Consider the following 51,467-nt stretch of genomic DNA (forward strand, 5'->3'; position numbering starts at 1 on the left):
GTTGAAGCCATTGCTGCTGCAACCGGATTAAGCATCGAAGAAATAGAACAACTGGACTAACCGAATATATCCTTTTATTTAACAAACAAGGCGGAAGAGAAGTGTGAAGTTTTCTTCCGCCTTGTTTTATTTCCCGCCATAAAATCAAGGCTCTGTCAAAATCGTTTCTGCCATAGTCTATAGCCAAAACTATCAATATTTATATAGAACCTATATAAAATAAGGGATAAATCCCGAACCGCTTCTCTTCCTCCAATACCACTGATAATCAGCGCAATATCTTCTTTTTGCAACCGGCACGGAATACTACCTACCTCTCGNGTCTTCTATTCTGCTTTTACCAAAGAAGTTGGCGTAGTCCCTTCACGGTACCCCGATAAATCATTCAAATTTCCTTTAAAATACGATTGAGTCCTTTGATTAATAATAAACAATAAACAAATTGAGTTTTTTAAATTTATAAATTTAAAGTTTTTCTATTATGAACAAAAAATTTTTAAGTGCAATCCTGTTTGGAGCCTTGATGGTCTCTTCAACAGGAACATTTGTATCTTGTAAAGATTACGATGACGACATCGATAACCTTCAGGGACAAATTACTGCAAATGCCGATGCTATTAAATCTTTGCAAGAGCTTGTAAATGCTGGTGACTATGTGACCGGTGTAGAGAAAACAGATGCCGGTATTGTATTTACTTTCAGTAAGAGTGGTTCTAAAACTATTACACTGGATACTACAGAAGACGATGGTCAGGTCTTTGAATTAAAGAATGGCGAAATCTACGTTGATGGCAAAGCAACCGGTATAAAACCTGCTGCAGATGCAGAAAAGGCTCCAGTAAAAGCAGTTGATGGAGTTTGGGAATTTTTGAATGCCAATGGCGAATACCAATCTACCGGTATACCAGTATCGGGTGTGACTGTGGTTGGTTCTCAAGCAGATGGCTTTACTCTAACCGTTGTAGATAAAGATGGAAAGTCAACAGAAGTAAAAGTACCTTCTGCAGCTTCATTTATTACTTCAATCGTTTTAAAAGATGATGCAGCTGACAAGGGATTTGTTATTAGCAAAGCTGTATTTAATAAACCTAGCAAATGGGACGGAAAGAAAGAGCTACCAACTGATAAATCAGTTGTCTATTCTTCTTCTTCTATTGATGTTCGTATCAACCCAGTGGATGCTCCTGCTGCGGAAGTAAAATATTATCTGACAAATACAAAGAATCAAACTTTGAGTAATATTGCTTTAGATGCTGAAGCAGAAAGTGCTGACGATGCAATTACGATTGGTGGTATCAACGGTCGTGCTGCTAATACTGGCAATGGACTGTTTACGTTAAGCATGAAGCAATATATCTTATCAAAGGATGATGCTAAAGCATTTGACAAAGAGTTAGTAGATAATGCAAAGGCTCTTGATATAGATAATACAACTGTTATAGATTTTAGTGGTTGTGTGGCATTTGCTGTCAATGCAAACAACAAGGCACGTTCTGCTTACAATTTACCTATTGGAACTAAAGAAGCTGCTAATTTGACTGAGATTCAAGTTAAAGATATGGCTTCTTCTGAGGCTACGTTAGCTGCGTCAAATCCTACTGGAAAAGAAATCACCGTTGCTGTTGGTAAAACATATACGATTAAAGAAGTTGCAGCTGAAGCCGGATTAATGTATGATATGTATTTCTCTTTAGCAGAAGTAGACCAAAAGACTTATGGTGTGACTTATGATGATTTGACTCATACATTTACAGTTGCCAATAACCCGGATGTTTCTACTGCTGCATCAGGCTTTGAATTGACTATCACTACATTGTCTACTAAAGGTGATGTTAAAAAGGCTGTTTATACAGTTAAGTTGAGTTCTGCTATCGAAACACCATCTACTTATGAAGCTATTACTTATGATGTAGCTAAATTAAAAGATACTGATGCTTCTAATGATGCATTTACTCTTGATATGGACATCATGAAGACTGCTCTTGGTGATAAGTGGGCTCAATGGGCTAATACTGTAAATCTTGGTGAAACGAAATATGCCATTTATGAAAAGGCAGATTGTAGCGATGTTTCTAAGACAGTTGGAACAACACCTGATGGTTTGAAGATTTCTTTAACCGCTTCAGATAAAACAACTGCGGCAACAGTTAATAACTTAAAATATATTATTGTCAAAGTAGATGCAAAGAACGCTGATGACTTGAAACTGGATAAGCAATACTACTTGAAGGTTACATTCAAAGATAAGGCAAGTGTTGCTGCAGAAGTCAACAATATCGTTGTTCCTGTGACATTTACAGCTCCTTCTGTAGCTAGTCAATTTGAATTGAAACCCGGTTACGTTGTAGATGGAACTATTAATGCTTACTATTACGATCTTACAGAGGCTACAAAGAAAAATATTGCATTGAGTAGATATTTTGCAAAATCTGACGCTAATGCAGTTGTTGCTCTTGATACAGAAAAAGAAGTTAAGGCTAAGAATAATCACTCTTATCGTTCTAGCGGTTTGGCAACATTGAGTGCAGCTACTATGGCGGGAAATGTAACATTGAAAACTTCTGCTACAGACAAAGACGATAAAAATGCTGTCACTGCAGATGCTGCTACCGGTAAAGAATTTGGTTATGGAGAAACTCTGACTGTTAAAGCAACAAATGTAAACTATTCAGATACGAAGTGGGCATATAGCACAGACAGCAAGAAATCTTATAGCTTCACTATCAAGATTATGAGTCCGATTATGGAAGGTACTGTTAAGCCGGTGGAAGGTTCTACAATCAAAATCAGTGCCAATAGTACTAAGGGATTTGACATTACCAAAGCTATGATTACCGGTATAGACTACAATAAGAATCCTTATAATGTAGTACCGGATAAGGACGTTACTTCCGATCCGACTAATGCAGTAGACAATACTGTGAAGGCTTGGGATAATGAGCAGATTGCAAATGTATACGTAACCAAGAAAGGTGACGATAATACTTATATCAAGGATATAACTTTGATAGGTCAAAAAGCTAAAACAGCCAATGCTGCCGCCGTTGCAGGTGCCATTAATGTAAAAGCAGATCCTCTGCCTAATGAACAAGAAACAGCTATTATTGTAAATGTGAAAGATGCTTGGGGCTATACTATTTCTGAAGAAGTTTCAGTGACTATTCTGAAAAACTAATAATCTAGTCCCTCATATAAATAAAAAAGCACCCATAATTATGGGTGCTTTTTTATTTATATGAGGAAAAATGTTATTTCACAACAGTAATTTCAACATCTTTTGTGAATTCCATACCCCATTGGTCGGTAATCTTGACAGTAACCTTAACCTTATCACCTGCCTGTAATGCTGCATCATTAGCAACTGTTACAGTGAAACCGGTCATGGTTGTATAGTCCTTAGTTTTTTCAGTTGCAGAACCATCTGTAGTCGTTCTGTAAGTTTTGTCAATTGTTACCAAACTAGTATTGGCAGTAACATCAACATTCTGAATCTTTGCAGTTGCAGGCGCATCCCATTTCCATGCAGTAGCAGGTGTCGTAGTTGCATCAGCAAGAGTTTCTGTACCAAACAAGTTATAAGCAGTACCCCAAACATCCTTAGCTGTGAAATCTGCATTTGTAAATGTTGCCTTCTTAGCCTGACCTAATGACAAAGTAGTCTTCAGTGCTTCAATGGTACCTTCTTTAATCGGGCTCTTGCCTGTTACATAAATTTCATCTTTGAAAACATTATTAGTAGAACCGGCAAAGATATTATATTGAACTGTGACTTTACGAGTATCAGTATACATCTGTTTTTTAGAAGGTATAGTGACATTCAATGCTCCATTGGCATCATATGTACCTTGTGTCCAATCAGTTTTACCAGAAACTTTTGCAACTTCGACAGTAGGATTATTACCGAATGTTACGCCTACAGTATTATATACGCTCAATACGTTGAAAATCTCACCGTTAGCAGAATTTCCTGTACCATAAGCCACAACATTGTCACCATCAAACAATGAAGAAATACGAACAAGAGTTGCCGGATTAGTCAATGTCAATTCTACTGTTGCCTGAGCCTTCTTTCCACCAAAGTTAAACTCAATCAATCCAGAATATACATCAGCGGTAACATTTTTATTGGCCGGATTAATTTCTACCTTGATATATGCGGCTTCAGCCAAAGTCGTTGCATTCGTCTTATCTGCCTTAACCAGAGTTGGAGCAATTAATTCGTCAGTCGCTGTATTTGGTGCAGCTGATTCCTTAATAAACAAATTAGCACCACTATATTTCTTGGAAGAGGTCAATTGGATGGTCACGTCGGTAAGCTCTGCATTGTTAACAATAGTCTTATAAGTCAAACCAGCAACGGTAGTTTTGTTCCATTCGATCTTATCCGCACCTGTAATCGCATTAGCAAGGTCTGCCAATGGAATATATGCATACTTAGCATCTTTAGCAGTACTTAATACATGAGATGCTTTTAAAGTCACTGCACCCACAACCGGTTTAGTTTGAACTGTTACATCGACAGTAACCTTTTGAGGTGCCGCATTACCAGATGTTCCCGTACTTGCAGCCGAAGTATAAGTAATGGTCAAGGGAATAGTGACTCCATAAGCATCTGCACCTGAAACAGTGAATGAATCGCCATCAACAGTTACGCCATAAGTCTTAGCAACTGTTTCGTCTACAGAAAGCTTATAGTCTGTAACACCTGCAAATGTAGTCAGAAAATTCTGGGCGGTAGCACCTGTTTTTGAGGGATCACTATTGTAACCTTTTCCAAAAATGCTATATTTCTCTCCCAGTTTTATATAACTATTCTGAACTTTAACATCTCCAGCTGTAGAGGCTGGAGCGATATGGACTGTTTCCTTCAACTCGTAAGAGGTTGATACATTGCCACATGCAACGGCCAAAGCTTCGTTTTCAGCAATAATTGCATTATCACCGGTTAAATCATCTTTAGTCAATCCGTCTTTATATGCAAAATAAATACGGTGAACACCTGTACCTGCTGCTCTTGTCAAAACCGGAGCTTCAGCTACAACACCATCTGCAAATACGGTCACACCTTTAGAGTTTTGTAATGTAAAAGTGAGTTCGCTTACATCTATATTGGTTGGTTCAATTACTACATCAACATAGACGCCTTTGGTACCATCGGAATTATAAGTAGAAACAACCGCCTTTTTTGCCCATTTTGTACCGGCAACATTCCTCATTTGGGCATCATCACTTCCAGCAAAGGCCATGGGAGCTGTAATTTCTCCATCTGCAGGTATTTGAGCAAGTTTCAGTGAAGTAATTGCAGCAGCCATGGTCGGCAGCTTAACAGTTTGCATCTTGCCGTCAGCATCAGGAATATTTAATGTGCAAACACCATCAGCTACTACGGCATAAGCATTACCAGCTGCCTTGTAAGCTGACTTTTCAGCTTTACCTTCTTTATTATAAAAATACCAATATCCATCTTCTTCATTTACATAAGGAACAAGGACAGTACCTTCTTCACCATTAGTAGCAAATAAGCCTGTAGCTTTACCGTCAATAGAAAATTCTCCGGTTTTAGCGTCCAAGGTTAAAGTTGTGGCAGCACCATTTAATTTTATAGGACTAGTAGTACCATCATTAAATGTTACAGTCAAACCATCTGTTGATGCAGCAACGTTTGTTACGTATTTGCCTGCATTTACCTTATCTTGTAATTCCTTAATCTGAGACTTGATTTCGCTCAACTCCTTGTTGATGCCATCAATATCATCATCATAGTCTTTACAAGATACAAACGTTCCTGTTGAGGTAACCATCAAGGCTCCAAACAGGATTGCACTTAAAAATTTTTTGTTCATAATAGAAAAACTTTAAATTTATAAATTTAAAAANTTGATTTCGCTCAACTCCTTGTTGATGCCATCAATATCATCATCATAGTCTTTACAAGATACAAACGTTCCTGTTGAGGTAACCATCAAGGCTCCAAACAGGATTGCACTTAAAAATTTTTTGTTCATAATAGAAAAACTTTAAATTTATAAATTTAAAAAACTCAATTTGTTTATTGTTTATTATTAATCAAAGGACTCAATCGTATTTCAAAGGAAATTTGAATGATTTATCGGGGTACCGTGAAGGGACCACGCCAACTTCTTTGGTAAAAGCAGAATAGAAGACACTTCTGGACGTAAACCCACAGAGTTTTACAAGCTCGTCCGGTGTGTGTTTGCCCTTATCTAATAAGAGTTTTGCATACTTTACACGATATCTGTTTAATAGGTTTTTATAGTTGCACTTAAAGTAATGATTCACGACATTTGAGAGGTAGGTAGTATTCGTGCCGACTATTGAACTAAACTTCACCAAAGAAAGCTTCGGATCCAGAAATACTTTTCTTACTTCTAAGTTATACACAATACTTTTATAGATTTCATAATCGACCTTTCTTCTAGTGCTTCCTTCCTCAGATGACACAGTATTCCACTGCTGTTCCACTTCTTTAAACAGCTTATCTTTCTGTAAAGTGGCAGAAAGATCATTGTTCGGTAATCGAAAAAGGGCATCCATCATTTTTTAGTCAGTTTCTATAATAGCCATAATTTCATCGGACAAAAGTACCCATTTTACTCTATTCTGCAACACTTTCTACTAAAAATATTTATAAAACACAGGATTTTTTTAAGAAATAGGAATCTTCACATACTATTTACCTGCAAAACCATAGAAAATATGTATTAGCGAGCATTAAAGGAATCGAAGAAAAGCCATACACATTATTATATATACAAGAGTTGACGCGCGTAATACCCATGTAACATAGGGCGTTCAAACTTGGAAGAGGTTTTATCGTACTAAGATAGAACGAAAACCATTTTTCAAAATTTTATAGAAAAGAAGATATATGTTTTCTAACATAGCAACTCCCCAAATCGCCGACCCAAAACTATAAAAGCAGCCATTTCTCTGCTTTTTTGTTCACGAGCCAACATCATTTAACGATATAGCAATTTTGTTCACAATCGACCGGTTATTCTTTAATCTTGACTTATAATAATAGAATCCTTTATACATAATATGTATCTACAGCATATCTTGAAGAGGATAACCTATGGCTTTAAACAAAATTCATTATCTTTGTCTCTCAATCAACTAATAACTACTATGGTAGATACAACGCATATCGTATTTTTTTCGCCTACGCATACATCGGCGAAAATAGCCCGTGCCATCGGAGATGGTATAGGAATGGGACGCAGAATAGAAACAGACCTGACACTTGACGAGAGTATCATGCCTATTGAAATTAAAAATGCACTGACGATTATCGCAGTGCCTGTTTACGCCGGACGAGTGGCACCTATAGCCCTACAACGCATCCGGCGGTTAAGGGGAGAAAATGCACCAACCGTTTTGGTTGCCGTTTATGGCAATCGGGATTATGAAGATGCATTGGTGGAACTAAGAGATGAGACAACCCGCTTAGGTTTTACGCCACTTGCTGCCGGGGCATTCATCGGAGAGCATAGTTACAGCCGTCCCGGAATGCCTGTTGCCGAAGGCCGACCCGATGCTAACGACCTGCAAATAGCAGAACAGTTTGGTAAAGACTGCATTAAGAAGCTCAAGGATAGTGATGCTCCTACCAATTTCTTTATTAAAGGCAACGTTCCCTATCGCCATGTAGGACCGTCTACACCGGCTGCCCCTTTATGCACGGAAGAATGTTTTGCCTGTGGTGAGTGTATTGAGGTCTGTCCTACACATGCCATTTACCTTAATGAAGAAGGAAAGATAGCAACTGAAATAGCAAAATGTATCAAATGTTGTGCCTGTGTGAAAGAATGTCCAAACGGAGCACGTATTTTTGATACCCCTTATACTCCAATGTTGCACAAGAAATGTGCAGCCCGAAGAGAACCGGAACTGTTTCTTTAAACAACAAACGATGAAAAGTAGAGAACAAAGAGTATTGGTAGGCATGAGTGGCGGGATTGACAGTTCCGCCACCTGCATCATGCTGCAAGAACAAGGATATGAAGTGGTAGGAGTAACGATGCGTACATGGGATGTACCTTCAAAGTTCTCCACTCCCGGACAAACAGAGCCGGATGATGTGCTTGAAGCCCGAGCATTGGCAGAAAAATTAGGTATAGAACATCACGTGGCCGATGTACGTGAGGAATTTAAGGAGGTTATTGTCAAGCATTTCATTGACGAATATATGAAAGGCCGCACTCCCAACCCTTGTGTGATGTGCAACCCTCTTTTCAAAGAACGTATCCTATGCGAATGGGCCGACCAAACTAATTGTGCCTACATATCTACAGGGCACTATTGTCGCCTGGAAGAACATAATGGACACCTATATATAATAGCAGGAGATGATATGACCAAGGACCAATCTTATTTTCTGTGGAAACTTCCACAGGAAATTCTGCGCCGCTTCATCTTTCCACTTGGAACATATACCAAACAAGAAGTGCGGGAATATCTTCGCCAAAAAGGTTTTGAGGCAAAAGCACAGGGAGGCGAAAGTATGGAAATCTGTTTTATCGAAGGAGACTATCGTGATTTTCTTCGTTCTCAGTGTCCGGATATCGATACAAAAGTAGGGCCCGGATGGTTTGTCGACAATAAAGGTATAAAAATCGGGCAGCATAAGGGTTTTCCCTATTATACCATCGGGCAACGAAAAGGATTGGAGATAGCCTTAGGGCACCCGGTTTACGTATTAAGAATCAATGCAGAGAAAAATACCGTTATGCTGGGAGATGCGGAAGAACTGAAAACCGAATACATGTTGGTGGAGGATTATCAGATAGCTGACATGCAGGAACTGATGCAATGTAAGGGCCTGGCTGTCCGCATCCGTTACCGCAGCAAACCCATCCCTTGCCGCGTAGCTGTTCTTGACGAAAAGCACTTACTGGTACGGTTCCATGCAGAAGCCTCTGCCATTGCTCCGGGACAGTCTGCCGTATTTTACGACGGCCAGAAAGTATTGGGAGGTGCTTTCATTGCATCCCAACGCGGAATCCGTAAAATAGCAGCCGATAACCAAGACAAATTATAGACCATGAAAATACGCTACGGAATTATTATAATGATATGCTACCTGCTCAATGCCTGTCGGCCGACTTCTCAAAATCCCCGCATCTATGACGCAGGAATCTCCCAAGAATTGGCAGAACTTAGAAAACAAGAAATCAGCGGATTGAGATATGACCTTCGTTTATCCATTCCCGAACAAAAATCAATACCGGTAGAGGGAGAGATACACGTTCGGTTCCGGTTGAACAAGCCGCAAGAGATTATCCTTGATTTCAGAGAAGAAGCAGACAAGATAAAAGAAGTGACCGCAAACGGACAGCCGACTCCTTATGAATTCTGTAACGAACATATTATCCTACCGAAAAGCACAATACTGCAAGGAGAGAATGACATATATATCCGTTTTACTGCCGGCAACCAATCTTTGAACAGAAACGACGAGTTCTTGTATACGTTGTTGGTTCCAGACAGGGCACGAACGGTTTTTCCATGCTTTGAGCAGCCTAACCTCAAAGCCTCTTTCACATTACAACTGGACATTCCGTCTGAATGGGTTGCCGTCTCCAACACCTATATTAATAAGGAGGAAGAACAGGAAGGAAGAAAAAGCATTTATTTTGCTCCGACCGAACCATTAAGCACCTACCTGTTCTCTTTTGTTGCCGGAAAGCTGGAAAGACAGGAATATCAGGAAGGCAACAGAAAGATTGCGGCTTATTTTCGGGAAACAGACCCGAAAAAACTGTCACAACTGGATACTATCTTCAAACAAGTCATGGCTTCCCTCCGTTGGCTGGAAGATTATACCGGTGTCCCCTACCCATTTGCCAAGTATGATTTCATCATCCTTCCCGGTTTCCAATACGGAGGCATGGAGCATACCGGCGCTACTTTATATAATGACAATCAGATGTTTCTGAGTGAGCATCCTACCCCTGATGAAGAGTTGAGACGTACCGAACTTATTGCACACGAAACAGCTCATATGTGGTTTGGCGACTTGGTGACGATGAATTGGTTTGATGACGTATGGACAAAAGAAGTTTTTGCCAACTACTTTGCTGCCTGCATCAGCGAACCTTTATATCCGGAAATAAATCATCAGTTGAACCGGATTAAGACATTCACAGCTTCTTCGCTATCGGAAGACCGCACTCCCGGAACGACCTCTATCCGCCAGCCGTTGGACAACTTAAGAAATGCCGGACTGATTTATGGACAAATCATCTATAATAAAGCACCTGTGATGATGATAAAGCTTGTGGAGCTGATGGGAAAAGACAAATTCAGAGAAGGAATCCGAGAATATCTCAACACATACGCTTACAGTAATGCCACATGGGATGACCTGATACGCATTTTGGACAACAAGACAACGGAAAATCTGGCTGACTTCAGTGATGTATGGGTAAATCAGAAAGGAATGCCCACTATACATTTCGCACAAAAAGACGGAAAGCTGCAAATCAGTCAAGAAGACCCTTACCACCGGGGAATCATTTGGCCTCAGCGCTTCAATGTCACCCTGTGCGGTGAGCAACAAGATAGCATTCTAGAAGTTAATCTGACCGACAGTTTATTCACATTACCATTGCCTTTCACCACCCGCTATATTCTTCCGAATACAGACGGTCGTGGCTATGGTCTGTTCATACCGGACAACCATACACTATCATGGTTACTGGCACACTGGCAAGAAACAGTCGACGACACCGCAAGAGAAGCCTTGTTAATGCTCTTGTATGAGAACTATCAAGTGAAGCATTTCACAGATGAAGAGTGGATTGGCAGTCTGTTGACCGGACTTGACAAAGAAAAAAATCCCTTGATAGCCTCAACTATCACCGGATATTTGGGAAGTCCTCTCCGTACCCTGGCTTCCGAAAAGAAACAAGAAGTGGAAGACACGATGTTCCGTCTCAGCGAGACTCACGCCATTCCTTCTTGCCGCATCCAGCTCTTACGAAGCCTGATTCAAAATGCCACATCTGCCCGAAGCTTGCAAAAGCTCCACAACATTTGGACAAACCAATCCGACAAACAACTGAATGAAAGAGATTATACAACCCTGGCATATATTCTTTCGCTCCGCATGCCGGAACACAGCAACGAACTTCTGACCACACAGCGTCAGCGTCTCAGTAATCCCGACCGCTTACGTGAGTTCGACTTTATCTCACGCGCAGTCATCCCCGATACCCTGAAACTTAATGTCTTGTTCCAGTCTTTGATGTTGGCAGAAAATCGTAGAATAGAACCTTGGACTGCCACCGTATTGAGTTACCTAAACCATCCGGTCAGAGAAAATCATTCGGTAAAATACATCCGTCCGGCATTGGAAGCCTTGTTGGACGTACAACGTACCGGAGATATTTTCTTCCCCAAGAACTGGGTAAACGCATTGCTCTCCCAACATCGCAGTCCTGAAGCTTATCGAGAAGTAGAAGCTTTCTTGGCTGCACACCCCGACTATCCGGTCTTGCTGAAGAACAAGATTCTCCAAGCGGCTTATCCACTTTATAGAGCTAATAAACAAAAATAAGAATCAAGGAAGTTGCATAACCCCGCGATAGACAGCGTGCCGTAAAGTACCCGCTTCATCGTCGCTATCGTAATCCCAATACATAGCTCCCAGCATACCCTGCCGGTGTAAAAAGCGGCATTTAAGCTCGATGGATTGGGCATTTTCATAATTCACGACGACTGCCCCTCCGGAATTGACCAGATAGGGAACTTTCGCCACACTGTCCCAGCGACTGTATAGACTGTCGATAGAGATAATATGGCGATAATCCAACGATTCAGGAGCCTCATTAGTTCCATGCCCATAGAAAGGAATTCCAAGCACCAAGCGCTGCACCGGAAAACCACCGGCAATATGCTCGGCCACCGCCTTCTCACAAGACCATTCCTCTGTCATAGCCGAGCAATGCAAGGCAGCATGATGAAAAGGCGCCTCTTCCATATCATAGGCCATAATATTTACATAATCCACATACGGTTCAATCGCCTTAAAATCATAATAACGTCCGGTGGCAGAAGTAGCTATCGTCAGGAGTTTGTCTTTCCCGACAGCCTGCCGGACATCACGCATCAAAAGAGTAAAGTTCTCCTTATCTGCAGGAGAAAAAGATATGCCGGCTGCTCCACTGCCCGGATACTCCCAGTCAATATCAATGCCGTCCAATCCAAATTTATCAATCACCCTCCTGCAATCGGCAGCAAAAGCAGTACGGGTACTGTCATTGGCAGCCATTTCACTGAAGCGGCTACTACCCCAGCCTCCCACAGACAATAAGACTTTTAAAGAAGGTTTCTTCTCTTTCAAGCCTGCTATCATCTGCAGACGAGGCTCGTTATCTATCCGTATTCCTTTGTTATCATCCGCCACATGCCCAAAAGCATAATTGATATGAGTCAGACACGATGTTTCGGGAGTACTTACTCCCCATGAGGTAACATAAGCCAATACCACATACCGGGATTCATTTTCAGGCACACCGATATTTGCCGACTTCTTCTTATTCAAGCAAGAAGCCAACAATACAACCAATAACAGAGGTAACAGCCTGAATATTTTCATCCCAAAGGAGATTATTTTTACTTACTCAACTCGCGTGAGCGTTCGCCCAAGTAGCCTCCATGATGACGTTTGCTATATTCCTCGATAGTAAAACCGGTATGCTTCATGGTTTCCACTACCAGAATATCTCCTATCACCGTCATCACAGTAGTAGAAGTAGTGGGAGTCATGCCCAATGCACAGACTTCATCCGGATGTCCGGTACATAAACAAATATCAGACTCACGCGCCAACGGGCTATCCGCATTTCCCGTTATAACAATATATTTCAGCGTTGGGTTCAAAGTATGAGCCAGTTGTGTAAGTTCCACTATCTCACGGGTTTTACCGGAGTTAGAAATCAACAACAGCAAATCATTCTCCTGCAATATACCCAAATCTCCATGTTGTGCTTCGCTGGGATGCAGAAACACAGCCGGAATACCTGTTGAACAGAAAGTTGTGGCAATATTCATAGCTATCTGTCCGGCTTTTCCCATTCCGGTAGTTACTAATTTACCCTTTTTGTTATGTACTTGCTCAACAATCAGAGCCACAGCTTTCTCATAAGCATCCGAAACCGGAATATTTAATACGGCTTCAGCCTCTTTCTTCAACAATTCGTGTATAGATGTCATCATAAGTAACAGAGATATTTATTTTAATAGTTCGGTTAGTTCTTCCCGGTTATCCGCCACAGCATAATAACTGCTCAGCGGATGATGTGCAAAATGCTGTGTTTCCAGCCCTTTCAGAAATTCCACAATGCCATTCCAGAATCCATTGATATTATAGAATATAACTTTTTTATGGTGATAGTCCAATGTAGCCGCAGCCATCACATGGAAAATCTCATCCAAAGTACCCACTCCGCCCGGCAGTGCCACCACTACATCCGCTTCGTGCAACATAACATCCTTGCGGTCGCTCAAATTGTCTGTACGGAAAGTAACATCCAACAGGTCGCTCACCCTTCCGCGTTCTTCCAGTTTGGTAGGAACCACCCCCATCACCATACTTCCACTCTCTTTAGCAGCACGGGCGACACATTCCATCAAGCCGATATTGGCTCCGCCATATATCAAGGTCTTTCCGTTTTGTCCCATCCAGATTCCCAGTTCACGCGCTTTGTCGAAGTAAACAGGATCTATATTATCAGATGCAGAACAAAAAATAGCAATCTTATCCATTCTCTTGAATTCTGTTATTGAATACAAATATCTGCATTTTTTGAGGAACAACAATAACTTTTGTTGTATTTTTGTCCACCGAAACAGAATTGAACTAAAAAACAATGTCCTATAATACTTTCACTTTGTCAAACGGGCTGCGTATTATCCATGCGCCCAACCTCTCTAAAGTAGCCTATTGCGGTTTTGCTGTAGACGCCGGAACACGTGACGAAAACGAGCAAGAGCAGGGAATGGCACATTTTGTGGAGCACCTTATCTTTAAAGGTACAGAGAAAAGACACGCCTGGCATATACTGAACCGTATGGAAAATGTGGGCGGAGACCTCAATGCCTATACCAATAAAGAAGAAACGGTGATTTACAGCGCTTTTCTGGCAGAACACTTTCCGCGTGCAGTAGAGCTGCTGGCAGATATTGTTTTCCACAGTACTTTCCCCCAACATGAGATAGACAAGGAAGTGGAAGTGATTATCGACGAAATTCAGAGTTATGAGGACAGCCCTTCCGAGCTCATCTTTGATGACTTTGAAGAACTGCTCTTCCCCAATCATCCCTTAGGAAGAAATATTCTGGGAAAACCGGAGCTATTGAGAGGATTTACCAGCCGGAATGCGTTGGACTTTACAGCACGCTTCTACAAAACAACCAATATGGTCTTTTTTGTACAAGGCAACATCGACTTCAAGAAGGTAATCCGAACAGTAGAAAAAGCCGTGAGCGATATATCGCTAAGCGAAATAAACCGTCAGCGTACCGCTCCCTTTACCTATACCCCACAGACTCTGACCATCAACAAAGACACCCATCAGGCACATGTCATGATAGGCAGCCGGGGATATCACGCATACGATGAGAAACGAACCGGGCTCTATCTGCTCAATAATATACTGGGAGGCCCCGGCATGAACAGCCGTCTGAATCTGGCACTTCGTGAACGTCGCGGGCTGGTATATAATGTAGAGGCCAACCTGACTTCCTATACCGACACGGGCGTATTCTGCATCTATTTCGGAACCGACACCGAAGATGTGGACCATTGCATCCGACTGGTGCACAAGGAACTGAAAAAGTTGCGTGACAATAAACTGACCGATGCCCAACTGACCGCTGCCAAGAAGCAAATCATCGGGCAAATCGGTGTGGCAAGCGACAACTTTGAAAACAATGCACTCGATATGGGGAAAGCATTTCTGCACTACGGCAAATTTGAAGGCCCAGGAGAAGTCTTTAAACGTATTGAAGCCCTGACCGCAGACCATTTACTGGAAATAGCCAATGAAATGTTTGCCGAAGAATACCTTTCTACGCTTGTATACTCATAGAAAATCGTATCTTTGCAAAATAACAACCTAACTAATATCATAATGACATGAAAAAACTCCATTTATGCCTCATCAGTACTTTACTGGCTGCCTCCATGCAAGCACAAAGTGTTGATTATACAAAAGGCCTGAGCATTTGGTTTGACAAACCCAATAATCTGGACGGACGCGCCTCCTGGTATGCCCCGACCGCCGACAAATCGTGGGAAAGTAATTCATTGCCTATCGGAAACGGAAGTCTGGGAGGAAATATACTAGGCTCAGTGGCTGCCGAGCGTATTACACTGAATGAAAAGACTCTATGGCGCGGTGGCCCGAACACCGAAAAGGGAGCTGAGTATTATTGGAATGCCAACAAAGAGTCGGCCCATCTGTTGCCCGAGATACGACAGGCATTCGTTGAAGGGAACCAAGAAAAAGCGGAAGAACTTACTTGCCGCAACTTCAACGGACTGGCTGATTACGAACCCAGCCGCGAGACTCCGTTCCGTTTCGGCTCTTATACCAGCCTAGGAGAAGCATACATTGAAACAGGGCTGAGCGAAATAGGCATGACGGACTATAAACGCGCCCTTTCTCTGGATTCTGCCCTTGCCGTTGTCAGCTTCCGCAAAGACGGTGTAAATTATGAGCGCAAATACTTCGCATCCTACCCCGACAGTGTCATGGTCATTAAGTTTACCGCTGACAAACCGGGTATGCAGAATCTTGTATTCAGTTACGGAGCGAACCCCGAAGCTACAGGCAGCATAAAAGCCGATGGAAACAACAGCCTGCTTTATACCGGCCATTTGAACAACAATCAAATGAAATTTGCCCTTCGCATCCGTGCCATCCATAAAGGGGGAAGCCTGACTGCCACTGACGGAAAACTCATTGCACAAGGAGCAGATGAAGTCATCTTTCTCTTGACAGCCGATACAGACTACAAATTGAATTTCGACCCGGACTTTAAAGACCCGAAAACATACGTAGGAGCAGACCCGGAACAGACCACTCTTGCCATGATGAATACAGCCGCCGGCAAAAGCTATAATGAGTTGTGCGAACGCCACAAGGCCGACTATACCAACCTGTTCGGCCGGGTAAGACTGACACTAAACCCTCATGCCCCCATGACGTTACAGTATCCGGCAGTCACCGACCTGCCCACCTACCAACGTCTGGCCCGTTATCGTAAAGGCAACCCTGACTATAAATTGGAAGAAATCTATTATCAGTTCGGCCGCTATCTGCTGATAGCCAGTTCCCGTCCCGGCAACCTTCCTGCCAATCTTCAAGGTATGTGGGCCAATGGTGTAGACGGCCCCTGGCATGTAGATTACCATAACAATATCAATATCCAAATGAACTATTGGCCTGTATGTTCCACCAATCTGGACGAATGTGCATGGCCCTTAATCGACTTTATCCGCACATTGGTAAAACCGGGAGAAAAAACAGCCCAAGCATACTTCGGTGCACGTGGCTGGACAGCTTCCATTTCCGCCAATATCTTTGGATTTACCTCTCCGCTGACAGATGAGAATATGTCGTGGAACTTCAACCCCATGGCAGGACCGTGGTTGGCTACACACGTGTGGGATTACTATGACTACACACGCGACAAGAAATTTCTGAAAGAAACAGGATACGACCTAATCAAAAGCAGTGCCAACTTTGCCGTAGACTACCTGTGGCATCGTCCTGACGGCACTTACACAGCTGCCCCGTCCACTTCTCCCGAACATGGACCGGTAGACCAGGGAGCCACCTTCGTGCATGCCGTCATTCGCGAAATACTGCTGGATGCCATTGATGCCAGCAAAGTATTGGGAGTGGACGCTAAAGAACGTAAACAATGGCAACATGTATTGGATAATCTGGTTCCCTATCAAGTAGGCCGCTACGGTCAGCTCATGGAATGGTCGGTAGATATTGATGACCCCAAAGACGAACACCGTCACGTAAACCATCTGTTCGGCCTGCATCCGGGACGTACACTCTCTCCTGTCACGACTCCCGAATTGGCCAAAGCCGCCAAAGTAGTGCTGGAACATAGAGGCGACGGTGCGACCGGTTGGAGCATGGGATGGAAATTAAACCAATGGGCACGTCTGCAAGACGGGAACCATGCATACAAGCTCTTCGGCAACTTACTGAAAAACGGAACGATGAACAACTTATGGGACACGCACCCACCCTTCCAGATTGACGGTAACTTTGGAGGCACGGCAGGTATTACCGAAATGCTGCTGCAGAGCCACATGGGATTCATCCAGTTATTGCCCGCACTGCCCGATGCATGGAAAAACGGCTCTGTAGAAGGATTATGCGCAAAGGGTAATTTTGAAGTCGACATAACATGGGAAAACGGTAACCTGAAAGAAGCCACTATCCTGTCTAAAGCAGGTGCTCCCTGCCATGTGAGATACGGTGACAAGACACTTACCTTTAAGACCTCAAAAGGTAAAACTTACAAGATTGCAATGGAAAACGGAGAGTTAAAAACCCTCCGTTAAACCCTCATTCCACACGTACGTTCGTGTGAGCTCACGCGGACGTACGTGTAGGCTTACACGAACGTATGTATAAGCCTACGCGGACGTATGTATAATTCCATGCATACGTCCGCGTTTTCAATATCCGGAAACAGGCCGTTTATTTGCCCTCTTCCATACTCATGGCAATCCCCTTTTCCAGTCCGCGAAGCTCGGAAAGACCGCGCATACGTCCCAAGCAGGAATATCCCGGATTGGTCTTTTTCTTTAAATCATCTATCATCTGATGACCGTGGTCAGGGCGCATCGGGATAGAGACACCGCGACGCTGCTGCAATAACAGCAGGTTCTTCATCACATGATACATATCTACATCACCCTCCAGATGGTTGGCTTCATAGAAATTCCCCTCCGCATCACGCTGAGTACTACGGAAATGGACAAAGTTGATACGGTCACCCAAACGTGCCATCATTCCTGCCAAATCATTGCGTGCAGCCACACCCAATGAACCCGTACACAGACATAAGCCGTTAGAAGGATTAGGGACTGCTTCAACCAACTTCTCAAAATCCTCTTCCGTACTCATGATACGAGGCAAACCAAGAATCGGCTGTGGCGGATCATCCGGGTGGATAACCAATTTCACTCCGACCTCATCTGCCACCGGACAAATCTCTTTCAGGAAGAAAATAAGGTTCTTGCGAAGCTTTTCCGCATCAATATCTTTATAACGGTCTAACTCTTGTTGGAACTGCTCCAGTGTAAAGCTCTCTTCAGACCCCGGCAGACCGGCAATCATATTCCGGGTTAAACGATGGATTTCTTCCGCATCCATTTGGGCAAAGCGAGCCTTAGCCTTTTCGGTTTCCTCTGCCGAGTATTCTTTCTCTGCACCGGGACGCTTTAAAATAAACAAATCAAAAGCCACAAAAGCTGCCCGCTCAAACCGCAAAGCCTTCGAGCCGTCGGGCAAAGTATAAGCAAGATCAGTGCGTGTCCAGTCGAGCACCGGCATGAAGTTATAAGTAACAATCATAATGCCGCATTCTGCCAGATTACGCAAGCTCTGTTTATAGTTCTCTATATATTTCAGATAATCTCCTGTCTGAGTCTTAATATATTCGTGCACGGGCACGCTCTCGACAACACTCCAAGTCAGCCCGACTTCTTCTATCATTTTTTTGCGCTTCATGATTTCCTCTACCGTCCACACTTCCCCATTGGGAATATGATGCAAGGCAGTAACAATACCGGTTGCGCCGGTCTGTTTGATGTCCCATAAAGATACAGAATCATTCGGGCCGTACCAACGCCATGTTTGTTCACATAGTATCATAACCAATCAAATATTACATTGCAAAAATATTAAATCCGCCGTCTACTACCGCTACCGTACCGGTCACAAAAGACGATGCCTCACTTATCAAATATTGTATTGTTCCGCACAACTCTTCCGCACGCCCGAAGCGTTTAAACGGAGTCTGGCGAATCACATCATTTCCACGTTCTGTGTAGCTGCCGTCTTCGTTAGTCAGCAAAGTACGGTTCTGTTCGGTCAGGAAGAAGCCCGGAGCAATAGCATTGACACGAATACCTTCACCGAATTTTGTAGCCACCTCATGTGCCATAAATGCAGTAAAATTGGATATACCCGCCTTAGCAGCCGCATACCCGCACACACGAGTCATCGGGCGAAAGGCAGCCATAGATGAGAAGTTCACGATAGCACCTTTTTTCTGTTCCACCATCGGTTTCAGGAATACCTGAGTGGGCAGTACGGTGCCTGTCAGATTCAGGTTCAACACCTTCTGGAACTCATCCACCTTCAAATCAAAGAAAGTACCCGTAGGAGCAATAGTTGCCCCCGGCATATTTCCTCCGGCAGCATTCAACAGTGCATCCACACGGCCATACTTAGCCAAAATATCCTCCAGATTTTGTTTCAAGACAGCCTCATCCAGCACATTAGTCACCAGGAACATGGCTTCTCCGCCTTTTGCCTTGATATTTTCCACAATAGCGTTGCCCACTTCTGCCTTACGGCCCAGAATCACTACCTTTGCCCCTTCAGCAGCCAAGTGTGCGGCGATGGCCTTTCCCAATACGCCTGTTCCACCGGTGATAACTACCACCTGATCTTTTACACTAAATAAATTATTCATGATATTATAAGTTTAACGGTTCTATACTATCTCGCAAGACGAGTAAACTCTCCGGCCCCATATTAAACAAAAGGTCGGCTATACTCAGATTCGGCAAAAAGCCGTGTTTCTCTTTAAACACTTGATAGTAAGGCTTAGGAATAAAGGTCGTATCTGCCATCCGGTAATCACGTTTGGGATGGATAATTTCACGGAAGTCATCCTCTCCGGCGGTCAACTCGGTACGATAGTCGGACGTTCCCTCCATTTGAGGTTCGATATCAATCAAACGGCACACCAAACTGCATAATTCCTGATTGAAATCCCATAAGAAAGGATATTTCTTCTCATAAAACACACGGAAGTCATCGGCGTAATAATCAAAGAAAGGACTATGCTTATAACCGGCTACCAAAGCATTCCAATGCATGTGACGCCAATTGCCGTGATCGGAGATACGGACATCTTTCATCAGGCATTTATTACCGTCACTTTTTTCGGTAGGAACAGTCAGCGCCAATGGGCCATCGGCTGCCGCAATCACACAACGATTACGGTAAGTCTGTTTCACATAGTTATCATAACGCTCCACATACACCTTGTCATAAGCAAGCAATTTGGTGTAATACTCTACGGGAGCTAAATAGGCAGAACCTACATATATTATTTTCTCCATTACTGTACTCGTTCAAAAAAGCGTCCCTTTCGCGAGGAAAACCAGATTCGCCAGGCCTTACCTATCAAATGGTCATCGGGCACCAGTCCGAAAAGACGCGAGTCACATAGATTTATAGGATTATTGGATGCCATCCAATAATAATTCTTCTTAAATGTATAAGCCGAAACCGGCTTGCCCTCCACCAGCAGGGTATCTCCTTTGACAGAAGCCTGTTTCCCCTCATGCCGCATAATGGTATTACACAGCAAAGTCACATTCCATGGATATACCTTTACCGGTTTGCCTTTGGCCGGAATCACAAACGGATGACTCTTGCTCACCTCCTTCTGATACAGAGGAAGCAGACTCACTTTTCCTGCCAGCTTCTGCTCAAGCAAATAATACTCATAATGACTGAAGCTACGGATATACCTTTCATCCATATACCCTACCAGTTGGTTTCCTGTGATGCCCAATTGCTGCATAGCCCGCAACACGCTATCTTCTGCCGTATGCGGATATACATAAAGAGACTTGCTGTCCGGGCTGAGCACGTGCTCGTCCGTCAGCAACAACTCTTCATTCAGCATCAACGTATCTCCCGGAACACCTACACAACGGCTGATAAACAGCTCCCTATTGCCAACCGATGTTTGCAAAGAACGCGGACTGGGATTATTAAACAACACCACATCCCCTTTTCCGACCGGCTTTTCCAACCATCGGCAAGTGGAAAAAGGCACACGAAACCCATAACTCCATTTATTCACCAAAACCCTCTCGCCCTGATAGAGACTGTTTTCCATACCGGTAGAAGGAATGGTGCAGGAGGTGAAAGCAAATGTCTTTATCAGCAGTGCCAAAACGACTGCCGTAAGCATTGCCTTTATCCATATGGAGACATGGGGGATGTGCACTATTTAATGTTATCTACAAAAGAGAACAATCTGTTCCAGCGTATCTTGCCGTCCAGCCAGCCACGGTCGGGGTCAAGAGACAACCAGATAAAGATAGGCTTACCCACCACATGGTCCTCAGGTACAAATCCCCAGAAACGGGAATCGGCAGAGTTATGGCGATTATCACCCATCATCCAATAATAGTTCATCTTAAATGTATATTCGTTTGTTTCCTTTCCGTTAATGTAAATCTTACCATCTTTCACTTTCAGGTCATTGCCTTCATAAGCACGGATGGGACGTTCATAAATCGGCAGATTATCCAATGTCAGCTGAATCGTTTCACCCTTCTTCGGTATCCACAAAGGACCGTAATTATCGGTAGTCCAACCGGTCAGTTTATTCAGCGGATACAAACCTCCCGCATCATCACCCGGAACATTCTCGATGCCGGCCACTATATCCTTACGTGCCAACAAACCGGCTTTTGCCTTCTCCGTCAGAGGAATGTTATAGGCCGACGCCTCCGGATAATAATAAGACAAATCCTCCCGACTGATGCCCAACTCGTGCGCCAAATCGTCTGGTATGGCTTTGTGCACCTTTACCAGATAGCGATACTGCACATTATCAGGTTCTTTATTCGGTTTCCCATCCAAATAGACAACGCGGTCCTTGATTTCGAGCGTTTGTCCGGGAAGTCCCACGCAACGCTTTACATAGTTTTCCCGACGGTCTACGGGACGGACAAACACCTTGCCGTACGTATTGGCGTTTTCATCAATATATTTACGGCCTGCCTGATAGTAGTAATCAAACACCATCCGTTGCTGTTCGGGAGTCATTCCGGCCATATCCACCGGCTTAGTCAGTTCTTTACCCGCCTGATAGCTCATGCGATAAATATCATCATTGGGCACATTTGCCATCACCGTATCTCCGGCAGGGAAATTAAACACCACAATATCATTCAACTGCACATCTCCCAACCCTTTTACACGTTTGTAATCCCATTGCGGAAACTCCAAATAAGACTTACAATTGAAAACAGGCAATGTATGCTGTGCCAACGGCATGTGCAATGGAGTCTGCGGTACGCGGGGACCGTAACTCAACTTGCTGACAAACAAATAATCGCCCACCAGCAGCGACTTCTCCAATGAAGAAGAAGGAATCACATAATTCTGGAAGAAGTACAAGTTCACGAAATAAACCGCCACCAAAGCAAAAACAATCGCATCCACCCATCCCATCACCGTCACCACAGTGGGATTCTTTGACTTTTTCCACCAAGTCCAGGGAATCTTCTTCGTGATATATGCATCGAATATAAACGGTACGACTAACAGCCCCATCCAGCTTTTCAGCCAAACGAGGAACACCAGCCAAAGTACCAGTACAATGACAAACCTAATCCATTGTGCACGTGTTGCTTTTATCATATGCTAAAATTGAAATAAATCATTCATTCCTAAAAATCCTTCATGCTGAGCCGTATATTCGGCAGCCAAGACTGCCCCCAAAGCAAATCCCTTACGGTTCTTGGCATCATGGGTAATCGAAATACTATCTGCTTCCGAGTCGTAACGGATGGTATGAATACCCGGCACTTCTCCTTCACGAACAGAGCTGACCGGAAGTTCGTCGGGAGCGCAAGTCGTGTTACCCGACACGATTCCGTCCGGTGTGACCAAAGTTCCTTTCACCCACTTATCCTTGCGGTCGATATTCTCCAAGATACCTTCTGCAAGAGTAATTGCTGTCCCACTCGGTGCATCCACCTTATGGATATGATGCGTCTCCACCATAGAGACATCATAAGCCGGGAAGTTGTTCATGATTTTAGCCAGATACTTATTAACAGCCGAGAAAATAGCCACTCCCAGACTGAAGTTAGATGACCAAAACAATGTCTTTCCCCCCTCGGTACAAAGCTTTTTCACCTCATCACCATGACGGTCCATCCATCCGGTACTTCCCGATACCAACTTCACCCCTGCTGCAAAAGTCTTCATATAATTAGTATAAGCCACTGTAGGATTAGTAAACTCAATAGCCACATCAGCCGATTTAAAAGCTTCGGAGTTAAAATCTTCCTGATTATTAATATCTATAATACTCACAATCTCATGTCCACGGGCAATTGCAATCTTTTCGATTTCCTTACCCATCTTTCCGTATCCAATTAATGCTATTTTCATTGTATGTCTATATATTTTTGCTACAAAGATAGCTTTTTTCACTGTAAACCATTACATTTGCCCAACATTTACACCTCATTAACATGGAACAACTACTACATTACATTTGGAAACACAAGATATTTCCGATTCAGGAACTAAAAACCACAACTGGCCAAAAGGTTGAAATCATAGATACGGGACTGGCAAATACAAATGCCGGTCCCGATTTTTTTAATGCAAAAGTCAAGCTGAACGGCGTTTTATGGGTAGGTAATGTGGAAATACACGAACATTCTTCGGATTGGTTGAAACACGGACACCACACAGATGCAGCATACGATTCCGTTATTCTGCATATAACATCTGATGCGGATATTGATGTATACCGTACTGACGGCGAACCTATTCCCCAATTAATACTCCCCTGCCCTGATTACGTTTGCCGGAACTATCACGAACTGGTTGAGACAGAGAGTTATCCGCCTTGTTACCGCATCATCCCCACCCTTTCCACTTTCACGATACACTCATGGATGTCTGCCCTCCAACTGGAACGTTTCGAACAGAAAGCCTCGCAACTATCGGAGCGACTCAAACGTTGCAACGCCAATTGGGAGGATGCTTTTTTTATCACTTTGGCACGCAATTTCGGTTTCGGCCTCAACGGAGATGCTTTTGAGACTTGGGCAAACCGGATTCCTTTACGGGCCGTAGACAAGCATCGGGATGAGTTGTTTCAGATAGAAGCCTTTTTCTTCGGACAGGCAGGACTGCTTCAAGAAACGAACGGTGACGAGTATTATTTACGTTTGAAAAAGGAATACGAATACCTTTCCCATAAATTCGGACTCACCCCAATGGATGTTTCCCAATGGCGCTTCCTGCGTCTGCGCCCCACCAACTTCCCCCATATACGGATAGCACAACTGGCGGTGCTGTATCACCGCTCTTACGGACTGCTTTCACATATCATGGAGGCTGACACTTTACCCAAAGTGCGTGACATATTAAAAGGAGGTACTTCGGAATACTGGGTAAGTCATTATACTTTCGAACACACCTCCCCTTTCCGCCCCAAAACATTGAGCAACTCTTCCCTTGACTTACTGGTGATTAATACGGTAGTGACTTTTCTGTACAGTTACGGAGTACACAAGGGAAAAGAAGAGTATTGTGCACGTGCCGGTGCTTTTCTGGAAGAACTGAAAGCAGAATACAACTATATTACCCGCATGTGGGAACAATGTGGAATAAAAGCTGCCAATGCAGCAGACAGTCAGGCCCTTATACAATTAAAAAAAGAATATTGCGATAAAAAGAAATGTTTATATTGCAGGATTGGATATGAATATCTGAAAAGAAAAGGCTGAAACGCGATTCAATATATAATAGAGGCAGGAAAAACTTATTCCACCTCTATTATCCAATCTCCAATCGTGCGAGTGGCACTATCAGAATTAATTCCGACCTTAACGATACGCTTGCCATCCTTCCTAATGGTCAGATTCTGGTAAAGAACAGGGAATCTTCAAATTACAAAACAGAAATCTCATCCAAGCCCAGTCCGGTTATCTCGGCTATATCTTCAAAAGAAAATCCTTTTTGCTTCATTCTCAATGCATTCTTACGAACCGCCTCCTGTTCGCCTTTTTGAAAACCTTCTTTCAATCCTTCCGCACGGCCTTCCGCACGGCCTTCTTCTCGTCCTTTATTCAACTGAGTGGACATTACACTATACCAATCACGGAAATTCTTTAAACTCTCCCAATATTCTCCAAGCTCTTTTCGAGAAAACTTAGCTATTTCGGCAGCCTCAAACAAACGGTCGAACACACGGTTTTGAAGAGCACGCGGACGTTCGAATAAAGACGAAAGATTACGAAGGACAAACAGCCATTTATCAAACATAGTTTCCAGCTCATCCTCATGCTTGTTGAACTTCGGCATTTCAAGATAGATAAAGGTCAACTTATCATAAAACACTTTACGCGTATAGAGGTCTACCAACTTCACTTCATGATGAAAATACGCCTCATCCGTATCATCAAAAGAAAAATTCAAGATTCCGATAATGTAGACAGCCTTCAGTTCATAATTCCATTCACCGCGCTTGCCCTGCTCACGAATCGGGAAAGTAGAATAAAACAGACTTCTATCCTTAAAAAACTGCTGTTCACCACGTTGCATCTCTACCAAGAACTTTTCTCCTTTTTCATTCTCACAATACACATCGAATACAGCACGACGGTCATACTCTTGTGTACCCAAATGCTCCGTATTCAGATAAGTGACATCTTTCACTTTCTCTTCCTTAAACAAAAGAGCATTCAAAAAACTGATGAGCAATTCCTTGTTCATCGCTGTGCCAAACAGCAACTTAAAACCAAAATCGGTATAAGGATTGACATATTTGTCTTGTATGCCTTCTGTTCCCATAAACAATAGCCTTTCTTTTTGATGATATACAATAAACAAAGGTAACGATTCTATCGCAACTTTAGCGCTAAAGAAGAAAGATTTAACTAAATAAAGGAAGAGGAAAATACAAAAAGAGAAGACATCCTCACAAGACGTCCCCTCTTAAATTATTCCATAAGGCAACAACTGCTGAAACCGCTTTTAGAATGCCTTCTTATACAGTTCCAGAATTATTTCTTCCGTCACTTCACGCGGGTTGCCCGGAGTACAAACATCTGCAATAGCAGAAGCCGCCAAACGAGGCAAATCTTCTTCCTTTATACCAAGTTCCGACAGGTGCTGAGGAATGCCGACCTTGACAGACAGAGCCTTGACTGCATCGACAGCCGCTTTTGCAGCCTCTTCCTGACTCATGCCATCTTTATACACATTCATTGCTTTCGCAATATCAACATATTTAGGCAGAGCAGCCGGAGCATTGAATTCCATAATGACAGGCAACAACAGTGCATTTGCCACACCGTGAGGAATATCGAAAATAGCACCCAACGGATGGGCCATGCCATGCACAACACCCAAACCGACGTTTGAGAACGCCATACCTGCAATGTATTGCGCTACCGCCATGCCGTTACGGGCCTCGGCATTCGTGGGGTCAAACACGGCTGTTTCCAAATGACGGGCAATCATTTCGATGGCTTTAATCTCAAACATATCACTCATTTCCCATGCGCCTTTAGTTATCAGGCCTTCAATAGCATGAGTCAGCGCATCCAGTCCGGTAGAAGCCGTCAATCCTTTAGGCAGAGTGTACATCAGTTCTGCATCGACTATGGCAATGGCAGGAATATCATTGGGGTCAACGCACACCATCTTTTTATGGTTTTCTTCATCGGTAATGACATAGTTGATGGTCACTTCGGCAGCAGTACCGGCCGTGGTGGGCAGGGCGATGATGGGAACTGACTTCTTTTTAGTGGGAGCCACACCTTCCAGCGAAACAACATCACTGAATTCAGGGTTATTAGTAATGATACCGATGGCTTTGGAAGTATCGATAGACGAACCGCCACCGATAGCCAAAATAAAATCCGCACCCGATTTGGCGAATGCCTCAACACCCGCCTTCACATTACTGACAGTGGGATTCGGTTTGATTTCACTGAATATTTCGTATGGAATGCCTGCCTTCTCCAATACCTTCAATACTTTGTCGGCAACACCGAATTTCAGCAAATCCTTGTCTGTAGATACAAATGCTTTGTGCAAACCAAGACGGTTAATCTCTTGCGGCAACACTTCGCGCGCGCCAGGACCGAAGTAAGACACTTCGTTCAATACAAATCTGTTAATCATAGTTTTTTTATTAAGTTGATATGCTACAAAAATAGTACAAATTCCCGATAAACCGACTTATCGGGAGAATTCTTATACTATGTTTTTGGGCATCAAAGCGATGCGAACCGCTTCAAGATACTTATCCACATGGGAAGCTTTCAGAATAGCCTTCTTCAGCTTTTTATCCATATCAGGCAAAAGATATTCCCAATAAGGCTTTATTTTGCTCAAGAGTTGTGTACCTCCTTGCAGGCAAGAGTCGTAATGGCAAAACAAACGGTCATGGAAAACATTCACCTTGGCATATAATTCTTCACGCGGAAGAGCAATGCCTTCCCGATACTCCATGGCAAACGCGGGATTGGCCAACAAGCCACGCCCTATCATCACTCCATCCAAGTCGGGATACTCCTCTTCGATGCGCCGAATGTCGTCTGGTGTGCGCAAGTCGCCGTTATAGACCAACGGATGACGGCACATCCCGGCAAACAGTTTCAACTCTTTCTGGTATACCATACCTTTATATTGCTGCCGGCCGATGCGCGGATGCAATATAATCCGTGTGAGAGGTACCTCATTGAGCAACGGAAGCACCTGTCTCCACTCATCATAATACTCCCATCCAAGCCTCATCTTAACCGAGAATTTCATCTCGGGATAATGTGCCAACTCATTCAGAAGTACTTTCAGTTCCGACGGATAAGGCAGAATGCCGGAGCCCTTATGCCGCATGGTAAGCACCGGGAACGGACAACCCATATTGATGTCCGCTTCGCGGTATCCGTGTTCTAGAAACAGCCCGACCAGCTTTTCCAGCTCTGCCGGTGTGGAAGCTATCAACTGCGGAATCAAACAAGTCACCTTGTTGTTGTCCTTTTCAATGTCTCGGATATCCTTATTTCGGAATTCCCCTTTCTCTACGCGCACGAAAGGGGTGTAATAGGCGTCAATGCCACCGAACAGCTCATGGTGGATATTGCGCCATGGGGCTTCAGTGAAGCCCTGCAATGGGGAAGCATACAGTTTCATCATATCTTTATTCTTGTTTCACTGCAAAGAAACATAATTTTCCTTACCTTTGCTATATGGAAAAGTATATTTATGAATTAAAAATGAAGGTACGCGACTATGAATGCGACCTGCAGGGGATTGTGAATAATGCCAATTACCAACATTATCTGGAACATACCCGCCACGAGTTCCTCACTTCGGCAGGCATCAGTTTTGCCCAACTGCACGAAGAAGGGGTGGATCCGGTAGTGGCTCGCCTCACCATGGCTTTCAAGACTCCGCTGAAGAGTGGAGACGAGTTTGTATCCAAGCTTTATCTCAAGAAGGAAGGCATCAAGTATGTATTCTACCAAGATATTTTCCGCCTGCCCGACATGAAGGTGGCCATCAAAGCAACCGTAGAATCGGTTTGCGTAGTAAACGGCAGATTGGGTGACAGTACTCTGTTTGACGAGACTTTCGCACCCTATCTGAATGAATAATGGAAGACGAACAACTATACTCTATGGCCCTGACCCGCATTCCGGGCCTAGGACTGACCGGCATCCATAAATTGGTAGACGCATTGGGAAGTGCCGCCACCATATTCCGCAACCGGAAAGAACTTTGCGAACTGGTTCCCGGTATCTCCGCCAAACAGGTAAAGGCGTTGGATTGCCCCGAAGCTTTCCGCCGTGCCGAAGAAGAACTCCTTTTTGCCGAAAAAAACCGCATCCGTTGCCTGACACTGACAGACGAAGATTATCCCTCACGGTTGCGTGAATGTGACGATGCTCCCCTTGTGCTTTACTATCGGGGTAATGCAGACCTGAATGCGCTGAAAATAATCAATATAGTAGGCACACGTCATGCCACTGCCTACGGACAGGATATCTGCCTCCGTTTTTTGAAAGAATTGGCAGAAATGCTCCCGGAGGTACTTGTCGTCAGCGGATTGGCTTACGGCATAGACATTCATGCCCACCGCGCAGCCCTGACCCATCACCTCAATACGGTGGGGGTACTGGCACATGGCCTAGACCGCATTTATCCCTCTGTTCATCGGAAAACGGCCATAGAAATGTTGGAACAAGGAGGTCTGCTCACCGAGTTTATGAGTGGAACAAATCCCGACCGGCAGAACTTTGTCAGGCGGAACCGTATCGTGGCGGGGATGAGCGATGCCACTATTGTAGTTGAATCTGCCAGCAAAGGAGGCGCACTGATTACAGCTGGCGTGGCCGGAAGCTATCACCGAGACTGCTTTGCCTTTCCCGGACGGATAAATGATGAATTCTCCGCCGGATGCAACCAACTGATAAAAAGTAATCAGGCTGCCTTAATCTTGTCTGCCAAAGATTTTGTAGAAACCATGGGATGGAGCGAGAACAAGGAAAAGACATCACCCATAGCCCATCAACGGGAACTGTTCCCCGACTTGAGCGAGGAAGAAGAAAAAGTGGTCGACTTATTGAGAAAAAGACCCGACGGACTGCAAATCAATACATTGGTAGTAAACACCAATATTCCTGTCAACCGGATGAGCGGCTTGCTCTTTGAACTGGAAATGAAAGGTGTGCTGCGAGCACTTGCCGGAGGAATATACCGTTTATTATTATAGCATAATCATCAATCACCGCAGAGGCGGAAGTTTTCCTTCCACTTACCCCTGCGGTGATAAACAGTCTTATCTGATACCAATCTCCGCAAATCCCATCGCCTCGCCTTCATTCACCATTTTTACCGCTTTCAGCATTACATAACGCGCCTTCACGGGGGTGAAATAAACCGATTGCAATATCGGATTGTGCTTGATATTAGAAAACTCGCCTTTAGCTACCACATTATTTATTGCATTGGCATCCGTACCTACAGATATCTCATAGCCGGAAACCAAACCTTTGTTATACTCACTTTGGTCGGGCAAATACTGGAAAGAAGTAACAGTCTGTTCCTCTCCCAAGTCAACGACTACCGCATTACCGTCTACAAAGCACGTTGTAGCCTCATCCTTATCCGCACACTTCTTGCTTTCCGCCTCATCTACACCGACTAGTGTAAAAGGAAAGCTCTTCATTTCCGCCACTGTCCTGTCAAACGACACGTCACCGGCTTCTCCTGCATAATAAGCCTCTACATTATTGATACAGAGACAAGCACGGGCATCCGTAAAGTTCACACGAAGCTTATCGGTTGTTACTGTCTCAAAACGAAGGAGACGCTTGTATCCCACTGTCGTCGTTTCTTCATTCAACTTGACAGGAAGCCATTCCCCATCCTTATTATATTCCACAACGAAAGATTTCACACGCTGCCCCAAAGGAATATATTCTTGCAGCATCATGCGGTTCACTTTCTCCGGCTGTGGCAAATCAAACTCTACGGTAGCCGAAACCACACCGTCATTTGTAGCCCAATATGTATCGTAGTCATTATCTGTCATAGCCTTGGCCGTGTATTTTCCTCCTCGTTCATCCGAAACCTTTGCAACGACACCCGACAGAAGATTGTGTGCCAATTGTTTCTGAATATTCTTATGGAAATTAACAGCATTGGCAGAATCCACCGGATGAATCAATCCGTCTCTATCCACCGGGAAGTTCAACAATAAAGTGGCATTATGGCCCACACTGCGATAATAGAGGTCTGTCAACTGGTCTACCGTCTTCACACGGTCGTCTTCTTCAGGATGATAGAACCAACCCGGACGGATGGAAACATCACACTCTGCCGCTACCCACTGATTGCCGTCGGCATGACCGTATTGCAATTCTCTATATTTAGGATAACCGGGATAAACCTCTCCGGCACGCAAGAATGACCAGTTGGTAGCTCCTGCAAATCCGTTCTCGTTTCCCACCCAACGGCAACCGGGACCTCCATCAGAGAAAATCACCGCCTGAGGCTGGTATTTATCAATCATTTCGTAAGCGCGGTCATACTGATAATAAGTCTTGCGGTCGATGGTACGTGAATCTTTCGCACCGCCATACCAACCGTCGCCGCCATTGGCTCCGTCAAACCAGATTTCAAACACAGCGCCATAATTAGTCAACAACTCATGCAGTTGTTTATAGAAATAGTCCACATATTCCGGTGTGCCATAAATAGCCTGATTTCTATCCCACGGAGAAAGATAGACAGCGAATTTAATGCCATACTTTTTACATGCTTCTGACAAGTCACGGACAATGTCTCCTTTTCCATCTTTATAAGGAGTATTTCGGATGCAGTATTCAGTCAGTCCCGTCGGCCACAGGCAGAAACCGTCATGATGCTTGGCTGTAAGGATAACCCCTTTCATACCGGCGGCAACGAAGGTTTTCACCCACTGTTCACAATCCAGTTTCGTAGGATTAAATGTCTTTGGATCAGAATCCCCATATCCCCATTCACGGTCATTAAAAGTATTCAGACCGAAATGCACAAAAGCGTATGTTTCCATCTTTTGCCATTCCACTTGCTTGGCTTCGGGTATCGGAAGAATAGGTTCGGGAGCTTTCACAGCCGGCTCGCAAGCACAAAGCAAGCTCAGGGCAGTCCCGACAAATAAAAGTTCAATGTGTCTTTTCATCAGATTATAAATTAGTTAGCAGACAAATATACATATTATTTCTAATTCTGTAAGAGAAAACAACATAAAATTCGGAGTGAAGCCTCCCCAAAAGGAAAGAAAAGACGAGAGAACCGGAACAATCAGTGAAAGGTAGGTCTATAAAAAGGAAAAGGAGCAACGCCTTGCTCCAACCTTTGTTAACCTTAAATCTAATACTATGAAAAAAATCACATAACAAATGTAAGGTTTACCCTTATTCCTTCCAAATATTCACTTTAAATCGGACTTGCTTTTAGTATTATTTCACAAAACAAACCGTTTTCGCACACAATATAACAATACGATAAAAAAGGAGCGGTTAAAAAAGGAATATGAAACATTCCGTAGCAGGTAAGCCCGAAGAACAAACTGTTACCCGGTTATTGTTCTCACAATCTTCCCCTAAAACTTGCAAAATCCTTCCAATCGCTTCACAGAGCCTTTCACCCCCCAAAATAGGACGTTTAATAAGTTTCTTTTCAGATTATATCTTCTATATTTGCCCCATATAAAAGATGATACATGGGAAAACGTACTACTATATTCAGCATATTCGTGCTTTTATGCTTATTGACTCAAAACATGGATGCACAGACAATAGAGTACGAAAACCAAAAGGACAGTACCGGCAGGACAGTGCTTGCCGTAAAAAACAATTTATTGTACGACATAGCGTTAGCACCTAACATCGAGATAGAAGTTCCCATAGGGAGGCAATGGTCATTGAACGCCGAATATAAATGCCCCTGGTGGTCTGATAGCAGCAAGGAAATTTGTTATCAATTGCTATCGGGCGGCATAGAAAGCCGATTTTGGTTGGGCAACCGCACCAGACGCCGCCAATTGACGGGACATTTTATCGGGCTATACGCTGAAGGGGGAATTTACGACTTCCAATATAAAGGGGACGGTTATCAAGGGAAATATTATGGTGCAGCAGGGTTCAGTTATGGGTATTCCATTCCGGTATCACGGCATCTGGCATTCGAGTTCAGTCTGGGCATCGGATATCTGACAACGAAATATCGGAAATATACACCTTACGAAGAATCACTGGTGTGGACAAGTAGCGGACAATACAACTTCATAGGCCCTACCAAAGCGAAAATCTCGCTGGTGTGGCTGATAACCAAGAGGAGAGAAAGAAAATGAAAAGAGCATGCTATTTATTCCTTGCGCTTTTATCCCCATTACTGGTAATGTGGGGATGTAGCCGTCGCGCTCTTTTGGATGATTACCCTGTCACGGGAATCAATATTTCGCTCCACTGGGAAGGGGTGACCAATCATTTGCCGGAAGGCGTTAGGGTTATTTTTTATCCGAAAGACGACCAAGGAAGAAAAATAGATACGTATCTGCCGGCAAAAGGTGGAGAGGTAAAAGTACCTCCGGGACATTATTCGGCTGTGATTTACAATTATGACACCGAAGTGGTGCAAGTAAAAGACGAAGGAAGTTATGAAACAATAATGGCGTGCACCGGACATTGCACAGGACTGGGCATCAGTGAAACAGAGAGCATGGTATGGGGGCCGGATGATTTTTATATGCTGTCTCTGAACGATGTGGAAGTCGGGAAAGAGGATGAATTGCCTACGCTGGAGGTGAAACTCAAAGCAGTGGTAACGACTTACACTTTCGCCATAAAGACAGAAGGGTTAAAAAATGTCTCGTCCGTCATTGGCAGTGTTTCCGGAATGGCAGAATGTTATCATTTAGGTAAAGATGCAGGTGTATGCCGCTTTTCTCCCATTTATTGCGAAACCGGTAAAGGAGACGGAGTCATAAAAGGTAGTTTTACCAGTTTCGGTCATCCCAAGCTGACGCAAGCCAGAGCCGATATAACCCAGTTTCTGGAACTGATTATAGTTAGGGTGGATGGTTCCAAACAAGAGGCGAAAGTAGAAATAACGGAAGCGGTGAAACCTCCCGATGACGGAGATGACCCTGGGGAAGGAGACCATAATCCTCCAACTCCGGAAATAGAGATTAAGCTGCCGGAGGATGAAAAGATTGTGGTGGATGATGTGGAAGCTCCTCCTTCGGGAGGCGGAGGTATCGGCGGTGATGTGGATGATTGGGGAGATGAAGAAGATGTGATATTACCTGTCAATTAAAATATAGAACAAATGAAATTATTAACTTTAAAACATACGAATATGAAAAAGATTTTATTTGCGGCTTTAGCTGCATTGGCAATCACGAGTTGCTCACAGAATGAAGAAATTGATGCTCCGGCACAAAAAGCTGAAATTAAGTTTAATACGGCTGTAAGTAAAGCTTTAAGAGCGAATACAACAACAAATGCCAACTTTACGCAATTTAAAGCCTATGCATATTCCAACTCTGAAGACTTTGAAAATGCAACCTCTTCATTCAACTCTTTAATTAACGGAGAAAAATTTGAAAAAAATGGTGAGAATTGGGCTGTCACAGACAAAACATTTTATTGGCCCAAAACTGATAAAGTAAGTTTCTTTGCATACTCTCTAACTACAGATAATGCAACATGGGAAGCACCAACTATAGCTACACCAAATGCCGCTCCCCAATTAACTTACACTGTAGCAACAACTGCTGCAACTCAAGAGGATTTGCTCGTTTCAGAAAAAATGAATCAAACATCAACTACTTCTGCAACTAATTTAGTGTTCCAACACGCATTAACAAAAATAGGATTTAAAATCAAAGGTACAGGGAAGAATGTAACATATACCGTAACCGAGCTTAGTGTTACAGCCAAGGATAAAGGAACTTATACATATAAAGCTGATGCAACTAATCCTAGTAACATATTAGGTTCTTGGCAGGTAGCTAGTGATGCTACATCGCAAACATACACCTTATTAACATCTGCACCAGACGATGACATAACAATAGCAGTTACAGAAACTGAATCTATTAATGAATCATTAATAACTCCAAATACAGCAGACAACAATAGTACAAAAAGTATATTAATGTTAATTCCGCAAGAGCTTACTAATGTTAGTATCAATATAAAGTATAAAGCCGAGATTACTGACGGTGGAGAATTATACGATTTAACAGCAACAGGAGAGACTTTAAAATTTCCTACAAGTAATAGTTGGGATGCTGGTAAAGCACTTGTATATACATTAGTTTTAAGCCCTGGAGAGAACTTGCAGTTAACAGGCAGCACCTCTGATTCTTGGGATTTAACTGAGGGAGGTACTCCTTCTATAAATAAATAATTAACTAATCTTTCAACTTGTATATAACTGTTTGGGGAAGTAACCTTCCTCTCACATACTCTCCAGCTCCGCAATGAAAACAACCTCCTTTCCGGACTCTATTTTCATTTGCGGAGCACTTTTATCCCTATCCCCCATCCCTACCTCATCTTCCAACCACAAATAATAACATTATTTCACCTTATTCATTGTAAATCAAATTATTTATCTTATTTTTGCCTTCACACAAACCAAAGCCCCCATTTTAATGCCTAACGTCTTTTATGGAAATACGGACAAATGTCAAATGTGTCCTAAATCAGTGGAAAACGCAGTATTCCACGTCTTTCATAAACAAGGATTCCATGTCCCTGTCATAAGAAGCGAATTCAATTTTATGCTCTTCATAATGAAAGGGGAAATATTGGTAAACAGCGAAGAATATGCAGGAACTACCGTCAAAACAGGAGAATTCATTTTACAGCCTATCACCTCCAAGATTGAAATATTGGCCATGACGGATGTGGAATGTGTCTACTACCGCTTCAGCCAACCGGAACTCTTTTGTGATGAACGCTACCACCATATCATGAATGACATCCCGGAACCTCTAATCAATACACCTTTGAAAATCGTCCCTGCACTGGAATATTTCCTGGTATGCACCAATACCTATCTAGCAGAGCCCAAAATCTGCCGTGAGCTCCTATCCTTAAAACGTAAAGAACTTGCCTTTATACTAGGGCACTATTATACCGATTATGAGCTGGCATCTCTCATACATCCCCTTTCCAAGTACACTACTTCATTTCAATACTTCGTCATTCAGAACTACAAGAAAGTAAAGACTGTGGAAGAATTTGCCCAACTGGGAGGTTATAGCCTCACCACTTTTCGTCGTATCTTTGATGATATTTTCCATGTTCCCGTTCATGAATGGATGACAACACAACGAAAAGAAAGCGTCCTCTACCAATTGGAAAACGACCATCTGTCTATTTCTGAAATCTGCTTCGGACATGGCTTTGAATCACTTTCCAACTTCTCCAACTTCTGCAGGAAGTACTTCGGAGACTCCCCCCGAAATCTCCGAAAAGGAAAAAGTGCCGAGATACAGGAGATATTGCAATAAAAAATGCCCCGCCAAAACAGGCAGGGCACTCTCAAATATCAAGTAAAACTAACCGTAATTAGTCTTTCAGCTTCGCAGCAATAAATTCGCGGTTCAAACGGGCGATGTTGCTGATAGAAACCAGCTTCGGGCATTCCGCTTCACAAGCACGAGTGTTTGTACAGTTACCAAAGCCCAGTTCGTCCATCTTGCTCAACATAGCTTTTGCACGGCGTGCAGCTTCCACTTTACCCTGAGGCAACAGTGCCAACTGGCTCACCTTGGCAGAAACGAACAACATAGCCGAACCATTCTTACATGCAGCCACGCAAGCACCGCAACCGATACATGCAGCAGCATCCATAGCCTCGTCAGCAATAGGTTTTGCAATAGGAATTGCGTTAGCATCAGGAATACCACCGGTATTGATTGACACATAACCGCCGGCCTGCATAATCTTGTCGTATGCGCCACGGTCTACCATCAAGTCGCGGATAACCGGGAAACCTGCCGAACGCCAAGGCTCAACGGTGATGGTATCACCATCTTTGAAACGACGCATATAAATCTGGCAGGTAGTAGCACCTGTAGCAGGTCCGTGAGGATGTCCGTTGATGTACATAGAGCACATACCGCAGATACCTTCGCGACAGTCGTGGTCGAATACGATAGGTTCTTTACCTTCATTGATAAGCTGCTCGTTCAAGATATCCATCATTTCCAGGAATGAGGTATCACCCGGAATATCTTTCATTTGGAAGGTATCAAAATGTCCTTTGTCTTTAGGACCTTTCTGACGCCAAACTTTCAGTGTGAAACTTATATTTTTATCCATGATTTCTATACAATTAATAATTAAGACTTATAGTTACGAGTTTGAACCTTAGTGAACTCATAGTTCAGATCTTCTTTAATCAATTCAGGTTCTTTTCCTTCGCCGGTGTATTTCCAACAAGCTACATACGAAAACTTGTCATCGTGACGAAGCGCTTCACCTTCCGGTGTCTGGTGTTCTTCGCGGAAGTGGCCACCACAAGATTCTTCACGGTTCAAAGCATCGTAAGCCATCAATTCACCGATTTCGATGAAGTCTGCCAGACGGATTGCCTTTTCAAGTTCCACATTCAATTCATTAGCTTCACCCGGAATACGAAGGTCGCTCCAGAATGTCTTTCTTACTTCTTTCAGTTGAGCCAGTGCCTTGGTCAAAGATTCCTTGGTACGTCCCATACCTACGAAGTCCCACATAATGTGACCCAATTCCTTGTGGATAGAGTCTACAGAACGATGACCCTTGATGCTCATCAGTTTCTGGATTTTATCGTTTACAGCCTTTTCAGCAGCAGCGAATTCAGGCAGGTCTGTTGAGAAACGAGGAACCTGAATCTGGTCTGCCAGATAGTTCTGGATAGTATAAGGCAATACGAAATAACCGTCAGCCAATCCCTGCATCAATGCAGATGCACCCAAGCGGTTTGCACCGTGGTCGGAGAAGTTAGCTTCACCGATAGCATACAGACCCTTGATAGAAGTCATCAGTTCATAGTCAACCCAGATACCACCCATTGTATAGTGGATAGCGGGGAAAATCATCATCGGAGTCTTGTATGGATTCTCGTCAGTGATTTCTTCGTACATATCGAACAAGTTACCGTAACGGGCACGAACTACATCTTCACCCAGACGGTCGATAGCGTATTTAAAGTCAAGGAATACAGCCAAACCTGTGTTGTTTACACCGAAACCTGCATCGCAACGTTCTTTCGCAGCACGTGAAGCAACGTCACGAGGAACCAAGTTACCGAATGCCGGATAACGGCGTTCCAGATAGAAGTCACGGTCTGCATCAGGAATATCGGTCGGTTTCTTGGTTCCTGCCTGCAATGCCTTGGCATCTTCCAGCTTCTTGGGAACCCAGATACGTCCGTCGTTACGCAATGACTCAGACATCAAAGTCAATTTTGACTGCTTGTCACCGTGTACAGGAATACAGGTCGGGTGAATCTGTGCAAAGCAAGGATTAGCAAAGTAAGCGCCTTTGCGGTAAATCTGCATAGCAGCCGAACCATTTGACGCCATAGCGTTGGTAGACAAGAAGTAAGTGTTACCATAACCACCGGTACCGATTACTACTGCGTGAGCAGCAAAACGTTCAATCTTACCGGTTACCAAGTTACGGGCAATGATACCACGGGCGCGTTCCACACCTTCGTTATCCTTAATCAGCACAACGTCCAACATTTCATAACGAGTGTACAACTTCACGTTACCACGTTGAACTTCGCGGCTCAATGCAGAATAAGCACCCAGCAACAACTGCTGTCCGGTTTGGCCGCGGGCATAGAATGTACGTGATACCTGAGCACCACCGAATGAACGGTTGTCAAGCAAACCACCGTATTCGCGAGCGAAAGGAACACCCTGAGCTACGCACTGATCGATGATGGCGTTTGACACTTCGGCCAGACGGTAAACGTTGGCTTCACGTGCACGGTAGTCACCACCTTTAATTGTATCGTAGAAAAGACGGTAAACAGAGTCACCATCATTTTGATAATTCTTAGCAGCATTGATACCTCCCTGTGCAGCGATAGAGTGTGCACGACGAGGAGAGTCCTGGATACAGAAGTTTAATACCTTGAAACCCAGAGCACCCAGTGAAGCAGCAGCCGAAGCACCTGCCAAACCGGTACCTACCACAATAATGTCAAGACGACGTTTGTTGGCAGGGTTTACCAATTTTTGATGAGCTTTATAATTGGTCCATTTCTCGGCTAAAGCGCCTTCAGGAATTTTAGAATCTATAGTAGCCATAATGTTATTTACGATTTAATCATTTACAAATTCAGATTAGCAAGCACCGCAAGCGAGTGATTTCACGAAGAAGATAACGACTACTGCTGCAAAGCCAAGAACTACCAAAGTAGAGTAGATGTTACCAATAGTCTTCCAACGCTCGAACCAGATTTTATTGCTCCAGCCCAAAGTCTGCAAAGCACTCCAAAATCCGTGAGTCAAGTGGAACCACAAAGCTGCTAACCAAATGAGGTAAAGCACTGTAAATACGGGGTTGCCAAATGTTTCCTTGATGTAAGCAGCACCGTCTGTAGGACCGAATGCGCCCAAATCATGAACACCGATAATTTCGGCAAACTGCATTTTGTACCAGAAATTGGCAAAATGAAGAGCCAATCCAGCAATAACGATAATACCCAGGACAAGCATGTTCTGAGATGCCCATTCTACCGATTTAGGCTTAACATTAACTGCATAGCGTTCGCTACCACGAGCTGCACGGTTCTGCATAGTCAGCCAGAATGCATAGATGATGTGAATTACAAACAGAGCAGCCAGTCCGGCAGTTGCAACCAACGCATACCAGTTCGCTCCCAAGAATTCACAAATCATGTTGTAAGCATCTTCAGAGAAGAGCGCAACAAGGTTCATCGCCATGTGAAATGTCAGAAACAGGACAAGGGCGATACCTGTGACACTCATCACCACTTTCCTTCCAATAGATGAATTACTTAACCACATAAATGATTTAATTTAAATTATTTAATTGTTAGAACTAAAATTTCTGTTAAAAGCTGTGTCTTCACGATGCAAAAGTAAAGGAAATCTATTGATAATACAAGGAATTATGGAAATTATTCTTTAATTAGCGCAGGAACAAAGGGAAGAAAGCATAATTTTCTATCTTTGCGGCAGAAAACTGTAAAATATACAATGAATAAAATTATCTTTCTACTTCTGAGCTTATGCCTCAGCATGAAATTATCTGCGCAAAACTGGGATATCAACACCGTGAAGGCTATCAACAAATGGCAAGTGCACGGCCTCAGCCGCGGATTATCCGAAAGTGGAGTTATCTTACCCATAGGTATTCCCACTGCTATGGGTATTTACGCTTTAATAAAAAAAGACCAACCGTTACTGAAAGATGCCATTTATATCGGTACGAGTGTGATTGAAGCAGCAGGTATCACATACGCTGCCAAACATATCATAGGACGCGACCGTCCTTTTGTAAAGTACCCCGACAAGGTTCATCCTTACGGAGCACCGGATGCAGACAGCCCATCGTTCCCGTCAGGGCACACTGCAGCGGCCTTTTCTCTAGCAACATCGCTTTCCATCACTTACCCCAAGTGGTACGTCATCGCTCCTTCGGCAGTGTGGGCTTGCGGAGTAGGGTTCGCCCGGATAAACCAAGGAGTGCATTATCCAAGCGATGTAGTGGCAGGAGCTGCTATCGGAGTGGGATGCGCTTTTGCGAATATTTATATCAACCGCTGGCTAAATAAGGTATTGTTCAAAAAGAAATCTGTAAACACCAAGTAACGGTTCACCCTTTCTTCACATTGGAGGGTGTGTCGGAACTCTCATAAACTAAAAATCACCCTCGCCACAGGTAGTTGTAGCGAGAGTGATTTCGATAAAAAGGGAGTTTTGACACATCTCCACAGCCCGACTACTGTTTCTTTTTCAGTAATCCCTCAAAGTCCGGTTGCTCCAACAATTCCAAGGCCTTCCTGATACTTTCGTTAGCCTCATTGATAACATGATAATATTCATTCATATCCCATAAATCACGGGCTATCAACGCCTTCATCTGCAATTTCAGCAAAGGCAGGGCTTTTTGATATTCTTCCTCATTATATTCCACGCCCATCTCTTTTCCTGTCGCTACCAATTGCTGAAGCATATCCGGCGAAACCTCGAACTTCTTACGGAAGTCGTCAAACTTCTTATATTTAGACAGCCATTCATTACGATGTGCATCTATCTGCTGAAAATGTACTTTCATCAATGCCCCTTTATCGCGCAACTGACGATGATACTTCGTATAGAGCGTCGTATCAATCGGCACAAAATAATCCGGCATAATGCCACCTCCGCCATACACAGCACGTTCCAGTTTATGAGTCTTGAATTTAAGTGAGTCAGGGAAATGGATACTATCGGCACTCAACATCTCCCCCCGATTATAGCGGTCTATCAAATCCTCATTATATTTTTCAATACTTTCGTAAGGCTTCTGGATACAACGCCCTGCCGGAGTATAATAACGGGCCACCGTCAGGCGAATCATAGAGCCGTCCGGCAAATCGATGGGACGCTGCACCAAGCCTTTGCCAAACGTACGCCGACCGACTACTACCCCTCTGTCCCAATCCTGCACAGCTCCGGTCACAATCTCACTGGCAGAAGCCGAAAACTCATCCACCAGCACAATAAGACGTCCATCCCTGAATCCTCCGGTACCTTTTGCAAAGAACTCGCTACGAGGATTCCGGCGTCCTTCGGTATAGACAATCAACTCTTGTTTCTCCAAGAATTCATTGGCCAAATCAATGGCAGCATTCAGATAACCTCCACCGTTACCCTGCAAATCAAGAATCAAATCTTTCATGCCGAGTTTTTTCAGTTCAGCCAAAGCCTTCTTAAATTCCTCATGAGTGGTAGCGCTAAAACGATTGATACGGATATAGCCGATTTTATCCTTCAACATATAAAAAGCATCAAGGCTGTAAACCGGTATTTTATCCCTTTTCACCGTAAAAGGAAGCAGTTCCCCCACCCCACGGCGCACGATTTTCAAATTCACTTCCGAACCCTTCGGACCTTTCAAACGGCGCATTATATCCTCCGTACTCATCTTCACACCGGCAATAGTCGTATCATTCACCATCACAATACGGTCGCCGGCCAAGATACCCACCTTTTCAGAAGGACCACCCGATACAGGCTGTATAACGAAAAGCGTATCTTCCGCCATATTAAACTGAATGCCGATTCCTTCAAAATTGCCTTGCAACGGTTCATTCATCTTTTTTACCTCCTCTGCATCCGAATAAACAGAATGCGGGTCAAGCTGTTCCAGCATCTTTATGATAGCTTCTTCCACCATCTTGCCTTCATCCACCTTGTCGACATACAAATTTGCAATGGCAAACTCCGCCAACTGCAATTTACGAGCCGGAGAATCCACTAAAGACTTTCTTTCCTGCGCCCGGACAGCACTGAAAGAAAAAATGCAGGCAATCAAGCCTGCAACTAAATACTTGGTATATTTCATCATTAATCTATTTTCATTCCTTCGGGCAAAAACGGAGTTACATCCTTGCCGAATTGCAATAATTCCCTTACAATGGTAGAGCTGATAGAGGTCAGTTCGGGTTCGGTAAACAATAAAATAGTCTCTATCCCTGCCAGTTTCCGATTGATATCGGCAATGGTTTCTTCGTACTCGAAATCATGCACGGTACGAATGCCGCGCACGATAAACCCGGCATCCTGCTCTTTGGCAAAATCCACCGTCAGACTGTCATACGCTTCCACCCTGATACGAGGCTCGTCGGCAAACAATCCACGAATCATTTCCAGACGTTTGTCCATCGGGAACCAAGTTTTTTTATTATCATTGATACCAATACCGATAATCACCTCATCCATAAAGGTCAATGCCCGTTTTACGACCGAATAATGCCCGATGGTAAAGGGGTCGAATGTCCCCGGAAAAATTGCTCTTCTCATCTCACGCTATATCTTCTTCTATAACAAGATTCTCAATTATAAAGTTTTGTCTTTCCATGGTGTTCTTACCCATGTAGAACTCCAGCAGTTCTTTCACCAAATCGGTTTTTCGGAGACTTACCTGTTCCAAACGCATATCTTTTCCGATAAAATGCTTGAATTCATCGGGTGAAATCTCTCCGAGTCCCTTAAACCGGGTAATTTCAGGATTAGGGCTCAGCCGTTCGATAGCAGCCACCCTTTCCTCTTCCGAATAGCAATAGACAGTCTCGTACACCCCTTTCTTACGGTTACGCACGCGGAACAAAGGAGTCTGGAGAATATACACATGACCTTTCTTTATCAGGTCCGGAAAGAATTGCAGGAAGAACGTTATCAACAGCAGACGTATATGCATACCGTCTACATCGGCATCAGTCGCCACAATCACTTTATTATAACGCAGTCCCTCTATACCTTCTTCTATATTGAGAGCCGCCTGCAGCAAATTAAACTCTTCATTCTCGTACACCACCTTCTTGGTCAGTCCGAAAGAATTCAACGGCTTACCACGAAGACTGAACACAGCCTGCGTATTTACATCACGGCTTTTCGTGATGGAACCGCTTGCCGAATCACCCTCGGTGATAAAGATACAGCTCTCCTCTTTCTTATCCCCTTTCGCATCGTTGAGATGGAAACGGCAATCGCGCAACTTACGGTTATGTAAATTCGCTTTCTTGGCACGCTCGCGGGCCAACTTGGTAACGCCGGCTATCGCTTTACGTTCTTTCTCTGATTCCTGTATCTTTTGCAACATCACATCGGCCACATCCGTATGCTTGTGCAAATAATTATCCACTTCCGTCTTCACAAAATCGCCCACAAACTTATTCACCGTAGGGCCGCCGGGAGCCATATTGGTAGACCCCAGCTTAATCTTGGTCTGACTTTCGAACATCGGTTCTTCCACATTGACGGCAATGGCAGCCACCAATCCGTTACGAATGTCCGCATAATCCATATTCTTATTGAAATACTCTTTGATGGTACGTGCAATATGCTCCTTAAAAGCACTTTGATGCGTACCGCCCTGAGTGGTATGCTGTCCGTTGACAAAAGAATAATATTCCTCACCATACTGTCCGGTATGCGTAAAGGCAATCTCTATATCCTCATCTTTCAGATGGATGATGGGATACAGACCGGTAGCCGTCATATTATCATTCAGCAAATCCACCAGCCCATTGCGGGACAAGATGCGCTGCCCGTTATAAATGATGGCCAATCCCGTATTAAGGTAAGTATAGTTGCGCAGCATCGTTTCCACAAATTCAGAGCGGAAACTATAATTTTCAAATAAAGTATTATCCGGCTCAAAGAAGATATAAGTACCGTTCTCTTCCGAAGTGTCTTCCGTCCGGTCAGTCTGCAGATTCCCTTTGGCAAAGGTAACTACACGCACCTTTCCTTCGCGATAACTGCGCACCTCAAAGCGCGAGCTCAAGGCATTGACCGCTTTGACACCGACACCATTCAGCCCGACACTCTTTTTAAATGCCTTGCTGTCATATTTACCACCCGTGTTCAGCACACTCACCGCCTCAACCAGTTTTCCCTGCGGAATACCACGGCCAAAGTCACGCACGCTGACCCGAAGATTCTCTTCTATTGTAATTTCAATCTTTTTGCCCGCCTGCATCTTGAACTCATCGATACTGTTGTCGAGTACCTCTTTCAGAAGAACATAAATACCGTCTTCTGCATGCGCTCCGTCACCCAACTTTCCAATATACATACCGGGACGGGTACGCACATGCTCCATATCGCTGAGGTGGCGGATGTTATCGTCGGTATATTCTACGGCGGAATTGTTTATCAGTTCGTTGTTCTCTTCCATATCTTAGTAACGGTTACAAATTCTGTTTCTTCACGGCGGCATCTGTCAACCGATGCTTTTCTTATAAGCACGACGGCGCTTATGCTGTTCTGTCTTGAAATACTCCCACTGCGCCTGTACCTTTCCGTTCAGTTCCAGTTCAGGATTACTTTCGGCATACTTGAATCCCAATTGCTGATACACAGGAATCAAGTCGGAGAATAACAAAGCATTCACCCCTTTGTTCTGATATTCCGGTTTCACAGCCACCAACAGCAAATCGAGCATAGGAGGATATTTATGCATAAACAGCACCTTCATCAGGTGATACCAACCCATAGGCAGCAAACGTCCCTTTGCCTTTTGCAATGCTTCAGACAAAGAAGGCATTGAGATACCCACCGCCACCAATTTATCTTCAGCATCAGTCACCAAGGTCACCATACGCAAGTCTACAATAGGCAGATACATCTTGATATACTGGTTAATCTGTCCTTGTGACAAAGCCGAGAAGCCATAAAGCGGAGCGTATGCCTCATTCATCAACTCGAATATGGCTTGACCATATTCTGCTGCAATTTTCTTACCCGATGTATATTTCTTCACCTTCAGGTTAAACTTGCGTTGAATCAAGTCACTGATACGCTTATGCTTATCGGGAATCGCATCGGGGATATAAATCTTATACTCCACCCAGTCGGCATCTTTCTCAAACCCCAACTTCTCCATGTGTTGCGGATAGTAAGGATAATTATAAATAGTCGCCATCGTACTCAGCTGGTCAAAGCCTTCAATCAACATTCCTTCCGCATCAAAATCAGTAAAGCCCAAAGGCCCTTGAATGGTATCCATGCCTTTCGACTTTCCCCATTCGGCCACTGCATCCAGCAGTGCACGTGATATTTCTATGTCATCCAAGAAATCAATCCATCCGAAACGCACTTCCTTTTTCTGCCATGTCTCATTGGCACGGCGATTGATAATTCCGGCAATACGTCCCACCACTTTATCATCTTTATAGGCCAAAAAGTAGACAGCCTCGCAAAACTCAAAAGCAGCATTCTTCTTGGGGCTGAACGTATTCAGCATATCATCGTACAAATCGGGTACGGAATAGGGATTCTCCTTATATAACTCGTAGTTAAAACGTATAAACGTCTTTAGTTCCTTTTGGGTACTGACTTTCTTAATGGTAATAGCCATGTTCGATTTTTATAAAAATTCAGGCGGTAAAGATAGCTGTTTTTAATTTAAAAAGAGGTGATTTTCACACCTTTTTTCATTGTCGGGCAATAAGATAAGCTGTATAAGCCACATAACACACTATCATCAGCACCCCTTCGGGACGTGTAATGGTACGTTTTTTAAAGAACCAGCCCACCAGCCACAACAGCAGTGCAGAAGCAATCATCACCGTCAAGTCAAGATTATTGATACCACCCATCGGTAAGGGCGAGATAGTTGCGCTACAGCCCAACACAAAGAATATATTAAACAGATTACTACCTATCACATTTCCGATGGCGATACCCGGATTCTTCTTCAATGCAGCCGTGATAGAGGTAGCCAGTTCGGGCAAAGAGGTGCCTCCCGCCACTAAAGTCAATCCGATAACAGACTCACTGACACCCAACGAACGAGCGATACCGCTTGCCCCTTCTACAAAGAGCTGTCCGCCAAAGATGAGTCCGGCAAGACCTCCCACTATAAAAAGGACAGATTTCCATATCGGCATCTCTTTTATTTTTTGCTCCTCTCCCGCTTCCTCATTACCGTTTCGGGCGATGGCAAAAGTATACCGCAGAAAGATGAGAAAGAAAGCGAGCAGGATAAGTCCGTCGACACGTCCGATTATATTTTCAGCTCTGCCATCGAGCATCACGTCGTTGGCACAGAAAAAAAGCACCAGCGAAGCAAGAATGACCAACGGTATTTCCTTACTCATGGTTCCTTCGCCCACTTTAATGGGAAGCACCGCCGCCGTGCATCCTATAATCATCAAAGCATTGAAAGTATTGCTACCCACCACGTTGCCGATAGCCATCTCTGCACTTCCGTTTAAAGCGGAAAGCACACTGATAACCAACTCGGGAGCGGACGTTCCGAAAGCAACAATGGTGAGGCCGATTACCAAATCGGAAATCCGGAAACGCTTGGCAACAGCAGCCGAGCCGTCAGTCAGGCCGTTTGCTCCCAGCAATATAAGGGCTAAACCGCCGATTAAAAGAAGGGTGTCTAACATAAATTTATCTGATTGGATTTTATAATTTGACGGTAAAATTAAAGGTATTATCCGAAAAAGACAAGGAAATGGAGGAGGAATGACGGAGAAAAAGAAAGCGCATCCGGCAGGGAACGTTTCACATACAATAAAAAAGGGTGTACTCATGATGTACACCCTCTAATATAATAAATAAGTTATTCCTTATTTATTCTGAAATTTCATCGTGAATGCAGGAAGATCTTTCTTGATAATATTACCATAGATATCTTTTACCTTCAAACGAATAACAGTTTCTACATCACTACCCTGAGATGCTACACTGTTTGATGTCAACAAGATATGTGCAGCTTCCTTCACTGCTGAGTTATCATCATTATAAGTAGTTTCTACAAATTTGGCAGTATAATATTCATTTACACCGGTTGCAGAATTGCTAGTGATAACTTCAACATCGTCTTCTGCAATCGTTCCATAGTCATTGAATGCCACTATCTTAGCTACTGTGTTATTATAAATATATACATTTTTGCCATACCAGTCTTTACCAATCAGTTTAGACAAGTCAAGTTTTTGTGTTACATTGGTTGAACCCGGATAAGTTAATGTCGGTTTAGCACTCCATGTAAATGTACAGTCATCAATGTAGTTACCAAATACAACATCAAAATTAGTACCTTCAACAATCCACTGATATTTAAGAGTCTCAACCCAGCTACTAATATCACCATAGTCATAAGAAACAACCATCGGATACTTAGTTCCGTATTCATCTGCTTCAGGATTCAGAATAGCCTTCGGAGCTTGCAATGCAGGTTTAACATCTGTATCTTTAGCTATATAAGTTATTACAGTTGCTTTCTCATCACCGGTTACTTTCTGAGCAAAAGTCACCTCAGTTGTGATACCATGCCATACATTATCCAACTCATAGAGAACATTCGCATCCTCGGCATTTTCAATCTTCGGATAAACCTTCAATGTATTGTTAACCAATATATTAGTAAACGGCGCTACACTGGCAGGGAATCCCGGCATTACTTTTGTTAAAGTTACAGTGATAGTCTTCAGCAATTGTCCTCTATCATTGTAGAATCCATAAGTCTGAGTGTATTTCTTACCATTGTCATACCAAGTAGCATCTGCACCATCCTGAGTATTAATAACAGCTTTCACATATTTAATATCCTTGGCAATAGCACTCAATTCATCTGTAAGTTCAGATGTTTTATCCTCACCATAGAATTTCAAGTCTGTGATAGCAGCCTTACTATTCTCGAGTTTATCAAGTACAATTGTATCACCGGGAGCCAATGCTTTCATTTCAGCTACATTCTTAACCCAATCACCGGCAAATACGTCTGATGCCACTTCTGCCATTGTATATTCTTCTTCATTGGCAGCTTTCCAAGTCCAAGTACAATTGTAAGTACCCAATGCATCGGCAGCTTCACCTACCACTACTTCGAATGCTTTACCATCAGGGTCAACCAAAGAACCGTCTTTGTTTACAGCATATACACGGAAACAAATGTAATCTGTCAAAGCATCAGCATCTGTGATAGTCAATTCGACAGAACCTGTCTTAGAAACAGTCTTCAGTCCGGTCATTGTCTTTTCATACTTCTGCCATGCTACCTTCTCACTTGTATCTGAGTCACCTGCACGAGCATAGTCAATTACTACATAGAAACCTTCTACATTTTCATCTTCTACTTTTACTGTGAAAGGCTTGTTCAGTGTAACAGGAAGAGCTGATATGTCTTGTTTGCCATCACGGTCATCTGAATCATCTGCCTCTGTATTGGCATCCTTTCCTGAGAATATAGGTTCAGCCTTAACACCATCTTTCCATGTGCTATCAGCCAACACAGCATAACGGTTAGCTATTTTTGCAACCGCCTTATCATCAACAGTAAATGATAATTCCGCTGATGTGTTAATATTATCTGTTGTGAAAGCCAAATTATATTCAGAAACAACGCTTCTTGAATAAGTCTTTTCTCCTTCTTTTTCGCCCAATGTTGAGTTAAGGCTTACTGCATAAAGATTATACTTAGTATCCTCTCCTTCAGTATATTTACCATTTTTATCTTTAGCAACAGTTGCTTCTTTGAACTTAGCTTCATCATAGTCTTTGTTCATTTCAACTACAACTTCCCAAACACCTGTTTCAGAAATACCACGTGTGAACTGACCTTTATAAGATTTTACTTCTTTTACAGAAACCAAACCTTCCAAGTCTGTGCCTTCGCCATTAATCAATTTAATATTCTCAGCAGAAACCACAGCATCAGTCGGAGATACGCGGATAAGGAATGACTCAGTCAAAGTTGCTTTTTCACCCTTAACGAATTCAATAGCTCCCGTCATCTTATCACCAAATGTCCATGTTCTGACAGCTTCGGCAGAAAGAAGTGTCAAATTCCAATCATTCTGAGGTTCTGTTCCTGCAACCCACAATGAAACATGAGTTACGCCTTTATAAATAGCAGCAGACAAAACTTCCAACTTATTATCAATAGCTGTAATCTGATCTGACAAGCCTTTCAAGCTGGTAGACATAGTTTCCAGTGTAGCCTTGATAGTTGCAATATCCTCTTGAGTTTCTTTCACATCGAATGCCTTCAGGCCATCCAAGATTTCCTGTTGTTTGCCCAATGTAACCAGAATGCCTTCAATGGCAGTCTTGTTGGCATCTACAGCCTCGTCGTTTGACAAGATATAGGCTTCCAAAGCCTTTTTCTGAGCATCGATAGCAGCTTCATTTTTACCGATAGCTACCTTATTGGCTTTCACTTCAGCATCCAATGTAGTCAGTGTGCCTGCCAATGCAGCATCAGCCTGAACCAAAGCGTCTAAAGTCTTTTCGGTAGTTGCCTGAAATGCCTGCAAAGCATTGATTTTACCGTTTACTTCAGCAATAGAAGCTTCGATTTCTGTAATATCACCTTTTACAGCCTGAATTTCCTCGTCGGTTGCAGTCTGCAATTTAGTGATAGCAGCTTCCAACTCTGCCTTTACACCGGCGAGTTCTTCTGCAGCTGCAGCAATGGCAGCCTTCTGAGCTTCCAAAGCAGCCTTTTCAGCGGCATCTTTCACTTCTGCTATTTTGCCTTCCAAACCGGCCTGAGCTGTTTGCAAGCTTGCGATAGAAGTTTCAACAGCAGTAACCTTATCGCTCAGGTCAGTCTTCTGCTTGTCGATTTGCTCCTGCAAGTCCTTGATGTCGTCATCATAGTCTTTACAAGACACGAATGTTCCTGTTGACGAAACCATCATGGCTCCGAACAGGATTGCACTTAAAAACTTTTTGTTCATAATAGAAAAACTTTAAATTTATAAATTTAAAAAACTAAAATTGGTTATACATATTCTATCGGTTCCGAGGGCACAGCCCTCTGTTCTTGTTTCATATATCTTTTTGGAGAGACACCCGCCACCTTCTTAAAGGAGGTATAAAATGTACTTCGCGACAGGAAGCCGCATCGTTGGGGCAGCTCCTCCAACGGACATCCTCCCGACCGGAGCAGCTCCTTGGCATATTCCACCCGGTATGTGTTCACCAAATCTTTCAGGTGACAGCCAAAGTAGCGGTTTACCACATTGGACAGATAAGTCTGGTTCGTTTCAATCATATCGCTTAGCTTATTCAATGAAAGCTTCGGGTCGAGAAACACTTGGCGCACTTCCAAATAGTACAATACATATTTATATAGCTCACAATCGATTTTCCTTGCCTGCTTCACGTTACGACCTGCAAACTTCTGCTCCCAATAGATATGAGCAGCCCGGAAGAGCAGATTCTTCTGCCTTTCGGAAGTAAAGGTGCGCTTGTCGCGATGTAGGAACAGGTAGTCCATTGTACTCTCTTTTTATCGCCTCTATTTCAGATAATTACACATTTTTCAAACCCTTAAAAAAGGGTTGCGTTCGGTGCATCTCTTAGTAAGAGATGCACTTTTTTTCTTCTTTCTCCTAAAATCTTATTCATCACGTTCTCAAGAGTTTAAGCAGTATCAAGTCCCTGCTTTACATCCGACTTGAAAATCCTAACAAATGTCAACGTATCCTAATGGAAAGACTCTGATGTTTTTAAAAAAGACCAAGGAGTTTCCGAAAAAGACTTAAGCGTTTTTCAAAAAGCTCAAGGTCTTTTTCCAAAGCACTTCTATCAATTGATAAAAAGAGGAAGAAGACAGAAAAATCACTCGTTTTAGTCGAATAAATAGAATATGAGACCTCAAAAAAACTCTCGTGAGAACTTCTTCAAACAATGGAAACAGTTTCTTGAAACAATGGTAACAGTTTGTCCAGACAATGCCCATTGTTTAGGGGTGATGATACTACTTTACTTTTCCGTCACAAGCAAGCAGAAATTAAGCGGTAGAAAACTTATTGCATACCTCCTTTCACACATAACAGCTGCCGGAACCGCCTGTTTATGGGAAATTAGTGTGAAAGACACCGTTACTTCAGCTGTATTGGCTACCGGTGTTAAGAAGAAATCACTTCCGCCCATCTTTTTAGCCTACCGTTTTCTGTAGGGGCAGACCCGTGTGTCTGCCTGAGAACAGCTTACTTTAAGCCATCGGGCGGACACATGGGTCCGCCCCTACCGTAAATGAAAGCGTTATAGAAAAAGTTAAGTGGTGGATTCAGTCATTGGATGACAAACCCTGTATGACAAAAGCCGAGAGCCGGCATTACATCCGATACTTG

40 protein-coding genes are annotated in these 51,467 nt (G+C 43.4%); 15 read left to right on the forward strand and 25 right to left on the reverse strand.

The features are described from left to right. The first annotated feature begins 481 nt into the window (after nucleotides 1–481). Nucleotides 482–3,175: a DUF4988 domain-containing protein gene (locus IR173_RS16300; RefSeq protein WP_237040574.1), complete on the forward strand. Its 2,694-nt coding sequence runs from the start codon at nucleotides 482–484 to the stop codon at nucleotides 3,173–3,175. A gap of 73 nt (nucleotides 3,176–3,248) precedes the next feature. Here the strand turns inward: IR173_RS16300 and IR173_RS16305 are convergent, their stop codons facing one another. Next, nucleotides 3,249–5,843: a PL29 family lyase N-terminal domain-containing protein gene (locus IR173_RS16305; protein ID WP_237040575.1), complete on the reverse strand. Its 2,595-nt coding sequence runs from the start codon at nucleotides 5,841–5,843 to the stop codon at nucleotides 3,249–3,251. 232 nt (nucleotides 5,844–6,075) lie between these two features. After that, complete coding sequence (locus tag IR173_RS16310; protein ID WP_237040609.1) at nucleotides 6,076–6,555, reverse strand: helix-turn-helix domain-containing protein; 480 nt, start codon at nucleotides 6,553–6,555, stop codon at nucleotides 6,076–6,078. 594 nt (nucleotides 6,556–7,149) lie between these two features. Between IR173_RS16310 and IR173_RS16315 the strand changes: the two genes are divergently transcribed. From IR173_RS16315 to IR173_RS16325, 3 genes are read left to right on the forward strand one after another with little or no spacing between them, the layout of a single operon-like run. Next, entirely contained in the window at nucleotides 7,150–7,923 is a 774-nt protein-coding gene (locus tag IR173_RS16315) for a 4Fe-4S binding protein (RefSeq protein ID WP_237040576.1), read from the forward strand. A gap of 10 nt (nucleotides 7,924–7,933) precedes the next feature. Continuing rightward, nucleotides 7,934–9,061 carry a tRNA 2-thiouridine(34) synthase MnmA gene (gene mnmA, locus IR173_RS16320; RefSeq protein WP_237040577.1) on the forward strand — a complete coding sequence of 376 codons (1,128 nt, stop codon included), beginning with the start codon at nucleotides 7,934–7,936 and terminating at the stop codon, nucleotides 9,059–9,061. Between the two features lie 3 nt (nucleotides 9,062–9,064). Next, nucleotides 9,065–11,581, forward strand: coding sequence for a M1 family metallopeptidase (locus tag IR173_RS16325; RefSeq protein WP_237040578.1), 2,517 nt, complete (start codon nucleotides 9,065–9,067; stop codon nucleotides 11,579–11,581). 3 nt (nucleotides 11,582–11,584) lie between these two features. On the opposite strand, the gene IR173_RS16330 is transcribed toward IR173_RS16325, so the two are convergent. The 3 genes from IR173_RS16330 to IR173_RS16340 are packed head-to-tail and all read right to left on the reverse strand — an operon-like array spanning nucleotide 11,585 to nucleotide 13,791. Further along, the gene (locus IR173_RS16330; RefSeq protein WP_237040579.1) at nucleotides 11,585–12,622 is read right to left on the reverse strand and encodes a glycoside hydrolase family 18 protein; all 1,038 of its coding nucleotides are present in this window, start codon (nucleotides 12,620–12,622) and stop codon (nucleotides 11,585–11,587) included. 17 nt (nucleotides 12,623–12,639) lie between these two features. Continuing rightward, nucleotides 12,640–13,242: an SIS domain-containing protein gene (locus tag IR173_RS16335; RefSeq protein WP_237040580.1), complete on the reverse strand. Its 603-nt coding sequence runs from the start codon at nucleotides 13,240–13,242 to the stop codon at nucleotides 12,640–12,642. A gap of 15 nt (nucleotides 13,243–13,257) precedes the next feature. Further along, complete coding sequence (locus tag IR173_RS16340; RefSeq protein WP_237040581.1) at nucleotides 13,258–13,791, reverse strand: LOG family protein; 534 nt, start codon at nucleotides 13,789–13,791, stop codon at nucleotides 13,258–13,260. Nucleotides 13,792–13,895: 104 nt separating this feature from the next. Between IR173_RS16340 and IR173_RS16345 the strand changes: the two genes are divergently transcribed. Both IR173_RS16345 and IR173_RS16350 read left to right on the forward strand, forming a co-directional pair. Further along, on the forward strand, nucleotides 13,896–15,116 hold the full coding sequence (locus tag IR173_RS16345; RefSeq protein ID WP_237040582.1) for a M16 family metallopeptidase: 1,221 nt from the start codon (nucleotides 13,896–13,898) through the stop codon (nucleotides 15,114–15,116). Nucleotides 15,117–15,163: 47 nt separating this feature from the next. After that, nucleotides 15,164–17,617 carry a glycoside hydrolase family 95 protein gene (locus tag IR173_RS16350; RefSeq protein WP_237040583.1) on the forward strand — a complete coding sequence of 818 codons (2,454 nt, stop codon included), beginning with the start codon at nucleotides 15,164–15,166 and terminating at the stop codon, nucleotides 17,615–17,617. A 139-nt stretch (nucleotides 17,618–17,756) separates the two neighbouring features. On the opposite strand, the gene uxuA is transcribed toward IR173_RS16350, so the two are convergent. The 6 genes from uxuA to dapB are packed head-to-tail and all read right to left on the reverse strand — an operon-like array spanning nucleotide 17,757 to nucleotide 23,498. Further along, complete coding sequence (uxuA, locus tag IR173_RS16355) at nucleotides 17,757–18,935, reverse strand: mannonate dehydratase (protein WP_237040584.1); 1,179 nt, start codon at nucleotides 18,933–18,935, stop codon at nucleotides 17,757–17,759. A gap of 13 nt (nucleotides 18,936–18,948) precedes the next feature. Then, entirely contained in the window at nucleotides 18,949–19,761 is an 813-nt protein-coding gene (locus IR173_RS16360; RefSeq protein WP_237040585.1) for an SDR family oxidoreductase, read from the reverse strand. Between the two features lie 4 nt (nucleotides 19,762–19,765). After that, a complete protein-coding gene (locus IR173_RS16365; protein ID WP_237040586.1) occupies nucleotides 19,766–20,416 on the reverse strand; it encodes a WbqC family protein in 651 nt (216 codons plus the stop codon). Then, nucleotides 20,416–21,279 (reverse strand): signal peptidase I, encoded by an 864-nt coding sequence (gene lepB / locus IR173_RS16370; RefSeq protein WP_237040587.1) that lies wholly within the window; start codon nucleotides 21,277–21,279, stop codon nucleotides 20,416–20,418. The genes IR173_RS16365 and lepB (IR173_RS16370) overlap by 1 nt, the downstream gene beginning before the upstream one ends. Before the next feature lie 35 nt (nucleotides 21,280–21,314). Next, a complete protein-coding gene (gene lepB, locus IR173_RS16375) occupies nucleotides 21,315–22,739 on the reverse strand; it encodes a signal peptidase I (protein WP_237040588.1) in 1,425 nt (474 codons plus the stop codon). Nucleotides 22,740–22,742: 3 nt separating this feature from the next. Beyond that, a complete protein-coding gene (gene dapB / locus IR173_RS16380) occupies nucleotides 22,743–23,498 on the reverse strand; it encodes a 4-hydroxy-tetrahydrodipicolinate reductase (RefSeq protein WP_237040589.1) in 756 nt (251 codons plus the stop codon). Between the two features lie 83 nt (nucleotides 23,499–23,581). On the opposite strand from dapB, the gene IR173_RS16385 reads away from it, so the two are divergent. Then, nucleotides 23,582–24,850, forward strand: a complete 1,269-nt coding sequence (locus IR173_RS16385; protein ID WP_237040590.1) for a DUF2851 family protein — start codon at nucleotides 23,582–23,584, stop codon at nucleotides 24,848–24,850. A gap of 163 nt (nucleotides 24,851–25,013) precedes the next feature. Here the strand turns inward: IR173_RS16385 and IR173_RS16390 are convergent, their stop codons facing one another. The 3 genes from IR173_RS16390 to IR173_RS16400 form a co-directional block, all read right to left on the reverse strand. Then, a complete protein-coding gene (locus IR173_RS16390) occupies nucleotides 25,014–25,916 on the reverse strand; it encodes an Rpn family recombination-promoting nuclease/putative transposase (protein ID WP_237040591.1) in 903 nt (300 codons plus the stop codon). Between the two features lie 183 nt (nucleotides 25,917–26,099). Next, nucleotides 26,100–27,254, reverse strand: coding sequence for a lactaldehyde reductase (fucO, locus tag IR173_RS16395; RefSeq protein ID WP_237040592.1), 1,155 nt, complete (start codon nucleotides 27,252–27,254; stop codon nucleotides 26,100–26,102). Nucleotides 27,255–27,326: 72 nt separating this feature from the next. Continuing rightward, a complete protein-coding gene (locus tag IR173_RS16400; protein ID WP_237040610.1) occupies nucleotides 27,327–28,265 on the reverse strand; it encodes a tRNA-dihydrouridine synthase family protein in 939 nt (312 codons plus the stop codon). A 56-nt stretch (nucleotides 28,266–28,321) separates the two neighbouring features. On the opposite strand from IR173_RS16400, the gene IR173_RS16405 reads away from it, so the two are divergent. Beyond that, on the forward strand, nucleotides 28,322–28,729 hold the full coding sequence (locus IR173_RS16405) for an acyl-CoA thioesterase (RefSeq protein ID WP_237040593.1): 408 nt from the start codon (nucleotides 28,322–28,324) through the stop codon (nucleotides 28,727–28,729). Beyond that, nucleotides 28,726–29,847, forward strand: coding sequence for a DNA-processing protein DprA (gene dprA, locus IR173_RS16410; protein WP_394800683.1), 1,122 nt, complete (start codon nucleotides 28,726–28,728; stop codon nucleotides 29,845–29,847). The genes IR173_RS16405 and dprA overlap by 4 nt, the downstream gene beginning before the upstream one ends. 66 nt (nucleotides 29,848–29,913) lie before the next feature. On the opposite strand, the gene IR173_RS16415 is transcribed toward dprA, so the two are convergent. Next, on the reverse strand, nucleotides 29,914–31,800 hold the full coding sequence (locus tag IR173_RS16415; protein ID WP_237040595.1) for an alpha-L-fucosidase: 1,887 nt from the start codon (nucleotides 31,798–31,800) through the stop codon (nucleotides 29,914–29,916). Nucleotides 31,801–32,403: 603 nt separating this feature from the next. On the opposite strand from IR173_RS16415, the gene IR173_RS16420 reads away from it, so the two are divergent. From IR173_RS16420 to IR173_RS16435, 4 genes are all read left to right on the forward strand, one after another. After that, the gene (locus IR173_RS16420) at nucleotides 32,404–32,973 is read left to right on the forward strand and encodes a DUF3575 domain-containing protein (RefSeq protein WP_237040611.1); all 570 of its coding nucleotides are present in this window, start codon (nucleotides 32,404–32,406) and stop codon (nucleotides 32,971–32,973) included. Continuing rightward, a complete protein-coding gene (locus tag IR173_RS16425; RefSeq protein ID WP_237040596.1) occupies nucleotides 32,940–33,938 on the forward strand; it encodes a DUF5119 domain-containing protein in 999 nt (332 codons plus the stop codon). Before IR173_RS16420 ends, IR173_RS16425 begins: the two co-directional genes overlap by 34 nt. Before the next feature lie 12 nt (nucleotides 33,939–33,950). Then, entirely contained in the window at nucleotides 33,951–35,036 is a 1,086-nt protein-coding gene (locus IR173_RS16430; protein WP_237040597.1) for a fimbrillin family protein, read from the forward strand. Nucleotides 35,037–35,283: 247 nt separating this feature from the next. Continuing rightward, nucleotides 35,284–36,147, forward strand: a complete 864-nt coding sequence (locus IR173_RS16435; protein WP_237040598.1) for a helix-turn-helix domain-containing protein — start codon at nucleotides 35,284–35,286, stop codon at nucleotides 36,145–36,147. Between the two features lie 58 nt (nucleotides 36,148–36,205). Here IR173_RS16435 and IR173_RS16440 read toward each other — a convergent pair whose 3' ends face one another. From IR173_RS16440 to IR173_RS16450, 3 genes are read right to left on the reverse strand one after another with little or no spacing between them, the layout of a single operon-like run. Further along, nucleotides 36,206–36,961, reverse strand: coding sequence for a succinate dehydrogenase/fumarate reductase iron-sulfur subunit (locus IR173_RS16440; RefSeq protein ID WP_007841755.1), 756 nt, complete (start codon nucleotides 36,959–36,961; stop codon nucleotides 36,206–36,208). Nucleotides 36,962–36,981: 20 nt separating this feature from the next. Beyond that, nucleotides 36,982–38,940 carry a fumarate reductase/succinate dehydrogenase flavoprotein subunit gene (locus tag IR173_RS16445; RefSeq protein ID WP_237040599.1) on the reverse strand — a complete coding sequence of 653 codons (1,959 nt, stop codon included), beginning with the start codon at nucleotides 38,938–38,940 and terminating at the stop codon, nucleotides 36,982–36,984. A 36-nt stretch (nucleotides 38,941–38,976) separates the two neighbouring features. Then, nucleotides 38,977–39,663, reverse strand: a complete 687-nt coding sequence (locus IR173_RS16450; RefSeq protein WP_237040600.1) for a succinate dehydrogenase/fumarate reductase cytochrome b subunit — start codon at nucleotides 39,661–39,663, stop codon at nucleotides 38,977–38,979. A gap of 192 nt (nucleotides 39,664–39,855) precedes the next feature. On the opposite strand from IR173_RS16450, the gene IR173_RS16455 reads away from it, so the two are divergent. Next, nucleotides 39,856–40,470, forward strand: a complete 615-nt coding sequence (locus tag IR173_RS16455; protein ID WP_237040601.1) for a phosphatase PAP2 family protein — start codon at nucleotides 39,856–39,858, stop codon at nucleotides 40,468–40,470. A gap of 130 nt (nucleotides 40,471–40,600) precedes the next feature. Here IR173_RS16455 and IR173_RS16460 read toward each other — a convergent pair whose 3' ends face one another. From IR173_RS16460 to IR173_RS16490, 7 genes are all read right to left on the reverse strand, one after another. Further along, on the reverse strand, nucleotides 40,601–42,208 hold the full coding sequence (locus IR173_RS16460; protein WP_237040612.1) for a S41 family peptidase: 1,608 nt from the start codon (nucleotides 42,206–42,208) through the stop codon (nucleotides 40,601–40,603). A 2-nt stretch (nucleotides 42,209–42,210) separates the two neighbouring features. Continuing rightward, nucleotides 42,211–42,666 carry a pantetheine-phosphate adenylyltransferase gene (coaD, locus tag IR173_RS16465; protein WP_237040602.1) on the reverse strand — a complete coding sequence of 152 codons (456 nt, stop codon included), beginning with the start codon at nucleotides 42,664–42,666 and terminating at the stop codon, nucleotides 42,211–42,213. A 1-nt stretch (nucleotide 42,667) separates the two neighbouring features. Next, nucleotides 42,668–44,545: a DNA topoisomerase IV subunit B gene (locus IR173_RS16470; protein WP_237040603.1), complete on the reverse strand. Its 1,878-nt coding sequence runs from the start codon at nucleotides 44,543–44,545 to the stop codon at nucleotides 42,668–42,670. 45 nt (nucleotides 44,546–44,590) lie between these two features. Beyond that, a complete protein-coding gene (locus tag IR173_RS16475; protein WP_237040604.1) occupies nucleotides 44,591–45,727 on the reverse strand; it encodes an N-acetyltransferase in 1,137 nt (378 codons plus the stop codon). 76 nt (nucleotides 45,728–45,803) lie between these two features. Next, nucleotides 45,804–46,766 (reverse strand): calcium/sodium antiporter, encoded by a 963-nt coding sequence (locus IR173_RS16480; protein ID WP_237040605.1) that lies wholly within the window; start codon nucleotides 46,764–46,766, stop codon nucleotides 45,804–45,806. A gap of 183 nt (nucleotides 46,767–46,949) precedes the next feature. After that, a complete protein-coding gene (locus IR173_RS16485) occupies nucleotides 46,950–50,066 on the reverse strand; it encodes a hypothetical protein (protein ID WP_237040606.1) in 3,117 nt (1,038 codons plus the stop codon). Between the two features lie 44 nt (nucleotides 50,067–50,110). Further along, on the reverse strand, nucleotides 50,111–50,608 hold the full coding sequence (locus IR173_RS16490) for a helix-turn-helix domain-containing protein (RefSeq protein WP_237040607.1): 498 nt from the start codon (nucleotides 50,606–50,608) through the stop codon (nucleotides 50,111–50,113). A 372-nt stretch (nucleotides 50,609–50,980) separates the two neighbouring features. Between IR173_RS16490 and IR173_RS16495 the strand changes: the two genes are divergently transcribed. Then, complete coding sequence (locus tag IR173_RS16495; RefSeq protein ID WP_237040608.1) at nucleotides 50,981–51,292, forward strand: hypothetical protein; 312 nt, start codon at nucleotides 50,981–50,983, stop codon at nucleotides 51,290–51,292. Nucleotides 51,293–51,467 lie beyond the last annotated feature (175 nt).

This window comes from Phocaeicola faecalis (assembly GCF_021730445.1).
Classification (GTDB): domain Bacteria; phylum Bacteroidota; class Bacteroidia; order Bacteroidales; family Bacteroidaceae; genus Phocaeicola; species Phocaeicola faecalis.

What these genes read in the sequence shown, in the direction of transcription:
- lepB (WP_237040587.1), bottom strand. Translation starts at nt 21,279, where the DNA reads ATGCTTACGGCAGTCGTTTTGGCACTGCTGATAAAGACATTTGCTTTC.
- IR173_RS16450 (WP_237040600.1), bottom strand. Translation starts at nt 39,663, where the DNA reads ATGTGGTTAAGTAATTCATCTATTGGAAGGAAAGTGGTGATGAGTGTC.
- IR173_RS16485 (WP_237040606.1), bottom strand. Translation starts at nt 50,066, where the DNA reads ATGAACAAAAAGTTTTTAAGTGCAATCCTGTTCGGAGCCATGATGGTT.
- IR173_RS16475 (WP_237040604.1), bottom strand. Translation starts at nt 45,727, where the DNA reads ATGGCTATTACCATTAAGAAAGTCAGTACCCAAAAGGAACTAAAGACG.
- IR173_RS16420 (WP_237040611.1), top strand. Translation starts at nt 32,404, where the DNA reads ATGGATGCACAGACAATAGAGTACGAAAACCAAAAGGACAGTACCGGC.
- IR173_RS16460 (WP_237040612.1), bottom strand. Translation starts at nt 42,208, where the DNA reads ATGAAATATACCAAGTATTTAGTTGCAGGCTTGATTGCCTGCATTTTT.
- IR173_RS16445 (WP_237040599.1), bottom strand. Translation starts at nt 38,940, where the DNA reads ATGGCTACTATAGATTCTAAAATTCCTGAAGGCGCTTTAGCCGAGAAA.
- IR173_RS16315 (WP_237040576.1), top strand. Translation starts at nt 7,150, where the DNA reads ATGGTAGATACAACGCATATCGTATTTTTTTCGCCTACGCATACATCG.
- IR173_RS16350 (WP_237040583.1), top strand. Translation starts at nt 15,164, where the DNA reads ATGAAAAAACTCCATTTATGCCTCATCAGTACTTTACTGGCTGCCTCC.
- IR173_RS16340 (WP_237040581.1), bottom strand. Translation starts at nt 13,791, where the DNA reads ATGGATAAGATTGCTATTTTTTGTTCTGCATCTGATAATATAGATCCT.
- fucO (WP_237040592.1), bottom strand. Translation starts at nt 27,254, where the DNA reads ATGATTAACAGATTTGTATTGAACGAAGTGTCTTACTTCGGTCCTGGC.
- dapB (WP_237040589.1), bottom strand. Translation starts at nt 23,498, where the DNA reads ATGAAAATAGCATTAATTGGATACGGAAAGATGGGTAAGGAAATCGAA.
- IR173_RS16490 (WP_237040607.1), bottom strand. Translation starts at nt 50,608, where the DNA reads ATGGACTACCTGTTCCTACATCGCGACAAGCGCACCTTTACTTCCGAA.
- IR173_RS16440 (WP_007841755.1), bottom strand. Translation starts at nt 36,961, where the DNA reads ATGGATAAAAATATAAGTTTCACACTGAAAGTTTGGCGTCAGAAAGGT.
- mnmA (WP_237040577.1), top strand. Translation starts at nt 7,934, where the DNA reads ATGAAAAGTAGAGAACAAAGAGTATTGGTAGGCATGAGTGGCGGGATT.
- IR173_RS16390 (WP_237040591.1), bottom strand. Translation starts at nt 25,916, where the DNA reads ATGGGAACAGAAGGCATACAAGACAAATATGTCAATCCTTATACCGAT.
- IR173_RS16305 (WP_237040575.1), bottom strand. Translation starts at nt 5,843, where the DNA reads ATGAACAAAAAATTTTTAAGTGCAATCCTGTTTGGAGCCTTGATGGTT.
- IR173_RS16405 (WP_237040593.1), top strand. Translation starts at nt 28,322, where the DNA reads ATGGAAAAGTATATTTATGAATTAAAAATGAAGGTACGCGACTATGAA.
- IR173_RS16470 (WP_237040603.1), bottom strand. Translation starts at nt 44,545, where the DNA reads ATGGAAGAGAACAACGAACTGATAAACAATTCCGCCGTAGAATATACC.
- IR173_RS16430 (WP_237040597.1), top strand. Translation starts at nt 33,951, where the DNA reads ATGAAATTATTAACTTTAAAACATACGAATATGAAAAAGATTTTATTT.
- IR173_RS16300 (WP_237040574.1), top strand. Translation starts at nt 482, where the DNA reads ATGAACAAAAAATTTTTAAGTGCAATCCTGTTTGGAGCCTTGATGGTC.
- lepB (WP_237040588.1), bottom strand. Translation starts at nt 22,739, where the DNA reads ATGATAAAAGCAACACGTGCACAATGGATTAGGTTTGTCATTGTACTG.
- IR173_RS16310 (WP_237040609.1), bottom strand. Translation starts at nt 6,555, where the DNA reads ATGGATGCCCTTTTTCGATTACCGAACAATGATCTTTCTGCCACTTTA.
- IR173_RS16435 (WP_237040598.1), top strand. Translation starts at nt 35,284, where the DNA reads ATGCCTAACGTCTTTTATGGAAATACGGACAAATGTCAAATGTGTCCT.
- IR173_RS16400 (WP_237040610.1), bottom strand. Translation starts at nt 28,265, where the DNA reads ATGAAACTGTATGCTTCCCCATTGCAGGGCTTCACTGAAGCCCCATGG.
- uxuA (WP_237040584.1), bottom strand. Translation starts at nt 18,935, where the DNA reads ATGATACTATGTGAACAAACATGGCGTTGGTACGGCCCGAATGATTCT.
- IR173_RS16495 (WP_237040608.1), top strand. Translation starts at nt 50,981, where the DNA reads ATGAGACCTCAAAAAAACTCTCGTGAGAACTTCTTCAAACAATGGAAA.
- IR173_RS16345 (WP_237040582.1), top strand. Translation starts at nt 13,896, where the DNA reads ATGTCCTATAATACTTTCACTTTGTCAAACGGGCTGCGTATTATCCAT.
- IR173_RS16480 (WP_237040605.1), bottom strand. Translation starts at nt 46,766, where the DNA reads ATGTTAGACACCCTTCTTTTAATCGGCGGTTTAGCCCTTATATTGCTG.
- IR173_RS16330 (WP_237040579.1), bottom strand. Translation starts at nt 12,622, where the DNA reads ATGAAAATATTCAGGCTGTTACCTCTGTTATTGGTTGTATTGTTGGCT.
- IR173_RS16365 (WP_237040586.1), bottom strand. Translation starts at nt 20,416, where the DNA reads ATGGAGAAAATAATATATGTAGGTTCTGCCTATTTAGCTCCCGTAGAG.
- IR173_RS16360 (WP_237040585.1), bottom strand. Translation starts at nt 19,761, where the DNA reads ATGAATAATTTATTTAGTGTAAAAGATCAGGTGGTAGTTATCACCGGT.
- IR173_RS16455 (WP_237040601.1), top strand. Translation starts at nt 39,856, where the DNA reads ATGAATAAAATTATCTTTCTACTTCTGAGCTTATGCCTCAGCATGAAA.
- IR173_RS16325 (WP_237040578.1), top strand. Translation starts at nt 9,065, where the DNA reads ATGAAAATACGCTACGGAATTATTATAATGATATGCTACCTGCTCAAT.
- coaD (WP_237040602.1), bottom strand. Translation starts at nt 42,666, where the DNA reads ATGAGAAGAGCAATTTTTCCGGGGACATTCGACCCCTTTACCATCGGG.
- IR173_RS16335 (WP_237040580.1), bottom strand. Translation starts at nt 13,242, where the DNA reads ATGATGACATCTATACACGAATTGTTGAAGAAAGAGGCTGAAGCCGTA.
- IR173_RS16385 (WP_237040590.1), top strand. Translation starts at nt 23,582, where the DNA reads ATGGAACAACTACTACATTACATTTGGAAACACAAGATATTTCCGATT.
- IR173_RS16415 (WP_237040595.1), bottom strand. Translation starts at nt 31,800, where the DNA reads ATGAAAAGACACATTGAACTTTTATTTGTCGGGACTGCCCTGAGCTTG.